Origin of the sequence: Aliiroseovarius sp. S253, from assembly GCF_049800855.1 — a bacterium.
In the GTDB taxonomy this organism is placed as follows: Bacteria; Pseudomonadota; Alphaproteobacteria; order Rhodobacterales; family Rhodobacteraceae; genus Aliiroseovarius.
In genome coordinates, this window is sequence record NZ_JBNAFW010000001.1 from 1,195,664 (window position 1) to 1,250,329 (window position 54,666).

Sequence of the window (54,666 nt, forward strand, 5' to 3'; positions counted from 1 at the left end):
GGTTATGCGAAGGTCAGCGGGCGCGTGCTTCGGCAGCTTTATGATGCGCTGGGTGTGCAGGCAGACGAGGTCTTTACGGCAAGTGCAGAACTGTATCTACGTGCGGACATCGTTGGCGAGATCGCCACCCTTATTAAGCCTAAAGGAGCAGATCGGTGAGCCGTGTGTATCTGGATTGGAACGCCACGACGCCTTTACGGGCCGAGGCCAAGGCCGCAATGATCGAGGCGATGGAGCTTGTGGGCAACCCGTCTGCGGTTCATGCAGAGGGGCGTGCTGCAAAAGGGCTGATTGAGCGGGCGCGAAAGGATCTGGCAGCTGCGTTGGGGGCTGAAGGAGCGGACATCATCTTTACGTCCTCCGCGACCGAGGCCGCAGCGCTTGCTTTGGCAGGGCGGGAACTGTCCTGCGCTGGAATCGAACATGATGCAGTGCGGTCTTGGTGTCAGGAAGACTTGGTGATTGACGGGCAGGGCACCGTCGACGTTCCAACTCCCGCGCAAAGCACATTGCAGCTTGCCAATTCTGAAACTGGGATCATTCAGACACTGCCTGAAGGGTTGTTGATGACGGATGCGACGCAAGCCTTCGGGAAGATCCCGTTTGCATTCAACTGGTGCGGGGCGGATATGGCGATCGTTTCTGCCCACAAGCTGGGCGGGCCTAAAGGTGTGGGTGCCCTGATCGTCAAACGCGGTACTGACATTGAAGCGCAGATCAAAGGGGGCGGGCAGGAGATGGGCCGCCGCTCGGGCACCGAGAACGTTATCGGGATTGCGGGGTTTGCCGCGGCAGCAGTGGCCGCTCAGAAAGATTTGGAAGCCGGAACCTGGTCGAAGGTCGAGAAACTTAGAAAGATTCTAGAAAACACCATTGCGGAATCGGCGAATAAGACTATTTTTGTCGGGAAAGACGCGAACAGGCTTCCCAACACATCGTGTATCGTCACTCCGGGCTGGAAAGGTGAGACACAGGTGATGGTGATGGACCTGGCCGGATTTGCGGTTTCCGCAGGTTCGGCCTGTTCATCCGGGAAGGTGAAAACCAGTGCTGCTTTGGCGGCAATGGGATTTGACCGGGATCACGCGGGATGCGCTTTGCGCGTCTCGCTTGGCCCTACGACGAGTGAGGATGAAGTCCAGGCCTTTGCACAGGCCTGGCTTCGCGAACATGAGAAATTTCGGGCGCGTGGCCGCTAGGTTGCGTGGACTCGACTGAAAGGAAAACATGGCCGGTGTTGATGAACTGATCGCCAAAGAAGGCGTTGAAGAGGAAACCGTCGAGGCGGTGAAATCCCTAGCCGGGACATACAAATACGGCTGGGAAACCGAGATCGAGATGGAATACGCCCCCAAAGGCGTGAACCCCGATATCGTCCGACTGATTTCCGAAAAAAATGACGAACCCGAGTGGATGACCGAATGGCGTCTCGAGGCGTTCGCGCGGTGGGAAAAGCTGGATGAGCCCAGCTGGGCGCTTCTGAATTATCCGGAAATCGATTTCCAGGACCAGTATTACTATGCCCGTCCGAAATCGATGGAAGAAAAACCCAAGTCGCTGGATGATGTAGATCCTAAGTTGCTGGAAACATACAAGAAGCTGGGTATTCCGCTGAAAGAGCAGATGATCCTTGCCGGCGTCGAAGGTGCCGAGGATATGCCCGCCGAAGGCCGCAAGGTTGCCGTTGACGCGGTGTTTGATTCAGTGTCCGTGGGCACGACCTTCCAAAAAGAGCTGAAAGAGGCGGGCGTCATCTTCTGCTCGATCTCGGAAGCGATCAAGGAACACCCGGAGCTGGTGAAGAAGTACCTGGGCTCCGTGGTTCCGGTCAGCGACAACTACTATGCGACGCTGAACTCGGCCGTCTTCTCGGACGGGTCGTTCGTTTACATTCCGCCCAACACGCGCTGCCCGATGGAGCTGTCGACCTATTTCCGCATCAACGCGGAAAACACCGGCCAGTTCGAACGCACGCTGATCATCGCCGATAAAGGCAGCTATGTCAGCTACTTGGAAGGCTGTACCGCACCTCAGCGTGACACCGCGCAGTTGCACGCTGCCGTGGTTGAGATCATCATCGAGGAAGACGCCGAGGTGAAATACTCGACCGTTCAGAACTGGTTCCCCGGTGATGAAGAGGGAAAGGGCGGCATCTATAACTTCGTAACCAAACGCGCGGATTGCCGTGGCGACCGCTCGAAAGTGATGTGGACGCAGGTCGAAACCGGTTCGGCTGTGACGTGGAAATACCCGTCCTGCATCCTACGCGGGGCCGAAAGCCAGGGCGAGTTTTACTCGATCGCGATCACGAACAACTATCAGCAGGCCGATACCGGCACGAAGATGGTGCATCTGGGGCGTGATACGAAATCGCGGATCGTTTCCAAAGGGATTTCGGCGGGTAAGGCACAGAACACCTATCGTGGTCTTGTATCGATGCACCCGAAAGCCAAGAACTCGCGCAACTATACGCAGTGCGACAGCTTGCTGATCGGTGACAAATGCGGAGCGCACACCGTTCCGTATATCGAAGTGAAGAACAACTCGAGCCGCGTTGAACACGAGGCGACCACATCGAAGGTGGACGAAGAACAGATGTTCTATTGCCGCCAGCGGGGCATGGACGAAGAAGAGGCCGTGGCCCTGATCGTCAACGGCTTTGCCAAGGAAGTGCTACAAGCCCTGCCGATGGAATTTGCCATGGAAGCTCAACAGCTTGTGGCGATTTCGCTTGAAGGGTCGGTGGGGTAATTAATGCGCTCAGGACTGGATAAAGACCATTCTGAACGTTTGCAGGTTGGTCCGGGCGTATGGGCTTATGCCCGCCCTAGCGATGCCTCGGTATTGAAATATGGAGCAATGTTCGCGATCTGCTTGGGACTGTTTGGTGGATTGTTGGCTATGGCGATGATCCCATCCAGAGATGGCTTCATTTCATTCATCGCAGGCTATGGCGGCTTCGGAGTTTTTGGGATGCTCATTGGGCTGATCTTTGCAGGTCATAAGCAGAACAAGACGCTAGCAGAGAAGTTTAGAAAATGATCATCACCACCACCCCTTCAGTCGAAGGACAACCGATCACCAAATATTACGGCATCGTCACGGGCGAGGCCATTTTGGGCGCGAACATCTTCCGCGATTTGTTTGCGCAGGTGCGCGACATCGTAGGCGGGCGTTCGGGCGCATATGAAGTTGAACTTGGCAAAGCGCGACGTACAGCACTGGCCGAGATGGAAGAACAAGCGACCGCTATGGGCGCAAATGCAGTCGTGGGCGTGGACCTCGACTATGAAGTGATAAACAACATGTTGATGGTGTCGGCTTCGGGCACGGCTGTCACTGTTTCGTAAGGACGATAAAATGCTGAAAATCAATAACCTGCACGTCAAACTTGAAGAAGAGGATAAGCAAATCCTCAAAGGCGTGGATCTGGAAGTGCCTGCGGGCAAAGTGCACGCGATCATGGGGCCGAATGGCTCGGGTAAGTCGACCTTGTCTTATGTGCTGTCGGGCCGTGACGGCTATGAAGTGACCGAGGGTGACGCGACGCTGGATGGTGAAGAGCTGTTGGACATGGAACCGGAAGAGCGCGCAGCCGCCGGCCTGTTTCTGGCCTTCCAATACCCGGTCGAGATCCCCGGCGTGGGCAACATGACCTTCCTGCGCACTGCAGTGAACGCTCAGCGCAAAGCGCGCGGGGAAGAGGAAATGTCCGCGGCTGATTTCCTGAAGTTCATCCGTGCAAAGGCGAAAGATTTGAAGATCGACGCCGATATGCTGAAGCGCCCCGTGAACGTGGGTTTCTCGGGCGGTGAGAAAAAGCGCAATGAAATCCTGCAGATGGCGATGCTGGAGCCTAAGATGTGCATCTTGGACGAAACAGATTCGGGTCTGGACGTCGATGCGATGAAGCTGGTGTCGGAAGGCGTGAACGCGCTGCGTGACGAAGGTCGGTCTTTCCTTGTGATCACCCACTATCAGCGTTTGCTGGACCACATCAAACCCGACGTGGTGCACATCATGGCTGCTGGCCGCATCGTAAAATCGGGCGGGCCCGAGCTGGCGCTGGAAGTTGAACATAACGGCTATGCCGACATTCTGGCGGAGATCGACGCATGAGCACCGCTGTGAAAACGCAGGCAGGTCAGATCGGCGCCGATGCGCGCCCGGCTTCAGGGGCTTGGGCTTCGGATGCACGGTCAGACGCTGCAAGCCGCTTGGCTGCGATGGGGTTGCCCACGCGCCGGGATGAGTATTGGAAGTGGACCCGTCCGGACAGCCTGATTTCGGCGGAACCTTCATCGGCTGAAGTCTTCGACAACGAAGGCGAACCGCTGGTTTTCCACGAGATCGATCGTCTGAAGCTGGTCTTCGTGGACGGTGTGTTCGATGCGGATGCCTCGGACGCACTGGAAGGTGAAGGGCTTGAAATCGAACGCCTTACGACCGCCGCCCAGAAGGATATTCATTGGGCCAAGGATCTGTACGGCGTGCTGGAAACTGCCGGTCAAACCCCAGTGCAGCGTCCGCTTGCCGTATATAACTCGGCGATGGCGACAGATGGTGTCGTGATCCGCGTAACGGGAACGCCCTCGCGCCCTGTGTCGCTGATCTATCGTCACGAAGACAGTGCTTCCGACGTGATTTTGCACCACGTGATCCAAGTGGAAGAGGGCGCGACTCTGACCCTGTTGGAAAACGGTGCGGCCGCGGCACGGTTCAATCAAGTGACCGAGGTTGACGTGGCTAAAGGGGCTCAGTTCCACCACGTGCGTGCGCAGGGGCGTGACCACGACCGTCAGGCAGTCACCCACATTTTTGCCCGAGTGGACGCCGAGTCGGTGTTCAAAAGTTTCACCATGACGGTGAATGGTAAACTGACGCGCAATGAATGTGTGATCGACATCATCGGGGACGACGCTGTAGCGCATATCGCTGGCGCGGCACTTGGCGATGGGGCCGAGAACGAATTCCATCACGATGATACCGTGTTCATCACCCATGATGCGGTCGCTTGCGAAAGCCGTCAGGTCTTTAAGAAAGTTCTGAAGAACGGCGCCAAGGGCGTGTTCCAAGGGAAGATCCTTGTAAAGCCGGACGCGCAAAAGACTGATGGCTATCAGAAGTCTCAGTCGCTTCTTCTGGATGACGACGCGAGCTTCCAAGCCAAACCCGAGCTAGAGATCTACGCCGATGACGTGATCTGTTCTCACGGCTCGACGACGGGTGCGATCGACGAAGAGGCTCTGTTCTATCTGCGCTCGCGTGGCGTTCCGACGCCAATTGCGACCGACCTTCTGGTGTTGGCCTTCCTTGCCGATGCCATTGAAGAGATCGAGGACGAAGACATTGCCGCCGAAGTCACCGGGCGTCTGGACGCTTGGCTGGCACGTCGTCGCGGCTGACCTGAAGGAGGGCGCCAGTGTCGGTCCTGCAAGATATGGTGCAAACCTATCGTAACCCTCGCGCGGTGTTTCGCCGCCGCGTTGGGGATGGACGCCCACGTGAAGATCGTGCGCTGGCGGTCCTGATGTTCGCTTGCGCGCTGGTCTTCGCCGCCCAGATGCCGCGCTTGGCGCGTCAGGCGCATGAAACCGGTGAAGAGCTGAATATGCTGTTAGGGGCCACCCTGTTGGGGTGGCTCTTCATCATGCCCTTGGTGCTGTATGCGCTTGGAACGATAACCCACGTGATCGCGCGGGTTTTTGGCGGCAAAGGCAGCCCCTATTCCGCACGTTTTGCATTGTTCTGGGCACTTCTCTGCGCCGCGCCGATCTGGCTTCTTTGGGGGCTTGTGGCGGGGTTTATCGGGCCGGGCGTCCAATTGTCGCTGGTGGGGCTTCTGGCCCTTGTGGTGTTTGTCCTGTTCTGGTCTATCAATCTGCGCGAGGCTGAACGCGCCCCGACAGAAACAAGCAAGGCAGAGTGATGCAGTTCACCCCCGGATACCTGTTTGGAATGGCGCTTCAGACTGTGCCAGAGCCGCGCAAAGTTGCGCGTGATTTGTTCAACCTAGGTCTAAGCCGTGAAACACTGTGGACAGCGCTTCTTTTGATGGTGGTGCTGGCCACTGTCATGGGTGTCGTGGCCGACCTAATCTTCCCGATTGATGCTCAGCTTATGGGGCCGATCTTGTCCAGCCCGATCCTGCTTGGCGTGGTCGAGGGCGCATTCATGTTTGGGCTGAGTGTGGCGATCTATGCGATTGGACGAATGATGGGTGGGCAGGGCAGTCTGGAAAATGCCATCATGACCGTTGTCTGGATGGAGTTCCTGTTTCTGGGTTTGCAGGTTCTGACCGTGGTCCTAACGTTGATCGCACCGGCGATGGCTGCTCTGCTACTCTTTGCATCGGTCTTTCTATTCTTCTGGGTGCTGACACATTTTACGGCGGAGAATCATGGGTTCCAGTCTACTGGGCTCGTCTTTACGTCGATCCTGATTTTCTTGGTGTTGGCGGTGTTTGCCCTGTCCTTTATCCTGGTGCTTCTTGGGGTCGAACCCATCGAAATACCCGCTCAATGATCGGAGCTGATCATGTATGACATCGATAAAATCCGCAGCGATTTTCCGATCCTGTCGCGAGAGGTGAACGGTAAGCCGTTAACTTATTTGGATAACGGGGCGTCGGCGCAGAAGCCTCAGGTGGTAATTGACGCCATTACGCGCGGCTATGCGGAAGAGTACTCGAACGTGCATCGCGGGCTTCATTACTTGTCGAACCTATCGACAGAACGCTACGAGGCTGTGCGCGGGATCGTGGCAAAGTTCCTAAACGCAGGCTCCGAGGAAGAGATCATTTTCAACTCGGGTACGACCGAGGGCATCAACCTTGTGTCCTATGCCTGGGCCGCGCCGCGGATGCAGGCAGGTGACGAAATCATACTGTCCACTATGGAGCATCACGCAAACATCGTCCCGTGGCACTTCCTGCGCGAGAGGCAAGGAGTGATCCTGAAATGGATCGATCCTGAGCTTGACGGGTCGCTGGATCCCCAAAAGGTTCTGGATGCGATCACGGATCGCACCAAGCTGATTTCTGTCACGCAGTGCTCGAATGTGTTGGGCACGGTCGTTGATGTGAAAGCTATCTGCGCAGGCGCGCGCGCAAAAGGCGTGCCGGTTCTGGTGGATGGCTCGCAAGGGGCTGTGCATATGCCGGTGGATGTGCAGGACATCGGCTGCGATTTCTATGCCATTACGGGTCACAAGCTCTATGGCCCGTCGGGATCTGGCGCGATCTATATCCGCTCGGATCGTCAGGCCGAGATGCAGCCCTTCATGGGCGGAGGTGACATGATTAATGAGGTCACGAAAGACGCGGTGACCTATGCCAAGCCACCTCTGAAATTCGAGGCTGGAACTCCGGGGATCGTTCAGACCATCGGTCTGGGCGCGGCGCTTGAATACATGATGGATCTGGGCATGGAAAATGTCGCAGCTCATGAGGCGTCACTCGCTGCTTATGCGGCCGAGCGGTTTGCCGGGTTGAATTGGGTGAACGTGCAGGGGCACGCGCCGGGCAAGGCGGCGATCTTCTCTCTGACCATGGACGGTGCGGCGCATGCGCATGACATCTCGACTATCTTGGACAAGAAGGGCATTGCCGTGCGGGCAGGGCACCATTGTGCCAAACCATTGATGGAGCATCTGGGCGTGGCAGCTACAGCGCGGGCGTCCTTCGGGCTTTACAACACGACCGAAGAAGTTGATCGGTTGGTTGACGGGCTGGAGCTGTGCCACAAGCTGCTGGCGTAAATGAACGGTGGCTCACTTCGTGAGCCTTTGGGGGCGTTGCCCCCGCCTGAGGCCTAGCGGGCCTCAGACTCCCCCAGGATACTTTTGGTAAGAAAATAAGTGGTTTGAGCTATTCGTCTGCTTTGATCAGGCCAAGTCCGCGAAGATAAATGCCGATACCGCTTTCCAGAAGCTCTTCGGGTGGGAACGGGCTTTTCTGGCCGGGACTGCCACGCCCGAACAGTTCGACTACGCCGTGGCTCATGGCCCAGATATGGGCGCTGACCATACGGGCAGGCGGGCGTTTTTCCTCCGGCATATTCTCGGTCAGTTTGGATGCTGCCTTTTCGAGCACGCCCATCGCGCGATTGGCGACCAAGGCCAAATCCGGCGAGCGATTGACCGAGATCCCGCTTTCGAACATCGAGATATAGTGGCCTGGATATTTCCGTGCAAAGGCCAGATAGGCGCGGCCCGTCGCCTCGAAGCTGGCCAGTGCTGAAGGTTGCCCTTTGTCATAGGCATATTCCATCAAATCCGCGAAGATTTCATAGCCTTGTCGGGCAGCTTCAGCGATCAAGTCCTCTCGGCCGGCGAAATGGCGATAGACCGCGGCTGGCGTCACGCCGGCCTGTTTGGCTGCCTCGGACAGGGTGAACCCAGTCGGGCCTTTCTCTTCGATCAGGGCAAGTGCCGCATCGACGAGAGCCTGACGAAGGTTGCCGTGGTGATAGCCGCGCTTAGGCATTGCTACCATCATTCCAAAGTTCAGGCCCACCGCAGATTTGATCATCGGGCGCGCTGGCGACGTTGCTGTCTTTCCCAGCGTAATCTACCTCTTGCAAGACGGCTTTCAACGCAGCCAAACGCGCGCGTTTCTTGTCGTCCGAGCGAATGACTGTCCACGGAGCCATTTCGCGATGACTGCGGTCAAAGGTTTCTTGAATGGCGTCGGAATAGGCGTCCCATTTTTTAAGACCCTCTACGTCGATCCAGCTGAGCTTCCATTGCTTCAGTGGATCTTTCTCACGAGCCAGAAAACGGCGCAGTTGTTCGGCTCGCCCCACGTTCAGCCAGATTTTTACGAAATGGATGCCTTCATCGACCAACATATCCTCGAACTCGGGAAGTTGGCGGAAGAAGGCCTCGCGTTGAGCGTCTTCGCAAAAGCCAAAAACCTTTTCGACCACGCCGCGATTATACCAGCTGCGATCGAAAAGCACGATCTCACCTTCTGTTGGTAAGTGCTTGATATAGCGTTGGAAGTACCACTCTCCGGCCTCACGATCCGACGGTTTGGACAGGGCCACTACATGCGCCACACGGGGGTTCAGGTTTTCACGAAAGCGCTTGATCGTGCCGCCTTTGCCAGCTGCATCGCGACCTTCGAACACCACGACAACACGCTTGCCTGTTGCCTTAACATCCGCCTGTAGCTTGACCAGTTCTAGCTGGAGCGCCTCGATTTCGGCCTCGTAGATGTCTTTGTCGATTAGCTTTTTGTACGGATAGCTTTCGGACAGAATATTTTTCTTGGATGCGCCTTTGATGGCGTCGCGCACCGCATCGGGGGCGGTTTTGCGAAAGAACTCCGAAATGGCTCCATCAAATGGCAATGACATAGGCAAACTCCTGATTTCACACCAATATGGGGGCCGAGGGCGCGTTTGGCAATCGGCTTAGACGCGGCGATCCTTCACGGCCATGCCGATCTGATTGATGTCATACGGCGTGGTCATATACATTTCCGAGATCCAGTTCTGATAGAGCAGATGCGCATGGCTGCGCCAGCGGTTCTCGGGCGGGCGTGTGGGATCATCGTCAGGATAGTAGTTCATCGGCACGTTGATCGGCGCACCCTTGGCCACATCGCGATCGTACTCGCCCTTCAGGGTCAGATCGTCATACTCGAAGTGATTGAAGATATAGAGCGCGCGATGGGCCTTATCCTCGATCAGGCAAGGGCCGGTATCGTCCGAACCCAGCAGAGTTTTCAGCCCAGTGGCGGCGTCCACCTCGTCTTGCTTCATTTCCGTCCACCGGCTGACCGGGACCACACAGCTGTCGGAAAAACCGCGTAGGTAGGGCGAGGCGGGGACCATGTTTTTCTGTGGGAAACAGCCAAACGCCTTGGCATCCAAAATGTGTTTCTTCACACCGTGGAAGTAATAGATCATTGCCATTCCGCCCCAACAAACGCCAAAGGTGGAGTGCACGTTGGTTTGGGTCCAATCAAGGATCTTGGTCAACTCGTCCCAATAAGTAACTTCCTCGAACGGAAGATGCTCGATCGGGGCGCCTGTGATGATCAGACCGTCGAACTTCTGATCCTTAACGTCTTCCCAAGACTGATAGAAGGCACCGATATGGGCCTCGCTCGTGTTCTTCGAGGTGTGCTCTGAAGGTCGGAGCAAGGTCAACTCCGTCTGTAGCGGGTGCGAGCCGATCAAACGTGCAAACTGAGTTTCCGTCTCAATCTTCTTGGGCATCAGGTTCAGAAGGGCAATCCGCATAGGACGAATGTCCTGCTTGGCCGCCTGATCTTCGGGCATGACCATCACGCCTTCGTCCTTCAGCACATCTACGGCTGGAAGAGTCGAGGGGATCTTGATGGGCATGGAACCGGTCCTTTTTAAGTTGAGGTAAGGGGTATAGATGGGGCGCGATCAGCGCGCGTCAATGGCTTCGGCGATCATGCGATCGAAGTCCTGCGGAGACTTGATCTGCGCGACTTCATGCGCACAGAGGGACACACCATAGCGTGCCATGTGTTCATAAAGTGGCTGGCGATGATCAAGCGCTTGCGCATAGGTCCAGCGAATGAAGGTATCAGGATCAACGTCACCTTCTTCGATGTTGAATTTGCTAAGATAATTGTCCCAAACACGTTTCAGAAACTCTGGCTGGTACGCCATCGGTTTGGGCGCTCGGTCAAAACGTTCGACCAGCTTTTGCGTATGAGCTTCATCGCCCCTTAGCCACACCAGAAGGCAATGTTTGCTAAGGTCGGCCAAAATGGGGTCGTGTTCACCAAGTGCGGGATCGATCCATTCGCAAATCGAGCCACCACTGTCACAGATGAAATGAGGATAGCCATAGATGCGCTCGGCCCGGTCGATGAAGGCGGATGTGTCCATCAGTGCCGAGATTTCGGCCGCTTTGAATTGATCCTGACGGCGGCGATATTCGTTGATCGGCAGACCACCTTTGTCGGTGTCTCCTGGTTTGCCCAGATAGGTCGCAACGGGTGTCAGGTTTTCAAAGCTGATCTTTGACGTGATACGGATCGAGTCCGACATCAGAAGTTCGCGCAGGAAGGGGACCTTCATTGCTTCGGCTTTGAAGTTGTCGGCAATATGTTCGCCCATGTAACGGGTGCCGATGCGATAATCGATTGAATAGTGGAACCAGTCGCCCTGATCGCGCAGTAGGTTGGACAGATACGTCTTCCCAAGCCCGGACATGCCGAAAAACAGCACGCGTTTATGCGGGGCGTTTTGCCAGTCCTGAGCGGTTTGATAGATCATCTGCAACCTCGTTTCGTTCAGCCTTTGGTAATGGGCTGCGCGGGGCGGGTCAAACCCTTAGCTTCAAAAGAAAACGCCCCGCGCAAGGGCAGGGCGTTTCCTTATCTGTATGACTTGGGTTTAGAAACCGATGCCAATGCTAACGCCAGCGGACAAAGCGTCGCCTTCAAACGGTACGCCGTTTACGACTTTTTCGCTGAATTTTGTATAGCGCACGCCACCCGAGATCTTGATGTTCTCGTGGGTATAGGTTGCACCAAGGCCGATGGATTTGGAGCTTCCGGCCGGGGCCAGGAATGTGGTTCCTGTCTCGGCACCTTCCTCATAGCCCAGCATCAGAGCAACGGACCAGTTGTCATTCAACTTGCGGCCGATACCCAGTTCATAACTGGTGACGTCGTCGACGAAGTTCACCCAGTTCACGTCGTTGGCTGCGCCCGGTGCAACATCGCCCAGGGTGCTGGTCGTATCAAGCGAGATGCCGTCATATTTTGCATGACGGATCGAACCAAATAGCAACGTGTTTTGTGCGATGCCAGTCTGGAAATCCAGGTTGAACGCTTCGGGCATCGACACGGTTCCGGCGGCTGCGGTGGAAACACCTGCCGGGAAGAACGGGTGTGCCCCGGGCGGAAGCGCGTGGGTGCCTGTGAGCTGGTGGTCAATGCCACTGAAATAGGTCAGTGCGACACGCAGAGCGATTTCCGGTTTCTCGTAAGCGACGCCAGCGACGCCACCCCATTCACGTTCACTGTCAGCCTCAAGCAAGCCCGACGCGGTGAGAACCCGGCCCGAGATTTTCTGAGAGAAAGCACCACCGTGAACCGAGAAGCCATTGCCCATTTCATAGCGCAGGATACCTGTGATCTGCGAGCTATCGATGAATGCAAACCCACCGGCAGCGGGACCGTCGACATATTGAATGTCAGCGCCATAGGGCTGATCCCAAATCAGCGCGAAGCTCAGCTTTTCATTGAACTGATGCTTGTAACCGAACGAAAAGGTCGAGAAATCAACCGCCGATTGGCTGGTCGAGGTGAATGGACCGACAGCAGGCGCCGTAATGTTCGGGCTGACATTGGCAAAGCTGAATTTGAAGTAGTTGCCTTCTTCAAAAAGCACGCCAATATCCTGCCCGGAACGATCGATCCCAGCCTGTGCGGATGTTGCTGCGGCGGTCAACGCTGCGGCAAGCGTTAAGGTTTGTTTCTTCATGTCTCCTCCCTGGGACTTTTTATTTCAGCCGTCTCCTCCGATGCGGCGATATTTTGAAAGGGTATTTGGTGGGGTCTTACCCGGTCAATCTTTACCTGAGGTCATGTGACGTCAGGTCGTAGATTGTCCAAGCAGCGATGTGGAATTGACACGGTTTCGGTGAATTTATGTGCGTTTCCATACGTTTGATAGCTTAGGTCAAGGGTCTTCGTTCAGACAGTCGGATGCTGAAAATGTTGGCTGCGACGATGATCAGGCCGCCGACAACCAGCGCCAGTCCGATGGGCTCGTCATAGAACACGGCCCCTGCGAGGGCGATCAGCGGCAGGCGTGTGAAGTCTATGGGGATGACAACAGATGCAGGGGCAAGCGACAAAGCCTGCGTCAGGCAAGTATGCGCCAGCAGTCCTGCGCAACCGATAACAAAGAGCCAAAGCAGGTTCAGCCCGTGCGGAATGGCTATAGATCCGTCAATGCCGGCGAAGATTATGCCAAACCCAAGCTGCATACTGGTCAACCAGAACAGGATCGACAGGGTTGAGTGTGTTTGGGTCAGCTTGCGCGTGAAGACTGCTGTAAGAGCAAAGCAGATGGCTGACAGGGCTGCGGTCAAGGTGCCTGTCGCCGTTGTTGGCTCCACCAGTGTCGGCGCGGTGATGATCAGGATGCCCAAAAATCCGCTGGCAACGCACAGAATTTGCGGACGTGTTAGGCGTTCACCCAAAAGGAACGGGGCGAGGAAGACCACCCAAAGCGGAGAGGTGAATTCTAACGCAAACACTTGTGCCAAGGGGATGAGCGTTAGCGCATAGAACCACAGATTCTGCCCCGCGAAATGAGCGAGGTTACGAGTAAAATGTAGCCCAAGATTTTGGCGCGAGACCATGTGCCAGCGACTGGTCAGGGTCAGGACCGCCAGAATGATGCAGAGCCCGACGAGTGAGCGATAGGTCATCAACTCGAACGTATCCAACTGCAGGCTCACAGTGCGCCCCGCGATCGCCATGACCGAAAACGACCCAATGGCACCTGTCATCCAGATGGCTGCGCGGGCAGTTGGGGTCACGAAGTGACCTCGGTAATCGTATAGTGGCGCGGGATGCCTGCGGTGATCTGCGCCCAGTCAGAGGCTTTCATGCGCTCCTGATGTGCATCAAAAGATGCGCGGTCCGTAAACCGCTCCGAGACATTGAAACGGCCCGGCTGGCAGCGTTCTTCGACCACCAAAAAAGACAAGCAGCCGGGTTCTGCACGAGTGAGAGTAATATGAGCGGGCAAAGCCGCACGTACGGCCTCAAGCCGGTCTTCTGGCACATCGATGTGGCCAGTCAGAACGATGTTGCGTGTCTGTGTCATGCCCTAAGGGCTAGCAAGCAAGATACAGGTTGGCGAGAGGAAAAAGAAAACGCCGCCCTGATGGACGGCGCATTTGTGATTTTTGCTTCTGACCTTCAGGCAAAGCCTTCAGGTGTTCGCACCTAAAATCAGTTCACTGGACTGATTTTTCCTTTCGGTTCGGTGCTCACTCCCATTCAATCGTGCCCGGAGGCTTCGAGGTCACGTCATAAGTGACCCGGTTGATGCCTTTGACTTCGTTGATGATGCGTGTCGCGGTTTCACCAAGGAATTCGTGGGTGAACGGATAATAGTCCGCCGTCATCCCATCAACGGACGTCACAGCACGCAGCGCGCAGGCATAGTCATAGGTCCGTCCGTCGCCCATGACACCGACGGTGCGCACGGGCAGGATGGCCACGAAGGCCTGCCAAATCTCGTCATAAAGGCCATGCTTGCGAATTTGGTCGATATAGACCGCATCAGCCTCGCGCAGAATGTCCAGCTTGGCGCGGGTAATCTCGCCGGGGCAACGGATCGCAAGACCCGGTCCGGGGAAGGGGTGGCGACCAATGAAGCTTGCGGGCAAGCCCAGCTCACGCCCCAAGGCGCGTACTTCGTCCTTGAACAGCTCGCGCAGCGGCTCGACCAGTTTCAGACCCATCTTTTCAGGCAGCCCGCCCACATTGTGGTGCGATTTGATCGTGACAGAAGGTCCGCCCGAGAAGCTAACGCTTTCGATCACGTCCGGATAAAGCGTGCCTTGGGCCAGGAACTCGGCGCCGTCGATTGTGTCGGCGTGTTTCTGGAACACGTCGATAAACAGCTTGCCGATGATCTTGCGCTTGGTTTCTGGGTCGGACTGACCGTCCAGCTCGCCCAAGAACAGGTCTTGCTCGTCCGCGTGAATCAGCCGCATGTTATAGTGGTCGCGGAACATGGTGACGACCTCTTCGGCCTCACCTTTGCGCAGAAGACCGTGGTCGACGAAAACACAGGTCAGCTGATCGCCAATCGCTTCGTGAATCAGAACCGCCGCGACCGAACTGTCAACGCCGCCGGATAGGCCACAGATGACTTGTTTGTCGCCGACCTGTTCCTTGATCTGGCGAATGGCTTCCTCGCGATAGGCACCCATGGTCCAGTCGCCTTTGAAGCCTGCCAGTTTCACGAACTGTTCATAGAGCTTCGCGCCGTTCGGCGTGTGGTGCACTTCCGGGTGGAACTGCACGGCATAGAAGTGGCGTTCCGTGTCCGCAGTGATCGCGAACGGTGCGTTGGGCGAGGTGCCATAGACCTCAAAACCCGGAGCGATTTCAGAAACATGGTCGCCGTGGCTCATCCAAACTTGTTCGTCGCCATCCGCAAACCAGCCGTCCAGCAGGTCCAGCTTGCCCTTTTGGGTGACATAGGCGCGGCCAAATTCGGCAGTGCCGTGGCCGCTTTCGACCTTGCCGCCCAGCTGGGTCATCATGGTCTGCTGGCCATAGCAGATGCCCAAAATCGGCACGCCATAGTCGAAAATTTCCTGCGGTGCGCGGGGCGATCCTTCGCGCGTCACACTGTCGGGCCCGCCCGAGAAGATCACCGCTTTCGGTGCCATCTCGCGCACGAACTCCATCGTGACGTTCTGATAGGGGTGGATTTCACAATAGACGTTCAGCTCGCGTAGGCGGCGCGCAATCAGCTGCGTCACCTGGCTTCCGAAGTCGATGATAAGAAGGCGGTCATGGCTCTGATCTGTCATGTTGATCGATTAGGGCAGGGGGCGGGTTTGCGCAAGCCCCAAGCCGGCCGCGAACGGTGAAATCCGACCATGTTCATCCGACAAACTGCACCATTGGCCCGTTCCGGCGCGAAAACGGTCGCATTTGCCGCATCGCAAAGCCCGCACAGGGCCGACACTCGAAAAAAAGAGGTAACGTGCATGACACCCGAAGCCATCACATTAGATATGGCCGCCATCAACATGACTGCAGCGGTGATTTTTGGCGCGCTGGTTGGGTCCGAACGACAAGTGCGTCAGCGTATGGCCGGGCTGCGGACCAACGCGCTTGTTTCCCTCGGGGCGGCAGGATTCGTTGTTTTTGCTGCGCTGTTCCCACATGAAGTCAGCCCAACACGCGTTGCAGCGCAAGTAGTGTCCGGCATCGGCTTTTTGGGCGCTGGTATCATATTCCGCCACGGATTTACTGTTCACGGGCTGAACACGGCTGCGACTTTGTGGTGTTCGGCCGCCATTGGTGTCATGGCCGGTGTAGGAGCCATTGGATTCGCCGCTTTAATGTGTGGGCTGATCATTTTCGTGAACCTTGGCCTGCGCCCCTTGGTGAAATTCCTGAAACGCAAAACCCGTGCGGGCCAGCCGTTGCTGTTGGAGTTCCGTTTGTGGGTTTCGTGCCGTTCAAAGCATGAAAATAAGGTTCGATCGACTATCGTGCACAAGTTGGCTTTGCCGGGACTTGCTGTAGTCTCGATTGATGCGACGGAAAACGGTGAAGAAAGCACGCTCGAAGTTTTGGTAAATGTAGAAGACAACAGTGACAGCTTAATCAAAACTGCTGTTGCCCCCTTGATGCTGGACCCAAATATCCGCTCGCTTTCGTGGGAAGCAGCCAACGACGACTGAAAACTGACGCGGCAACAGGTAAAAAACGTCAAAACTGTCGGAATGTCGTTTTTGCCTCTGCATGGCCGTTTGGGGACAGCTTTACGTGCCGCGCTGACCTATCAAAGATGCAACAGGACAAATTGGAGGTTTCCCATGGCTGAGGCTCGAACACGCCGCCGTGGTGGCGGAGGTGCCGCCCGTCGCGCTGAACGCACTGCTGTCAGTTTTGAGTGCGCAAAGTTCATCACGCGCAATATCCCGAATCTTGAGATCCTCAATGAAGAGGCGATGGAGATTATAGAATACAACGCGGAAACCGTGCTGGAAGAGATCGGCGTTAACTTCGTCGAGAACCCAGCAGCGCTTGAGCGTTGGAAAGAAGCCGGTGCCGACGTAGACGGCGAACGCGTGCGTATACCGCGTGGTCTGGCGCGTGAGCTGTGCAAGACGGCTCCGTCCAGCTTCACTCAACATGCGCGCAATCCGGAGCGGAGTGTCGAGATTGGTGGCAAGAACCTGGTTCTGGCCCCAGTCTATGGCCCGCCCTTTGTTCGTGACGCAGATGGCGGTCGCCGTTACGCCACGATCGAGGATTTCCGCAACTTTGTACGTTTGGGCTATATGTCCAAATGGTTGCACCATTCGGGCGGAACAGTTTGTGAGCCGACCGACGTCCCGGTGAACAAGCGTCACCTGGACATGCTGCATGCTCACATGACGCTGTCGGACAAGCCTTACATGGGCTCGGTCACTGCACCTGAACGTGCACAAGATAGTGTCGACATGTCCGGCATTCTGTTCGGAAAAGACTTCGTGCAGCAAAACACTGTGATGACGTCTCTCATCAACATCAACTCGCCGATGCAGTTCGACGATGTGATGATGGGTGCACTGGAAGTGTTCGCAGCCAACAACCAAGCCTCGATCATCTCGCCCTTCATCGTGGGCGGCGCGATGGCACCGGTTTCGGTTGCGGGGACGCTGACACAGGTCCTGGCCGAGGTTCTGGCCGGTGTGGCCTATAGCCAGCTGATCCGCAAAGGCGCGCCGGTGATTGCCGGCACGTTCGTAAGCTCTATCGACATGAACTCGGGCGCGCCGACCTTCGGCACCCCGGAAGCAGCCAACGTGACCTATGGTGCGGGTCAGTTGTTCCGCCGTCTGGGTCTGCCATATCGTTCGGCCGGGTCGTTCAACGGCTCGAAATTGCCAGACGCGCAGGCGGCATATGAGACTGCAAACAGCCTGAACACCGGCCTTCTGTCTGGTGTGAACTTCATGCTGCACTCGGCCGGTTGGCTAGAAGGCGGGCTTGTGTCGTCGTTCGAGAAGTTCGTGATGGATGCCGATCAACTGGGAGTGCTGCATGGCATCGCCAAGGGTGTCGAAGTGGATGTTAATGGACAAGCCATGGACGCGATCCGCGAAGTTGGGCCGGGCGGACACTATCTGGGCTGCGATCACACACAGCAGAACTTCAAATCGGCATTCTGGCGGTCTGAGCTATTGGATTACAAACCATACGAGACCTGGGAAGAGGAGGGCGCGCGCGATACGCAGGCGCTGGCCACCGAGAAGGTCAAGAAGATGCTGTCCGACTATCAGGAGCCCACGCTGGATCCCGGAATTGCAGAGGGTCTGAAGGACTATATCGCCGAGAAGAAAGCATCGATGCCGGATGCGTTTACCTGACGCAACGGGCATCCACAAAGGTTAATCAATCGGAAAGGGGGCTTAACGGCCCCCTTTCATTTTTGCGTTTCGTACAGGGGATTATACTTGATGCGGACTGCGCGGAAGCAGCTGCAGCTCGGCCAACAGGGCAATCAGAATTTCCACATGACGGGCGCAAGAATATGATGCATCCCCGGACTTTCGCGTCTCTTCCAGTTGCGCTTCAGCCATAAGCAAACCATCCACAGCTTGCGATGGTGAAGGGATCGCAGTTGTTTTCATAAGCTTTTTCAAATCCTTGTCGCGATTATATTCGCTCAGACCAAAACGTGCGGCGCGTACCAGAAGACGGGGGCGGCGCAGGGTTTTCAGCATGTCAGTGGTTGTTGTCATTGTGGCCTCGCTGTTTTGATTCAGCGACATCATTACTCAACCTAAAGGGGTGTTGCGTTGCCTGATAGGCGTACGCCAGCGTTAACAGTTGTTATCATTTCAGAAACTAGTGTTGAGAAGTGGTGGCAAGGTTAACGAACCAGTAACCATAACTGGATAGGTCTGTTCGGCTCGATAACAACCGGAGGTTGCGCGGTCGAGAGGTTCGGTACGTGCCACGGTGTTACAATCTGGAAGGGGCGTAGATGCACAACTCAATCGGGACAGAGATCAACTGCAAATCCATCATCAATTGGTTGCCCAATGAGGTTCACACCTATCTGAAACATACAGAGGAAGGTGAATCCATCCGTGCCATTGCACGCGGTATGGGTGTACACGCGTCAACAGTGCTCAGGCAGGTACGCAAAACCGAAGCCCGCCGAGATGATCCGTTGGTGGATTCTCTGTTAACGCGGTTGGGGGATGAATTGCGCGAAACCTCGGATCATGCAGAAGCGTTTTCCTTTCATAACGCGGCCGATGATCCGATGACCCCACATCTGACCCGCGTGTTGCGTGCCTTGTTGGCACCTCGCACCAGTTTGGTTGTTGGGGACGGTGTCGAAACAGCGGTGGTTTTGAAAACCAGCGCAGAAGGGGAGCCGACTGCTGTCGCCAAAGCTCCTGTAAGCGTGGTCGAGTTGATGGCGCTTCTGGAATGGATCAAGGGGGACGCGAAGGGGCGTGTCGTTCGTTATCAGATCACGCAGGCGGGACGGCAGGCGTTGAATAAACTGCTGGCGCAGCAGGAAACGCTTGCCACGGGTTTTGCAGAAAGCCAGGTCGGATTTTTGACGGGGTCGAGCAACTCGCGCAATCCTAAAGCCCGAACCATGCGCCAGAAACCGCGTTCGGCAGGGGCTGAGACCCCGGTTCGGGTGCTGGCGCGAAAGCGTGGCAAGGAGAAGCCTTATCTTGATGCCGATCTTGTGATGGCGGCAGAGCGCCTGAACCGGGATTTCGCGCTTGGCCAGTTCGAGCATTCTGAAGCGCAGAGTAATTGGTCTGCGTGGACGCGGGATGGGAATGTGTCATGTTCGAAGGCTCCGACAGGCCATCGATCGGACCGCAAACTTGATGCGCGCCGCCGTTTTACCATGGCGATCAAGGCCATTGGTCCGGAGCTTTCAGAACTGGCTGTTGCGGTTTGCTGTCACGAAAAGGGGATGGAATGTGTCGAGAGTGAACTTTCGATGCCAGCGCGTTCTGGCAAATACATGCTCAGAATTGCCCTGAAGTATCTGGCGCGTCACTACGACAGCCAGCCCGGAGAGGACCATGAACTGATCTATTAAGTCGTTGTTAGATCGACAAGGGATTGGTGACGACCTGAATATCGATGCCCGGACAGGACTGGGTGATTTCGTTGATGATGATTTGCGGATCCGGCAATTCGGGCACCAGCACATAGTACCTGCCCGAAAACCCCGCTTTTGCAAGTCTTTGACTGATCTCGAGACAGTCAAGAGATCCGCAAACAAACAGCGACACAACGATATCCGGGGCAAGATCCGCGATCTGCTTGTCATCAAGCCGCTCGAACTTACTGCAAGGCATAAGTATTTCCCGCTCGGATACATCATCCAAGCTCGCCAACTCTTTGGCGGGGCCCAACAATAGAATCTTTGATTGTGGCTGCACGGCCTGCTTACTCTCGATGCGATAAGTTGTTTTTCAGTTTTCTTAATCTGGGTAGAACCTGAGCGAAAGCAAAAATAACTAAATGGAGTAGTGCAAGGCCTAAAATGCTACCTAAGGTGCAATGGAAATCACAGATTGACCCAAGCCGGGTGACAGGTCATGTCTTGCGAGACCGCTGAACAGACGATCTGGCGAAAAGGCAGGACAGGAAATGGTTGCGCGCAATATGCTGGATGCATTGCCAATACCGGCGATTTTCATCGGCGAAGACAATCGCATTCGCCGCTCGAATAAGAAAGCTCAGGATTTGCTGAATATGCGGATCGATGGGCGCCACTATGTCACTGCCTTGCGTCAACCAACGCTTCTGGATCACATCGAAAAAACCATGGTTGAAGGTGTCGCGGGGCAGGTTAGTTTTATTCACACCGAAGCAGGACGCGATGTGGTGTACGAGGTTCATTTGGAACGTGTCGTCACAGATCGGGACACGGAAAACGGTGTGCTTTTGTCCTTTATGGATGTCAAATCGCAAGAAGAAGCCGGTCAGATGCGATCGGATTTCGTAGCGAATGTCAGCCACGAGTTGCGCACCCCTCTCACGGCGTTGACTGGATTTATTGAAACCCTGCGTGGACCTGCTCGCGATGATGCCGAGGCCCGAGATCGGTTTTTGGGCATCATGGAGACCGAGGGCAAGCGTATGAATCGGTTGGTCGCCGATCTTCTATCGCTTAGTCGCGTCGAGGATATGGCACGCATTCGCCCTACCGACAAAGTGGACATCTGTGCGGTGCTGAATTCCGTGCGCAATGCGTTGTCTCCAACGGCTGATGCACGGGGCGTTTCCGTGTCCATCGAGACAGAGCTTGAGCCGCCGGTTCTGGTTGCAGGCGATCTGGATCAACTGGCACAGGTCTTCACGAACTTGATCGAGAACGCGATCAAATATGGCCGAAGGGATGGGACGGTATCTGTCATGGTCTCTCGGATGCCGATGCTGCCGGCCTTTAAAGGCTCTGCGATATGCGTGTCAGTGAAAGATGATGGGCCGGGCATCCCGGGGCATCACTTGTCACGATTGACCGAACGGTTCTATCGCGTCGACAATCATCGTTCGCGGGAATTGGGCGGGACCGGGTTGGGGTTGGCAATTGTGAAACACATCATCAACCGACATCGCGGACGTTTGCGAATTGAAAGCGACGAAGGGCAGGGCAGCAAATTCACGGTCTTGCTGCGCGACGATCAATGAATTTGTGACCATCTGGTGATGGCGATGAATTCCGAAAAACGATCAGGTTTTTTGCCGAAAATAGCCAATTGTCACACGGCTGTTACAATACATTCACAAAAGCTTTGATCAGCGACGTTAGGACGGCGCCATGACGTCCAAGGGGCGTCACAATGTTCAAACAGGAGATATCCATGTCCTTCGTGAAACTGACCGCCTCTACTCTGGCGATCGCTGCCGTTTCCGCCACAGCCGCTTCCGCCCGTGATCAGGTGCAGGTTGCAGGTTCCTCAACCGTTCTGCCCTACGCTTCGATCGTTGCCGAAGCATTCGGTGAAAACTTCGACTTCCCGACCCCCGTTGTTGAATCGGGCGGCTCCTCGGCTGGTCTGAAGCGCTTCTGTGAGGGTGTCGGCGAAAACACCATCGACATTGCCAACGCATCGCGCGCCATCAAGGACAAAGAAATCAAAGCTTGTGCCGAAGCCGGCGTGGCCGACATTGTCGAAGTCCGCATCGGTTATGATGGCATCGTTTTTGCAAGCCAAATCGATGGCCCGGACTTCTCGGCTTTTGAGCCCGCCGACATCTACAACGCTCTGGGCGCTCAGGTGATGGTTGACGGCAAGCTGGTCGACAACGCGCACAACCAGTGGGCTGACTTCAACGCCAACCTGCCGGCTGTTGATATCGCGGCCTTCATTCCGGGCACCAAGCACGGCACCCGTGAAGTGTTCGAAGTGAAGGTGATGGAAGCTGGCTGTAAAGCCACCGGCGCTTACGACGCGTTCCTGGCTGTTGCTGAAGGCGACGACGACAAAGCCAAAGGCAAAGCCGCTGCCAAGATGTGCTACCACGTGCGCACCGACGGCAAATCGGTTGATATCGACGGCGACTATACCGAGACGCTGGCCTCGATCGACGCCAACAAAGACGGCATCGGCATCTTCGGTCTGGCGTTCTATGAAAACAACACCGACACGCTGAACGTTGCCACCATGTCGGGTGTCGTACCCTCGACCGAGAGCATCGCAACCGGTGAATACCCGGTGTCGCGTCCGCTGTATTTCTACATCAAGAAAGCCCATATCGGCGTGATCCCCGGCCTGAAAGAGTTTGCTGAATTCTTCGTGGCTGACGAGATTGCAGGTCCTGATGGACCGCTGGCCGAGTACGGTCTTGTTGCTGATCCGGAACTGGCTGCGACGCAAGCTGCTGTTGCTGATGAAGCTGTACTGACCAACTAAACCACTTCGGTGGCGCGGGGCAGATCGCCTTGCGCCACCATTCCCTTTCCGCGGGTCGGGGTAAAGATCTGCATCTCTGCTGCAAGAGCGTTCAATGTCTGCATTCTGGCTACTTATGATCATCCTGGCGCTGGCCGCCGTGGGGTTCATTATGGGACGAAGCCGCGCCTTATCCTCGGTTCAAGGGGATCGGCGTCTGCTTCACTCTCTTCCAAACTACTATGGTTTCAACGTTGCGATGCTGGCCTTTGTGCCGGCTGTTCTAGTGTTGGGCGCATGGGTAATCATTCAGCCGATGCTGATCAGCGGGCAGGTATCGACCCATATTCCCGCAGCGCTTTATGAAGACGCCGGTCAGTTGAACCTGATCATGAGCGACGTAAAGCGCGTGGCCGATGGCTTGGACGAGGCTATTGCACAAGGCGTTATGTCTGCAGAGGGTGCAAGCCAGCTGAACACCGAGACGACAGATGTCCGCGCCTTGCTGGGCGAAGTTGGCGTGGCGCTTGGCAGCGATGTTGATCCCTCGGTCCTGAACGCGGCGCAAGAGATGCGTGGTAAAACCACCAGCGGCAACCTGTTCATGACCATCGTCGTGCTGATCGTGGCTGCAGCCGGTTTCGCTGCGGCAATGCTGAAGACACGCGGAGACTTCCGCGCCCGTAACGCAGTTGAAGGCGGCGTAAAAGCCTTGTTGATCGCTGCTGCATCCATCGCGATCTTGACCACGATCGGCATCGTTCTGTCGCTGATCTTCAACACAATCACCTTCTTCGGGATGTTCCCCGCAAGTGACTTCCTGTTTGGCCTGACCTGGTCGCCGGAAGGTCGTGGCGGGTCAGAACATCTGGGCATTCTGCCGCTTTTGTGGGGCACGATCTACATCTCGATTGTGGCTCTTCTGGTGGCCGTTCCTATCGGCCTCTTCGCCGCCGTGTACTTGTCTGAATACGCCAGCCGCACCACACGGGCCTTCGCCAAACCTCTGCTCGAGGTACTGGCCGGGATCCCGACCATTGTCTACGGTCTGTTTGCCCTGACTGTAGTCGGCCCGCTTCTGGTGAACTTCTTCGGTGCCGATGGTCTGGGTTGGATGCAAGGTGCGCGCTCGGTCATGACTGCTGGTTTGGTGATGGGCATCATGCTGATCCCCTTCGTGTCGTCCTTGTCCGATGACATCATTAACGCCGTGCCGCAGGCGATGCGCGACGGGTCCTATGGGCTGGGCGCGACGCAATCGGAAACTGTACGGCAGGTTGTGCTGCCGGCGGCACTGCCGGGCATCGTTGGGGCCATCCTGCTGGCCGCCTCGCGCGCCATTGGTGAAACCATGATCGTGGTGATGGGGGCAGGGGCCGCGGCCCGTCTGGACCTGAACCCGTTCGAAGCCATGACAACCGTGACCGCAAAGATCGTAAGCCAGCTGACCGGCGACAGCGATTTTGCCAGCCCCGAGGCCTTGGTGGCCTTCGCACTTGGCATGACCCTTTTCCTTCTGACCCTGGGGCTGAACGTCCTCGCGCTCTACATCGTGCGCAAATATCGGGAGCAATACGAATGAGCGACGCAAGCCTTCAAAACGGCCCCGAGATGGGCACGCCACGCGCCAAAAGTTCGCTTCTTAAGCTGGATCAGCGCACCAAGAAACGCAATGCTGCCGAGGCCCGCTTCCGCGCCTATGGCATCGCCGCGATTGCCGTTGGGCTGGTGTTCCTAGTGGTCCTGATCACATCGATCTTCTTTAAGGGCGTGGGCGCGTTTCAACAGACCTTCATCACGCTGGATGTGGAGCTTTTGGAAAGCAAGCTGGACAAGTCCGGCGACCGCGATATCGAGAAGATCAAGAAGGTCACGACCTTTGGTTATAACCCGCTGATCGAAAACGCGCTGAACGCTGCGATGAATGAGGCGGGCGTCGAAAACCCCTTCGCCAAGGGCAAGGATCTGCGCAAGATGTTGTCTTCCGGTGCCGCTGCCGACCTGCGCCGCTTCGTGATCGCGAACCCGGATCGGATCGGAGACACTGTTCAATTCCGTCTGCTGGCCTCATCCCGTGTCGATGGCTATCTGAAAGACCGTGTGACCCGAGAAAGCCTTGCCCGCGACAAGAACCTGACCCCGGTGCATCTGGATGTGGTGGATCAGTTGAAAGACGCGGGTGTTGTTGCGAAAAGCTTCAACCTTGGCTTCATTACTGGTGCGGACGCGTCGGAAAGCCGTCCAGAACAAGCCGGGATCGGCGTGTCCATGCTGGGCAGCTTCTACATGATGTTGGTGGTGCTGGCTTGTGCGTTGCCCATTGGGGTCGCTGCCTCGATCTATCTAGAGGAATTCGCCCCGCAGAACTGGATCACAGACTTGATCGAGGTAAATATCTCAAACTTGGCCGCAGTACCGTCGATTGTGTTCGGTATTCTGGGTCTGGCCGTGTTCATCCAGTTCGCGCATCTGCCGCAATCGGCCCCGCTGGTGGGTGGTTTGGTGCTGACTCTGATGACGCTTCCGACGATCATCATCTCGACCCGCGCATCGCTGAAATCAGTGCCGCCGTCGATCCGCGAGGCCGCATTGGGTGTTGGCGCGTCGAAGATGCAGACCGTGTTCCACCACGTGTTGCCGCTGGCCATGCCGGGCATTCTGACGGGGACCATCATCGGTCTGGCGCAGGCGCTTGGTGAGACCGCGCCGCTGCTTCTGATCGGGATGGTGGGCTATATCGCTTCGAACTATCCGGGTGGGTTGATCGAAGGCTTCATGTCGCCGAACTCGGCCATGCCGGCCCAGATCTATGAATGGGCAAAACGCGCCGACCCCGCGTATTATGAACGCGCCTGGGGCGGCATCATCATCCTTCTGGTGTTCCTGATGACCATGAACATCATTGCAATCATTCTGCGCCGCCGTTTCGAGCGCCGCTGGTAATAGGGCTGCAGACATGAATGATATGACGAAAATCGAAAGGGCTATTGAGATGAACGATATGAAAATCTCGGCCAAGAATGTGCAAGTCTACTACGCCGATACGCACGCGATCAAAGACGTCTCGGTTGAAATTGAAGACAAGACCGTCACCGCCTTCATCGGCCCGTCGGGCTGCGGCAAGTCGACCTTCCTGCGGTGCTTGAACCGGATGAACGACACGATCGACATCTGTCGCGTCGAAGGGGACATCCTGCTGGATGGCGAAGACATCTATGACAAGCGCGTCGATCCGGTGCAGCTGCGCGCAAAGGTGGGGATGGTGTTCCAGAAACCCAACCCGTTCCCTAAGTCGATCTATGACAACATTGCCTATGGCCCGCGCATTCACGGTCTGGCCCGCAACAAGGCAGAGCTGGACGAGATCGTCGAGAAGTCCCTGCGACGCGGCGCCATCTGGGACGAGGTGAAGGATCGCCTGCACGCCCCGGGCACTGGCCTGTCTGGTGGTCAGCAACAGCGTCTGTGCATCGCGCGCGCTGTCGCGACCGAACCGGAAGTTTTGCTGATGGACGAACCGTGCTCGGCGCTGGACCCAATTGCAACGGCTCAGGTTGAGGAACTGATCGATGAACTGCGACAAAGCTATTCTGTGGTGATCGTCACCCACTCGATGCAGCAGGCTGCGCGTGTCAGCCAGAAAACCGCCTTCTTCCACCTTGGAAACCTCGTGGAATACGACGACACGACCAAGATCTTCACCAACCCCGAAGATCCGCGCACTGAAAGCTATATTACCGGCCGTATCGGCTAAGGTTGGCCCTTCGGGGCAGGAGAAAAGACATGATTGATCAACATATTGCATCCGCTTTCGACCGCGATCTGGAAGAAATTCAGGCCCACCTGATGAAGATGGGCGGCATGGTCGAGGATTCGATCCGTGAAGGCGCGAAATCACTGAAACGCCGTGACGAAGAGTTGGCCGAAGAAGTCCGCCGTGCCGACAAAAAAATCGACGCGCTGGACCTGCAAATTCAGGAAGAATGCGCCCGCGTGCTTGCGCTTCGTCAACCGATTGCCTCGGACCTGCGTACGGTGCTGACCGTGATGAAAGTGGCCGCGAACCTCGAACGCATCGGCGACTATGCCAAGAACATGGCCAAACGGACCACAGTTCTGGTCCATATGCAGCCCATCGACGGAGCCTCGGGCGCGATCAAGCGGATGGCCAGCGAAGTGCGCCAGATGCTGACCGACGCGCTGGATGCTTATATCCGCCGTGACGAGGAACTGGCGCAGGATGTGCGTCACCGCGATCTGGAAGTGGACCAGATGTATAATGCGTTGTTCCGCGAATTCCTGACCTTCATGATGGAAGACCCGCGCAACATCACATCCTGCATGCATCTGCATTTCATCGCCAAAAACATCGAACGTATGGGTGACCATGTGACCTCGATCGCGGATCAGGTGATCTATCTGGTCAGCGGCGAACTGCCCGACGAGGCGCGACCGAAGGGCAACTCGGCCAATTATGAAATGCCGGAGGACAGCGCAGACGGGGCCGAGGCATGAGCACGGACAAGCCATGCGTTTTGCTGGTGGAAGACGAACCAGCACAACGCGAAATCCTGCGATATAACCTGACCTCTGAGGGCTATGACGTTACCCTTGCCGAAAACGGCGATGACGCGTTGATCCTGGTCGAGGAGGTCATGCCCGACCTCATCTTACTGGACTGGATGCTGCCCGGTGTGTCGGGGATCGAGATTTGCCGGCAGGTCAAAACTCGCAAGGAAACCCGAACTATTCCGGTGATCATGCTGTCTGCCCGCTCGGAAGAAGTTGATCGGGTGCGTGGGTTGGAAACTGGCGCGGATGACTATGTGGTGAAGCCATACTCCGTCAGCGAGTTGATGGCGCGTATCCGTACGCAGTTGCGCCGCACGCGTCCGGTATCTGTAGGGCAAAAGCTGGAATATTCAGACATTGTTCTGGACGGCGAAAGTCACCGCGTCACGCGGGCAGGCGAGCCGGTGAAACTTGGCCCGACAGAGTTTCGTTTGCTGACCACGTTGATGGAAAAACCCGGCCGGGTCTGGAGCCGTGAACAACTTCTGGATCGGGTTTGGGGGCGTGATGTGTATGTCGATACGCGGACCGTAGATGTCCATGTGGGACGGCTGCGTAAGGCGCTGTGCCGCAACGGAGGTGACGATCCTCTGCGCACAGTACGCGGTACGGGATATGCTTTGGGCTGAAAGTAAGATTCGCCGATTAAGTATTCGTATTTAAACAAAAATGACACTCTTGGCGCTGCTGCGCCAAGTGGTTTCTCTGCATCCTAATGACAACAAGAGCTTGTGATCACAGCGCAGTTAAGCGCTGTTTAAGCCATTCATAAGATTGGGATTGCTCATCTTCCCGATTGGGAAAGTGGCGGAGAGACAGGGATTCGAACCCTGGGTGGGCTTGCACCCACAACGGTTTTCGAGACCGCCCCGTTCGACCACTCCGGCACCTCTCCGCGGGGGTCTGTGGAGCGGGAGATAATTCGACCACGCAGCATGTGCAACCACTTTTTTTACCTAAATTCGAAATGCAGTCAAAAACGTGAACGGCAATAGCTTGGCAATGTCGGTGCCCGGCGCTAGTCTTAGGGCGAAATTGCAGTCGGAAAAAGCATATAAGTTGATGATAATAAATCGAATAATGGGTTTCGCGGCGGCTGTTCTTGTGACCGCTTCTAGCGCTTTCGCCAGTGACGAAGATCAAATTCGCACCTTTCTGAAGATCACTGGGTTTGATGTGGCGATTGAATCAATCCAATTGGGCGCGATGGCGGGACCGGGTATGACCGGTGAAGACCCAGACGTCTTTGGGCGCCAGTGGCAAGAGCTGGCACGCGAAGTGTTCGAGCCTGACGAAATGGTAGCGGATGCCGTCGAAATGTTGGCCGCTGTGCTACCGCAGGACGTGCTGGATCATGGTATGGCGTTTTACGAAAGCCCGCTAGGACAGCGACTGGTCGAAGTTGAGAACGAAAGCCACCTGACGGATGACGACGTGAAATACACCGAAGGTGCGGAAATTGTTGCCGATCTTTTGGAAAGCGGTGACTTGCGTGTGCAGCTTTATAAAGCAATGGGAGACGCGATTGGCTCGACCGATGTTGCGATCCGCTCGTTAATTGAGATCCAAGTGCGCTATCTGATGGCTGCCATGGCGGCTGGAGCCAGTGATCTGGAATTGGATGAAGACGATTTGCGCGGCATTCTGCTAAGCCAATCTGACCTCATGCGTGAAGGGATTGAAGAGAACTCTTTGGTAGCAAACGCCTATGCTTATCGTGCCGTGGACGAGGCCGACTTGATCGATTATTTGGCCGCGCTGCAGGATCCCCGTATGGGCCAGGTCTATGAAATCCTGAATGCTGTTCAGTTCGAAATCATGGCAAATCGCTACGAAGCGATGGCCAGCCGTCTGGACGAACTGTCGCCCGAGCAGGAACTGTGACGCGTCGGGCCAGATATCTGAGCCATCTGGGTGCGGCCGTGGCGGTTTCGCTGACCTGCCACGCGGGTGCGGCACTTGCTGAACCGGCAGGGCAGGGAGCAGCACTACGCCTTGTTGCGGACCAATCTCAGCCCACTGACAAGCAAAGTATTGAAGAGCTTTGGGCCCTCCTGGGTATGCCGGAAATGGTGTCAATCCTGCATGACGAAGGTCTGGCGATGGCTTTGACGTCGGATATGGATCTTTTAGGGCATGAGGGTGGACCGCGTTGGGAGGCTGCGGTTCAACAGATCTATGACGAAAAAGCGTTGCAGGGCGAGTTGCATGCCCAATTGGAACAACAACTGGCACAAACGCATTTGGTCGCCCTGTGTGATTTTTATAAGCGCGAGGATATGCAGGACGTCATTCTGCATGAGATCGCCGCTCGGCGTGCATTTCTAGACATAAGCTTTGAACAGACTGCACGGAATCGTTGGATACAAGGCGACACATCAGACATGCTGGATGACACGATCCGAGTGTATGTGGATCAGAATGATTTGATCGAGCTGAACGTGATGGGATCGCTCAATTCAAACCTCGTTTTCCTGAACGCGCTCAATCAAAGCATGCCTGACGCTGTTGGTCAGATGAGCGAGCAAGACATCCTGTCCCATGTGTGGTCGCAGGAAATCGACATCCGCACTGACACGACAGAATGGATCTATGCCTATCTTCATACAGCGTACGAGCCGGTCGACCCAGCGGTGCTGGAACGCTATGTGGCGTTCTCGGCCACAGAAGCTGGGCAGGCGTTAAATCAGGCGTTGTTTGCGGCCTTTGATGCTTTGTATTTGCGTCTTTCTGGCGATTTGGGCCGTGTAGTAGGAACAATGTCGTTGGAAGAAGAGCTTTAACACTCGGTTTTTCCGGTTTCGAGCTTTTCCAACCCTGTCAGCAACTCTGACAAATGCTCGGCATAGGGTTCCCATTTACCGACCGAGCTTTTGTAGAGCGGTTGGCGCACCTGTGCGACCGACAGCGTTTTCACGTCCCGCTTGGTCTTGTGGAAGTTTAGACAGGCATCTTCCCACTCGAGATCGCAGAACTCCAGAAGCTTGCGGATTTCTGCTTCCGGGTTGTCGACCAATTCTTCATACGAAATCTCGTAAATCCGATCCGGGGCAAGTTCGCGCCAGAGGTCAAGATACTCAGTGTACAGGCGATAGGTCTGAACCAGAGCAGCCTGCGAATAGCTGTAACGGTGTAGCCCCGGCACAAAGCGGTTCTTGAAGATCGACCACAGATTGTCGCGTGGATCACGTCGAAGCGCCACGATTTTAGCATTAGGCATAGCCAGCCAGACCAACGGCGCAATCTGATAAGTCGAGATCGTCTTGTCCGTGATCCGGTCAGCATCGGGCAGGCGCGTATCGATGGCCGCTTGATAGGCACGGCCAAGATCTTCAAACTGTGTATCGGGCATATCGTCTATATGCCCGCCGGCTTGGGCCACCTTTGCGACCTGTTCAAAGCCTAGAGGGTGGAAGATGCCCAGCTCGTCCCCGCCAGTGACCGTAGAGTGGCTGGCAAGGATCTGTTCGACCAGCGTGGTGCCCGAGCGCGGCAAGCCGGTAATGAAAATTGTGCTGTTCTGGTCGTAACCACAGCTGCCGATGCGGGCGGTATCAAACTCATTCAGGAATGCTTTGAAGCGATCGTAATCGCCTTGTTCTTTGTTCATATCATGGGGGTGAAGGCGTGCCATGACCTCGTTCGCGCGCGACAGATAAGTCCAAGCGGCCTCGGCGTCTTTGTGATCTTCCATCACTTTGACCAAGCCATACCCCAAATCGATCCGGGCCTCGTCGGGCAGGTCGGGGCGATCCCACAAATCTTTCATCTCGTCGATCAGCGGATCATCCTGTGCGAGCTTACGGCCCTGCGCGACCATGCGATATACCGAACCTGACCGGACACCGCGTGCGATGGCGTCACGCAGCACCTTTTCAGCGGCCTCGAAATCGCCGGCCTGTTGCAACAGGTTTGCGGCCATGGTCACCACGCGAAGGTGGTTCGGGTCAGCTTCTAAGGCGTCGTTGATCGCCTTGCGTGAGGCTTCCAGGTTCCCAAGTAGCTTTTCGGCCATCGCCCGTAATGCCAGCATTTCGCCAGTGGGGGCGGATTTAGCTGCGAGTGCATCCAAGTCTTCCAGCGTTCCCGCGGCATCTTCCAACGTCAATCGTGCCTTGGCGCGGGTGAATAACCCGGCAGCGTTGCCGGGCGCCTTTTTCAATAGCGCGTCCAAGCATTCGATCGCCTCGCGCGGGGCATTGATGTCGGTGTAGAGCATGCCAAGATTGCCAAGGACAATCGGGTTCTCGGGGATAATGCGGCGGGCGTGCTCCAGAACTTTACGGGCTTCGGTGCGCCGCGTTTGTTGGACGAGGAACTGCCCATACTGTGCCAATGCCTCGCCATAGTCCGGATCAGCAGCAAGTGCGGTTTTGAAGGCGGCCTCGGCAGCCTCGGTTTGACCCAGTGCGGCCAGCGCTACGCCGTGGATCATCGATACGGCCTCGTTTGCACCGCGTTGCAGAAGTGTACGGGCCTGAGCCGCGGCCTCTTTTACGCGTCCCGCATTCAGAAGGGTGGTCAGCGCGTCAATTTCTGACTTCGAAGCAGTCTTGCTGATCCGTGTTGTGCTCGTGCCGGAGCCTTTCAACAAAGCGGCTAGTCTTTTCAGTTCGGACGACGGCAATTTTGCTGACTTCAGCTGCTTAGCGACCGACGCGCGGCCAGTGGCATCAAGGCTGAGCGCAAGATTAATATAGGCTCGCCAGACCGTGACCTCGGCAGGAGCAAGGCGCGCCGCATGGCTATAGGCTTTTAATGCTGCGTCTGTTCGGCCGAGCTGTTGATGGATTTGCGCGATCTGAAACGGCACCTCGGCCCGATTTGGCGCCATTGTCTGCAACTGCGCCAGTACTTTCAATGCCTCGTCCGGCTGGCCCGACCGTGCAAGATTGCCCGCTTTCTGGAACAGGGCAGGGATCTGATTTGAGTTCAATGGCAGCATGTCGGACCTATTCAGGCTGGAAAGGTATTTACCCTTTGGCTATTATGACCAGAGCAGAGCTTCAAGGCCCAGCCGTTGCCCTTGAAGATAAGCGCGTTGCGCCTGTGTAAAAGTCTTGACTTTAGCCCCAATCCACCCGATAAGCCGCCATTCCTGCCGGGACTTTTCCGTGCGGGAACTGAAAACTATGTCCAAAACGCAAGTTGCGGGCGCGCAGTTCGAGGCAATGGAAGGGATGGGCCCTTCGACAAACACCAGATGTATCTGGGGCCATAGGACGCGGATTATGAAGGAAGATCAAATGTTTGCGGTTCTGAAAACCGGCGGCAAGCAGTATAAGGTCCAGGCTGGCGACGTACTGCGCGTTGAAAAGCTGGCGGCCGATGCTGGCGAAACAGTCCAGTTCAACGAGATTCTGATGGTCGGCGCGACTGTTGGTGCCCCCACCGTAGAAGGTGCTGGCGTCCAGGCAGAAGTCATCGACCAGATCAAAGGCGAAAAAGTCATTCACTTCGTGAAGCGTCGCCGTAAGCACAGCTCGAAGCGCACCAAGGGTCACCGTCAGCAACTGACGCTGCTCCGCGTGACCGATATCCTGGAAAAGGGTGCCGACAAGTCGGGCGTGAAAGCTGCCATCGGTGCAGGTTCGGTATCGGGTGCTGCTGTTGCAGCTGCCGCTCCGGCCAAGAAAGCCGAAAAGAAAGCAGCTCCGAAGAAAGCCGCCAAGGCAGAAGCACCCGCAGGTGCTGACGATCTGAAAAAGCTGTCGGGCGTTGGCCCTGCGCTTGAGAAGAAACTGCTGGAAAATGGCGTAACCACCTTCGCTCAGATCGCCGCTTGGGGCGAAGCTGATATCGCTGAGTTCGACGAGAAACTGTCGTTCAAGGGCCGTATCGAGCGTGAAGGCTGGGTAGAGCAGGCCAAAGAATTGGCCAAAGGCTAACGAGAGCTAAGGAGAGATAGCATGGCACATAAAAAAGCAGGCGGTTCATCCCGTAACGGCCGCGACTCAGCCGGTCGTCGCCTTGGTGTAAAGAAATACGGTGGTCAGGTTGTGATCCCGGGCAACATCATCGTGCGTCAGCGCGGTACCAAGATGTGGCCGGGTGATAACGTAGGCATGGGCAAAGATCACACCATCTTTGCAACCAGCGAAGGCACCGTTAAATTCCACAAAGGCCTGAAAGGCCGCACCTTTATTTCGGTTCTCCCAGTGGCGGAGGCCGCTGAGTAAGCCGAACCTAACAAGGTTGTGAAAAACCAGGGGCCGGCTGTGATAGCCGGCCCCTTTTCTTTTTAATTGTAATACTTACTTGCCTGTTCATCCAACGTTCACAAGAACGCCCTAAAAGCGCCGAAAACACAGTTTACGTGTTGGCTTTTACGGGCTGAACCGTAGGTGCATTCAGCGCTTTTCAGAGGAGGGAAAGCCATGAAGCATGTAGATATCAGAACCCAACCGACCATTCAGGCGGAGCGGTTTGTGCTGCGCCCTGTGCGGCCTTCCGACCTTGGGGCATTGGTCCTGTCAGTTTCGGACAAACGGGTGGCCCAAGCCACGCGCTCGATTCCGCATCCGTTGCCGCCCGGCGTAACCGAGGCGTTTATTGAACGCGCAATGGCCGAGGATCGGGACGAGGATGTTTGGGTCATGGACAGCCTGCGCGAGAATCAAGACGAGGTTCTGGGCGTGATCACTCTGAATTCTCTGGATCGCGGTCAAAGCCAGTTGGGATACTGGGTTGCCCCCGGTTTCTGGAACGCAGGGCTCGCCTCTGAAGCGGTCTGCGCACTGATCGAGGCAAACCCTCAGAGCAATAGCACTATTTTTGCTGAGGTCTTTCAGGATAACCCGGCTTCGGCCCGTGTACTGACCCATGCAGGGTTCGAGTATATTGGGGATGCCGAAAGCCATTCGGTGGCGCGTGAGGCCAATGTGCCCACTTGGACGTACATCAAGAAGATGGCGTAACGCTTTGCCATGGAACAACATATCCAGATCAAGACGAAGCGGTTTACGCTTCGTCCTTTGACGCCTGAGGACCGTGATCAGGTGGTCGCGCTGCTTGATGATATCGAAGTAGCGCGCTGGTTGACTGTTGTTCCGCATCCCTACACGCACAGAGATTTCGATGGGTTTCTGGACTATCTGGCCACGACCAATCCGTTTGGTGGGTTGGCGATTGATGACGGGAATGACGTGCTGGGTGTTGTAGGTGTCGATCCGACATTGGGATACTGGCTCGGGCGCAAGCATCATGGTCGTGGCGTCATGCGGGAAGCTGCAAGCGCATTGATTTCGCATGTCTTTGCAACCACTGATCTGGATCAGATTGGGTCTGGGCACTTCCCTGACAACCATGCTTCGCGTGCGGTTCTGACGGGTTTGGGCTTTCGTGACACTGGGAAAACCGAGAACGCCCATTGTGTATCGCGTGATTGCGATGAAGTGCTCATCAAGCTCAGCCTGTCGCGTTCCGATTGGGAGGCGCAAGCGCAATGACCCGTCTTATCACCGAGCGTCTGGAAATGCGGCTCTGTCAGCCGTCTGACTTCGATGCATTGTATGACCTTGTTTCAGATTTTGACGTTGTTCGTATGACGTCATCCTGGCCCCATCCCGCCGATCCCGATCTGACGCGAGAACGCTGCCAGCCCTTTGACGCAGCGCAGGGTATGGTGGGCGTCGTTTTGCTGGACGATACGCTGATCGGATCGATGGGGCTTGCCCAGAAACCCGACGAAGATCCGCATTTGGGTTACATGTTCGCCCGCCCTTATTGGGGCAACGGCTATGCGACCGAAATGTGCCATGCCCTGATCGACCATTGTTGGGCGACCTATGATTGGCCGATGATCTGTGCGGATGCGTTTGCAGACAATCCGGCCTCGGTCCATGTGCTTGAAAAATTGGGCTTTGAAGAGTTGGACAGCAGTACGGGCCACAGCGTTGCGCGTGGTGAAAGCTCGCTATTGCAAAGATTTCAGCTTTTGCGACCACAAAGCTGATCCATTTGTGCTTGCCGCAGGCTCTGGACTTGAGCCTCGGCGCATTTCCCTCTATCGCCTGTGACATAACAGAAAGGCGCGCGTTATGAAGTTTCTCGATCTTGCAAAGGTCTATATCCGGTCCGGTTCAGGCGGGTCAGGCTGCGTGTCTTTCCGGCGCGAGAAGTACATCGAATATGGTGGACCTGATGGCGGCGACGGCGGGCGCGGTGGCGATGTTGTGGTCGAGGTGGTCGAAGGGCTGAACACACTGATCGACTTCCGTTATCAGCAACACTTCTTCGCAGGCAATGGTATCCCTGGCATGGGCAAACAGCGCACCGGTGCGGATGGCGATGACATCGTGCTTCGCGTGCCTGTGGGCACGGAAATTCTGGACGAGGACGAAGAGACCGTCATCGCTGACATGACCGAAGTCGGTCAGCGCGTAGTGATCGCCAAGGGCGGCAATGGCGGCTTTGGTAACCTTCATTTCACAAGCTCGACCAACCGCGCGCCGCGTCGCGCCAATCCGGGTCTTGCTGGCGTCGAGCGGACGATCTGGCTGCGCCTGAAACTGATCGCGGATGTGGGCCTTTTGGGTCTGCCAAATGCGGGCAAGTCGACCTTCCTTGCCGCGACCTCGAACGCGCGACCAAAGATTGCGGACTATCCGTTTACCACACTGCACCCCAACTTAGGCGTTGTAGGTGTAGATGGCGTTGAATTTGTCGTGGCTGATATTCCCGGCTTGATTGAGGGCGCATCCGAGGGCCGGGGTCTGGGCGATCTGTTCCTCGGTCACGTCGAGCGCTGTGCTGTGCTGCTTCACCTAGTGGATGGCACAGCCGAGGATGTGGTCGCCGACTGGCAGACCATCATCACCGAGATCGAGGCCTACGGCGATATTCTGGGCGACAAGTCCCGAGTCACCGTTCTGAATAAGATCGACGCACTGGATGACGAGGAACGGGCCGAGAAACTAACCGCTCTTGAAGAGGCTGTTGGTGGGCCCGTTATGCTGATGTCCGGCGTGGCTCAGCAGGGCACCACGGATGTTCTGCGCGCGCTGCGCAAGGAAATCTCTGAAGATCGCATTCGGCAGAAGCCGCAAGAGGAAGAAGAGACGTGGCAGCCCTAAGCACGGCAAAACGTGTCGTTGTCAAAATCGGCTCGGCACTATTGGTGGACGCGAAAACCGGAGCGCTGAAAGCGGACTGGCTGGGGTCCCTTTGCGCGGATGTGGCTGCCTTGAAGGCGCGCGGCGCAGATGTTGTGCTGGTCTCGTCCGGGTCGATCGCGTTGGGCCGGGGCGTTCTGGGACTGCCCGTTGGGGCGCTATCGCTGGAACAATCTCAGGCGGCTGCTGCAGTCGGCCAGATCCGGCTTGCTCGAGCTTATGAACAGGCTTTGGCCCCGCTGGGCGCGACCACAGCTCAAGTGTTGGTAACGCTGGAAGATAGCGCTGATCGTCGCCGTTACCTTAATTCGCGGGCCACGCTGGAAACACTTCTGTCGTTGGGCGTCGTGCCGATTGTGAACGAAAACGACACGGTCGCGACCGACGAAATCCGCTTTGGAGACAATGATCGGCTGGCGGCGCAGGTCGCGGTAACTATCGGAGCGGATCATCTGGTGCTCTTGTCGGATGTGGACGGGTTCTATTCCGGCAATCCCAAGGACGATCCGACCGCCACACGCTATGATGTCATCGACCAAATCACACCCGAGATCGAGGCGATGGCGGGTGACGCTGGAACCGGCCTGTCCAAAGGCGGAATGAAAACCAAGGTCATGGCCGCGAAAACCGCGACTGGGGCAGGGTGCGACATGACGATCACCGAAGGGTCGCGAATGAACCCGCTCACCTCTCTGATCGAAGGAGCCGCGGCGACGCTCTTCACCGCGCAGACTACGCCGAAGGCAGCGCGTAAACATTGGATTGCCTCGATGAAGCCTCAGGGCGCACTGGTATTGGACGACGGCGCTGTGAAGGCGCTCCAGTCAGGCAAGTCGCTGTTAGCTGCAGGCGTTACAGATGTGATCGGCGCATTCCTACGTGGTGATCCCGTGGACATTCAGGGGTCGGATGGAACGCATCTTGGTGCGGGGCTTGCTGGCTATACGGCGGATGAAGCACGTGCGATCATGGGGCAAAGGTCGGATCAGATTGGACGTATTCTGGGGCATCCGGGGCGAGCAGCCTTGATCCATCGGGACGATATGTCCCTTTAAAAACTCGAAGATACAAGATTACCTTAACGGAGAAAGCAAGATGAGCGACGACATCAAAACCATGATGACCGACATTGGCACCCGCGCCCGCGCGGCCGCACGTGACCTTGCTTTCGCACCAGCCGACGCCAAGGAAAAGGCCTTGATGGCCGCTGCCGATGCCTGTTGGGAACGGCGTGACCAGATCATTGCCGCCAACGAAAAAGACATGGAGTTCGGTCGCAACAAAGGTCTGTCGGATGCGATGATGGACCGTCTGATGCTGGATGAAGACCGCATCAAGGGCATGTGTGACGGGTTGCGTGCGGTTGCCGCACAGGATGATCCCGTGGGCGAAGTGATGGAAGAATGGGACCGTCCCTCGGGCCTGAACATTCGCCGAGTGCGCACGCCGCTTGGTGTGATCGGCGTGATCTATGAAAGCCGCCCGAACGTGACCGCAGATGCGGGGGCGCTCTGCCTAAAGGCGGGGAATGCAGTGATCTTGCGTGGAGGCTCAGAAAGCTTTCACTCGGCCGGGTTGATCCATGAGTGCCTTCAGGATGGACTTCGTGCGGCAGGTCTGCCGGAGGATGCGATCCAGCTTATTCCGACCCGCGATCGTGCTGCTGTAAGTGAAATGCTGACCATGACCGACCATGTGGACGTGATCGTTCCGCGTGGCGGCAAGGGTCTTGTTGGTCTGGTACAACGCGAGGCCCGCGTGCCAGTCTTCGCGCATCTAGAAGGCATTGTGCACATCTATATCGACAAAGACGCGGATGCCGAGAAAACCCGCAATGTAGTGATGAATGCAAAGACGCGTCGCACGGGCATTTGTGGCTCGGCAGAATGCCTGCTGATCCATCGCGATGCACAGGCTCTGGGTCAAGCTGTCATTGATGATTTGATGGCTGCTGGGGTCGAGGTTCGGGTGGGCGAAGGTCTGACCGGCAGCGTTCCAGCGTCCGAAGAGGATTGGGGTACCGAGTATCTGGACAGCATCATTGCCGCCAAACTGGTGGATGATGTGGACGGCGCGATTGAGCACATCAACCGCTATTCCTCGTCCCATACGGATGCGATCATGACGGAAAACGATGCAACGGCGGATCACTTCTTTACCCGCTTGGACAGTGCGATCCTAATGCGCAATGCCTCGACCCAGTTTGCCGATGGCGGCGAGTTTGGCATGGGGGCCGAGATCGGGATTGCCACCGGGAAGATGCATGCGCGCGGACCGGTGGGCTCCAAGCAATTGACTTCGTTTAAATATCTTGTTGTCGGTGACGGCACCACGCGTGCCTAAGAACTGAAAAGCCGCCCCATTTCGGGCGGCTTTTCTTAGAAAGACAGGGTGATCGTCTGAACCGTGGTCTGCACGGCGGCAACGCGACCTTGCCGCCCAAGCTCGGGCCGGATCAGGGCGAAATGGACCTGAGCGGGCGGGACATCAAGATCTGCGTTCGCTGCGGACAGCAACCCCCAGAGGTCCGGGTCGATGTTCATTCGCTCTCCGCGCGCGGTCATTTGCCAACGTTCGTCAGTGCGAGACACGGAGAGTTGCCCCCCCCAAGGCATCGCGCTTTCAAAACATTGTAGCGCCAAGAAGGCGAGTTTGACCTCGGTCCGGGGGAGGTCACCCACGGGCTGCCAGTCAATCTCGATCTTGCGGCCATCCAGGCTGGGTGCGAGCACTGCACGGATTTCGCTTTCCGAAAGGGTTTGGCCATCCGCCGCAGCGCCAAAGGCCACACGAAAGAACCGGATCCTCAAATTTGCATTGGTTACGCATTCCGCAATCAGCGCCATTTCCGGGCTGTCGCCCATGCCGGACAGCTGCAACAGCTCTACCCCATTGCCGATTGCGCCCAAAGGGCTGATAAGGTCATGGCAGATACGAGATCCGATCAATGCTGTCAGGTCGCGGTCTTGTTTGGTCATGTTTGAAGCCTGAGTGGGGTAAAGGTCATGGGATTGGGATCACTTCTTGAGCCGGGAATGCTGGTGCGCCACCCTCAGAAACCCGATTGGGGGTTAGGGCAGGTGCAATCCAACGTGGCTGGCCGCGTTACGGTGAATTTCGAGCACGCTGGGAAGCAGGTGATCATGATTGAACATGTTGACTTGATGCCTGTATTTACGCCTTCTGAACGCTGACGTGCCACGCAGATGCTGTGTTGCACGCCTGTTGTCTAAGCCATATGAGCTGAACAAGGTTATCAAATGGTTAATCGAAAATGACTGCGCCTGATTTTGAACTAAGACTGGCCCAGAGTGACGCAGATCTGATTGCAGCACAACGGCTGCGATACGACGTCTTTGTGCGAGAGCTGGGCGGGGACGGTCCCTTGGTTGACCACGAAAACGGGTTGGAGCGTGACGCATTTGATCCGTTCTATGACCACTTGATCTTGTTTGATCACGCGCGGGAAGGATCTCCTGCCGTCGGGGTCTATCGGCTGTTGCGTGGAGAGAAACTGAACACACCCGACGGGCCGGATCACTTCTATTCTGAAGCCGAGTATGACGTGAGCGTTCTTAAGGCGTCGGGTCGTAAGTTGTTGGAATTAGGACGGTCTTGTTTGCACCCAGACTATCGCGGTGGAGCTGCGATGATGCATTTGTGGAGCGGTTTAGCAAAATATGTGGAAGACCACGGAATCGAAATCCTGTTTGGTGTGGCGTCGTTCCATGGGACGGATATCGACACGCTGAAGGCACCGCTGTCTTTGCTTCATCATCGCCACCTTGCGCCCGAAGCCATCCGCGTTCGTGCACAACGTGACGTGCTTCAACCGATGGATCTTTTGCAGGAAGACCAGATCGACCGGCCCGCTGCCATGCGGGCGGTGCCTGCGTTGATCAAAGGTTATCTTCGTCTGGGAGGTTTCGTGGGCGAGGGGGCGTTTGTCGATCATGTTTTCAACACCACCGATGTGTGTCTGATCATCGACATGTCGCTGGTCAATGAAAGATCACGTGCCATTTATGCAGGGGGCAAGTCATGAACGCGACCTGGCAGGGTGGGCATGAACCGCACGGATTCCATCCTTCGGGCCTGGATTATCTGCGTATCGTCCGACGCGGAGTGCCGCTTGGAGTGCTTGTATTTGGCGGATTGATCCTGCTTTTACTTGTTCGGCTGATCGAGCGTCCGATCTTTGGAACGCAACGCCCCTTTACGCCGCACATTACGCAGTTTGTGTGTCGCAACGCCTTTCGGATCCTCGGTGTTCGGTTCGCGAGCAATGGCGAGCCGATGCATCAGAAAGGGGCCGTGGTGTCCAACCATGCGGGGTGGTTGGACATCTTTTCACTGAACGCGCGTAAACGTGTGTATTTCGTATCGAAATCCGAGGTGGCAGGATGGCCCGGCATTGGCTGGCTGGCGCGCGCAACGGGAACGGTGTTTATCAACCGCGACCGAAAAGAGGCGCAAACCCAGATCGAGGTCTTTCGCACGCGTCTGATGGCAGGACATAAGCTGCTTTTCTTCCCTGAGGGAACATCATCCGATAGCCAGCGGGTTTTACCATTTAAATCAACGCTGTTCGCTGCGTTCTTCACGCCTGATCTGCGTGATTTTATGTGGGTTCAACCAGTCACGATACGCTACTTCGCACCCGAAGGTCGCGACCCCCGATTCTATGGTTGGTGGGGCGACATGGAGTTCGGGCCGCATCTGTTGCAGACTTTGGCCACGAAGCGGCAAGGACAGGTCGAACTGGTCTATCACGAGCCGGTCAGGGTCTCGGATTTCTCGGGCCGAAAAGAACTGGCCGCCCATTGCGAGGCGGCCGTTCGTGAAGGTTTGGGTGATTTGAACGTCGAGCGCTAAGCGTTCATCGCCGCGAGCAGGCGGTGCAGCGTGGCCGATGGATCGTCTGTACGCCAGATTTCTTCCCCAATGGCGAAGAAATCCGTGACGGGGGCGAGGGTTCGGATCGTGTCTTCGTCCAGCGCGCCTTCTGCGACCACGGGAACCTCGATCATCTGGCTCCACCAAGAAAACAATTCTTGTTCTGCGCGGGTCCCGTCACCAAGTGGGGTCGTGCCGGCGGGGCCAAAACTGACATAGTCTGCGCCAACTTCACCGGCATTCATTCCGTCATGGCGTGAGGCTGCACAATAGGCGCCGACAATGGCGTCTGCGCCCAAATCGTCGCGGGTCTTACGTACGCGACGTGCGCCATCGCCCAGATGCACACCATCAAGTCCCAGACGTTCGACCAGAAGCGCGTGTTCGGCAATCACGATTGGCACGTCGCGGGCATGGGCGACCTCGCGACAAGCGTCGGCGGCACGCATGATGCGGTCTTCGTCGGTGGTCGCCAGCGACAGGCGAAGGCAAGCAGTTTCAAACGTATCTAGAACCTTGGCTAGATCGGTGGGAAAGCGCGACAGCTCGATCTCGGGTGGTGTCACAAGATACAGCTGTGGGCGGTCCATTTCAGTGTCGGCCATCTGCGCGATCCTTTTAATTCTTTCTGAAGGGCTTCATAGCCGGGTTTGCCGCTATTGCAAGCGTGGCCGTCACTTTGCGGGCAGACCTGACACAAATTCTAAGGCCAAACGCAACAATTCTGCGCGGGTTTCATCATCCGCCATGGCGTCTTCGCCCGCGTCGATGAACCCGCCCATGGGTCGGCCGGTGAAATCCATTTTGCGTGCGCCGGGCAGGGCAAGCGCCTTGGCCTCGTGTTCTTTCCCCACGCGATACATAGCGCCGTCCTTATGAACTCCGCACAGCATGTTGCCGTTCAGCATGAAGGCGATACCGCCGAACATCTTCTTCTCCACCAGATCCGGGCGCTCGCCCAGATCGTCTTTCAGAATTTCATAGAGACCGCTGTCATAGGCCATGGAAAAGCTCCTGCTTGCCGAATGATCCCGCTCAGCGTATCACGCGCCCGACCAATTGAAAGAGAATGCCGCAATGGATACCCCCGAGACCCAGCTGGGACCACAGCCTGAAATCGTTCTGGTACGCCCTCAGATGGGGGAAAACATCGGGGCCGCGGCGCGCGCGATGTTGAATTTCGGGTTGGAGCGGATGCGGATCATCGCCCCGCGTGACGGCTGGCCCAATCCGGCTGCCGTGGCCATGGCGTCAGGCGCAGGGCGAGTTCTGGATGCGGCGGGCGTCTATGACACATTGGCCGAGGGGATTGGCGATTGCGATTACGTCTATGCGACGACTGCGCGGTCACGCGATCTGGCCAAACCGGTGCTTAGCCCCGAACGTGCCATGGAAGAGGCCCGCGCCATGCGACTGCAAGGCAAGAAGGTCGCTGTACTGTTTGGGCCCGAGCGCACTGGGCTTGAAAATGACGAGATTGCACGCGCAAACGCCTTGATCTCGGTCCCGGTAAACCCGGAATTTGCGTCGCTGAACCTGGCCCAATGCGTGCTTCTGACGGCTTACGAGTATCGTCGTCAGAGCCATGATGTTGCTCATAACGTGATGGAGTGGGCCAGCAGCGAACCCGCCAGCGCGATCGAGGTCGAGAAGCTGGCCGAACACTATGAAAAACGTCTGAATGAGGCCGGGTATTTCTTCCCCGAAACCAAGGCCGAAGTGATGAAGATCACCCAGCGCAATATGTGGAGTCGCCTGAATCTAAGCCGTCTGGACGTTCAGATGTTCCACGGCATTCTGCGTCAGCTTTTGCGCAATAAGGACTAAAATCAGTCCGCGCGGCGCGCGGCAACGATCCACATCACCATCAGTACCACCGAGCCAACGGCGTTGAAGTTGGCCATGGTGATGTCCAAGGCTTCAATCGGGATCATGTCGGACAGGCGCCACGGGATTTCGTCACAACGCACCAATGGGGCGGCTTGGATCTGCGCGAGAAGGTCCTCGACTGACAGGTTTCCCACACTTCCGCCCGAACACGAGGCAGGACCATCCCACAACTTCCGCTCGACTCCGGAATGGTAAAATCCAAGGCCGGCGGATATGGCCATGTTCAAAGCCCCAAGCCAGCGCAGAAGGCGCATTTTGGTAGCAAGCGCCGCGCCACCCAGCACTACAGCGATTGCGTGGGGCCAGCGCTGCCACAGGCACATCTTGCACGGCGCATAGCCCAAAGATTGAAAGATAAACGCACCCGCCAGAATGCCAGCCGAGGCCACAGCGGCAGTGATGATCAACGATTTGGTGGACAGACGATCAAGTATGCTCATAGGAATTTCACCACGTAGAACCCGCCAATCAGCAGGATGCAGAACAGGGCGAACATCAGGCCCAGCCTGCGTTCGATGAAGTCACGAATGGGCGCGCCAAACTTCCACAGCAAGGCGGCCACGACGAAGAACCGCAGACCACGAGCGATCACGCTGGCGACCATGAAGACGCCAAAGTTCAGCCCGGTCGTCCCTGACAGGATGGTAATGACCTTGTAAGGGAAGGGGGTTACGCCGGCGATTAGGACTGCCCAAGCGCCCCATTCGTTATAGCGCTCGGCAAACTCGCCAAAATAAGCGTCTTTGCCATAGAACTCCAACACTGGGCGACCGACGGTCTCGAACAGCCCCCAGCCGATATAATAGCCGAACATGCCGCCCAGAACGGATGCAACCAGTGCCACGCCCGCGATCACGAAGGCGCGCGACGGCCGCGCGATGATCATCGGGATCATCAGTACATCTGGTGGGATCGGGAATACCGAACTTTCCAAAAAGGCCACCACTGCCAGCGCCCAAAGTGCGTGTGGCGTGTTGGCCAGACCCATCGTCCAATCGTATAGTCGTTTAACCATGTTCGTGCTCGAATAGCTTTTCTTGGTCCTGACGAAACACGTGTAAGGCGCAACGTCAAGTCAGCGATGCTTGAAGCCGATGGGAAGGTCGGTAAACTGCTCATGAACGTGACGGGTAATCGGAACAGGAGATTGAACATGAAATGGCAAGGTCGGCGCGGAAGTCGTAACATCGAAGACCGCAGACGTGCGGGCGGGGGCAAGGCGCAGGTAGGCGGCCTTGGTTTGCTGGCCATTCTGGCAATCGGCTACTTCATGGGTGTGGATGTCACGCCTCTGTTGCAGGGTGGCGGCGGTGCCGGCAGCAGCGGTGGCGGCGAGATTACCGAGGCCGATCAACAGGCCGGCAAATTCGTCTCGGTCACGCTGGCAGATACGGAAGAAGTCTGGGCTGATCTGTTCAGAGCGCAGGTTGGTGATACCTATAATCCCGTCACGCTTGTATTGTATAAAGGTGTCACGCAAAGCCCGTGTGGGGGTGCATCTGGTGCGACCGGCCCGTTCTATTGCCCCGGAGATCGCAAGGTCTATCTGGACACGTCTTTCTTCACCACCATGTCGCGTAAGCTTGGAGCCAGTGGCGATTTTGCCGCTGCGTATGTAGTTGCCCATGAAGTCGCGCATCACGTCCAGAACGAACTTGGCATTCTGATGCAGGCTAACCGTATTCGCCAACAGGTCAGTCAGGAAGAAAGCAACGCAATCTCGGTTAGGATCGAACTTCAGGCAGACTGCTTTTCGGGTATCTGGGCGCGCGAAGCTCAGGCACGGTTTGGGTCCTTGGAGCGGGGCGATATTGCCGAGGCCATGAATGCCGCCCGCCAGATCGGGGACGACACACTGCAACGAAATGCGGGCCGCGTTCCAATGCCTCACACATTCACGCACGGTACCTCGGAACAGCGCGAGCGGTGGTTTGCGCGCGGGTTAGAAAGCGGCGACATGCGCGTCTGCGATACATTCTCGGCGCGTAGCCTGTGATTCCTTGTAGGTTCATTTTGTGATTCAGGGGATCTGCTTGTCGATGTTTCGTCAGCAGATCTCGTAGAAATACTCTGGTTTCACTTGCAATGTTGCGAACGCAACGAAAATTGACTACAAAATTTCAGCGACAGGATCAAACAAAGCCGACCGCATGGTCAAAAAAGCTTGCACGAGTCAGCAGAGCCTGTTTGTATTAATGCCAATTGCCGGGGCAGGTGCCCGGGCAGCTGAAGTATATCGCGTTTGGGAGGAAGCGAAATGAAACATACCATGAAAGCAACACTGGCCGGTGCATTTGCACTTGGGCTGAGCGCCACCGCCAGCTTTGCACAGGACGTGACGCTGCGCTGCCAGCACTTCCTGCCGCCGAAAGGCTCGACCCCGCTGTACTTCATGGCGCCTTGGGCCGAGAAGATCGAGAAAGACTCGGGTGGCCGTATTAAGGTTGAACTGTATCCGGCAATGCAGCTGGGCGGTAAACCGCAGGCACTGTATGACCAGATCCGCGATGGCGTGATCGATTGTGGCTGGGCTCTGCCTGCCTACACACCGGGCCGCTTCCCGGAAGCCGAAGCCTTCGAACTGCCCTTCATGACCTCGCGCAATGCTGCAGCGTCGTCGAAAGCGGCTTGGGAATTCTCGGAAAAGTATCTGATGGAGCGTATGGGCGACGTCAAACTGCTTGCCGTACACGTACACGGCCCGGGCGTTATTCACAAAAAAGGCGAGCCGGTCATGGCTCTGTCGGACTTTGAAGGTCTGAAACTGCGCGGACCGTCGCGTCAGGCAAACACCTTGTTTGAATCGCTGGGCGCAACGCCCGTTGGCATGCCTTTGCCGACCTTCCCGGAAAGCCTGTCGAAAGGCGTTGTTGAAGGTGGCGTAATTCCGTGGGAAATCGTTCCGCCGCTGAAAGTGCATGAACTGGCTGACAGCCACACCGAGATCCCCGGTGACCGTTCGCTGTACAACACCTTCTTCATCTGGGCGATGAACAAAGACACCTATGCGTCGCTTCCTGACGATCTGAAAGCCGTCATCGACGCAAACTCGGGTCTGGAAGCATCGGCTTGGGCTGGTGGCTCGTTCGACAAAGGTGACGTCATCGGTCGCGAGATTGTTGCCGGTTCCGACAACAAGATCCACGAACTGGACCCGGCCTTGGTTGCTGAGATCCGCGCCATGGGTGACAAACAGGTTGAAGCCTGGGCTGCCGACATGACCTCGAAAGGTCTGGACGGCGAAGGTATGGTTGCACTGGCGAAAGAGCTGGTTGCGAAGTATTCGGACCAGTGATCTGGTAAAAAACACAGCTCCGGGTGGCCTGACCGGCTGCCCGGAGCTTTTTCTTGAGCAGTGCGGAAATAATTGCCCGCGCTGAGCCGTTAAAAAGGGGAATGTCGTGGCGATCGCGAAATCTGCCGAGCTCCGGGTGGGGCGCATCATGGAATTCCTAAGCCGATGGATGGCGTACTCGGGTGGTGCCGTTTTGGTGGGCATTGCCATGACCACAGTGGTCTCAATCGTTGGACGGGCATTGTCGGGCTATGGCCTGACGCCAGTCAAAGGCGATTTCGAGATCGTCGAGATGGGCTGTGCCATCGCGGTCTTCGCCTTCATGCCGTGGTGCCAGTTCAAACGTGGCCATGTCACCGTCGACATCTTCATCACGCGTCTTCCCGAACGTATTCAAGCTTTTCTGGGTTTTATCGGAGACCTCTTCCTAACGGGCGCGGCTTTCATCATTCTGTGGCGCCTGTGGCTGGGCTTTGGCGAGAAGTTTCCATTTGGATCCGACGCCTTCCGCAGCGCATTGGGCATGGGGTCGAAACCCTTCTTCGCCGAAAGCACCTATGAATTGGAAGTCCCGCTGTGGATTCCCTTTGGCTTGTGCCTGATCGGTGCTGCCTTTTTCCTCGTAGTCGCCATTTATACGACATGGCGGTCCTTCAACTGGGTGCTTGACGGCAAGGAGCAGCACGTATGACCGGTATCGAACTCGCAATTATCGCCTTTGCGCTGATGCTTCTGGCGATCTTCCTGCGCCTTCCGATTGGTCTGGCCATGGGTCTGACCGGCTTTTTCGGCATCTGGTACATGATGGGCAGACCGTCGGTCACGCTAAGCCAGCTTAAGACGCTCTCGTATGACACATTCTCCAGCTATTCGCTGTCGATCGTGCCGCTGTTCCTACTGATGGGGCAGTTTGCGACCAAGTCCGGCATGTCCGGCGCGCTGTTTAATGCAGCCTCTGACTGGCTGGGGCACCGCAAGGGCGGTGTGGCGATGGCAGCTGTTGGTGCATGTGCAGGCTTTGGTGCTGTCTGTGGTTCGTCGCTGGCAACCGCCTCGACCATGGGGCAGGTGGCTTTGCCCGAGATGCGTAAGCGCGGATATTCCGACGCACTGTCGACCGGTGTTCTGGCTGCAGGTGGTACGCTAGGTATCCTGATCCCGCCGTCGGTTATTCTGGTGATCTACGCGATCCTGACCGAGCAGAACATCGTGAAGATGTTCATCGCGGCACTGGTGCCTGGCATTCTGGCGGCTCTGGGATACATGCTGACCGTGGCCGTGATGGTGCGGATCAATCCCGACAGCGCCACAACCGCCGAGCGCGTGCCCTATACTGAGCGTTTCAAAACACTCCTGTCGATCTGGCCAGTGGTGGTGATCTTTGGCCTTGTGATGGGCGGGATCGCCGGTGACTGGAACTGGTCTAAAGTGGGCGTACAGGCGCTGTTCACCCCAACCGAGGGGGCCGCAGTTGGGGCCGTTGCGACTGGCCTGTACGGTGTCATGACCGGTGGTCTCACGTGGAAGGGGTTCTTGGACAGTATCTTGGCGACGGCGCAATCCACAGCGATGATCTTCTTCATTGTGCTGGGCGCGCAGATTTTCAACTCGTTCCTGGCCTTTACCCAAGCCCCGCAAATGCTGGCTGAATGGGTATCGACACAGGGTTATGCACCGCTTTTGGTGCTGACGATGATGTTGATCGCCTATCTGATCTTCGGCTGCGTCATGGACAGCTTGTCGATGATCCTCCTGACCATTCCGATCTTCTATCCGATCATCGAGGTTCTGGACTTTGGCCTGACCCCGGAAGAGGCCGGCATCTGGTTCGGTATCCTCGCCCTGATCGTGGTCGAGGTCGGATTGATCACGCCGCCAGTTGGGATGAACCTGTTCATCATCAACTCGATGGCGCGCGACATTCCCATGAGCGCGACCTATCGCGGCGTTGCCCCCTTCGTGCTGTCCGACCTGATCCGCGTGGTCGTTTTGGTAGCATTCCCGGGGATTACGCTCTGGCTGGTCGGGGTCTTGTTCTGACCGTAAAAAATAGCACGGGGCAGGGGCGGAAATGCCGTTGACCTTGCCCCGTGGCTTGGATATCCAAACCAAACAGTGCCCAAGTGGCGGAATGGTAGACGCAGGGGATTCAAAATCCCCCGCCTTCACGGGCGTGTGGGTTCGAGTCCCACCTTGGGCACCACTTTACCGCCGAATTCGTGATATATGTTTCCCGGTGGCATACCGGAGCATGACATGAGCGAAACACCCAAAGATCTCAATTCGTCGACCCGCGCCGCAGAGCTGCTGCACCACAGGGGACGGGCGCTGTCCAAAGGCGAACCGATCGCGCTTCCCATAACCACCAGTTCGATGTTCCATCTGCCCGGTGATCCCGCCGAGACACCCGGATATGGACGCGTGGACAACCCTACATGGGAAGCTTTAGAGGACGCGTTGGCGATCTTGGAAGATGCGCCCTGCGTTGCACTTCCTTCGGGAATGGCGGCCATTTCGGCGGCTCTGTTTGCCTGTCTGGGGGTAGGTAAGCGCCTGTTGGTGCCGTCTGATGGCTATTACGTGACCCGCGTGCTGTCCTCCGAGTTTCTGGCCGCGTTTGGCGTAGATGTAAGCGAACGGCCAACTGCCGCCTTTGCCGAAGGTGGGTTCGACGGGTTTGACGTGGTGTTTATCGAAACACCATCCAATCCGGGCCTCGACCTCTGTGACCTTAAAACGATCTGTGCCGACGTGCGCGCGGCAGGTGGGATCAGCATCGTGGACAACACCACGTTGACGCCTATTGGTCAGCGCCCTTTAGATCTTGGGGCGGATGTCGTGGTGGCTTCGGACACCAAAGCGCCAGGCGGGCATTCTGACCTATTGATGGGCCATGTCGCCACCCGAGCCCCAGCGCTTTTCGCGCGCGTCAAAGAGTGGCGCAAAATGTCCGGTTGCATTCCGTCCCCACATGCTGCTTGGGCGCTGTATCGTGGTCTTGAAACGCTTGAGCTACGCTTTACACGTATGTGTGATAGCGCGGATGCAATTGCACCGGTATTGGCCGCGCATCCTGCGGTTCTGTCGACGCGCTTTCCCGGCCTTCCGACGGACCCCTCGCACAATCTGGCGGCAACCCAGATGGAACGGTTCGGGTTTCTAATCGGACTTGATTTGGGCTCGGAAGAGCGGGCCGAGCGGTTCATCAGCTCAAGCCGTTACCTACGCCCGGCGACCTCGTTTGGTGGAGTGCATAGTTCTGCGGAACGGCGCGCGCGCTGGGGGGACGACGTTCCAGCAGGCTATGTGCGTCTGTCCGTAGGCTGCGAACCCACAGAAGCGCTTTTGAAGGATCTTACTGATTCCTTGGATGGGGTGATTGCGTAATATCTGCGCCACATTCTTGCCACATTTCCTGCATCCGAGGTCGATACCTCTACTTTAGGTCAAGAGAAACTTACACCAAGCTATGATTGCGGGTGGACGGTTTGTGGCTGGTTAACTTTTGACCAGTGAATTGATCCTGAGTGGGAAACAATCATCGGTTGTGGGTTGGGATTTGACGTCAGAGTTGCGCGATCTCGATGGAGAATAATATCATATATACAAACACTTAAGGATTTATGGCCAAAGTATCGTTAGGTTGTACGAATTGGTGAATGGATTCGATGATCACGACCCATTCCTTTGTTTGATCATTTTCATAGTTTGGGCACGTTTCTCGTATATATTCCCCTTAATAAGCGCTGAAAAAGCAGTTACTCAGCCATATATGTCGAGTAGTGGGTTTGCACTTTGGTACTTCGTGACTTCAGAATTGAGGACGACTTGAGCGTATCGTGGCCGGGCGTGCCAAACGTCCGCAGTGTCGCGTCTGTTTCGGCGCAAAATGAATCACGCCGCGCAAAGCTTGGGGGTGCGTTGTCAGGCATTTCGGCCAACACGATGGTTGAGACCGCACGCGGATACGTTCCTGCGCGCGCCTTGCAAGTCGGCGATCAAGTGCGAACTTTGAAAGGGTCGTTTGCTCCTATTCGATGGTTGGGACATTCGTCGATGTCCAAAACGAAAAACGAGTCTCCGATACGTTTTCCGGGCCTTACCGATGGGCAATCAGGGGCTTTGCTGACACCTGGTAGCCTCGTGCTTGTCGACCACCCTTACTGCGAAATGCTGACCGGGGAAGCTCAGGCCGTTTGTTCTGCTGATATGCTAGCGGAAGCCGGACAGGCAGAAACGGATGACACGGTGTCACCCATGATGGTGCACATCCTTCTAAACAAGACCGAGATGATCCGCTGCGGTGATTATTGGGTAGAAAGCCTTATCCCTGAGATTGAGCAGATTCAGCGTGATGCCCCCGAAGCCGCCGATGAAATTCTGCAAGCCTGCCCAAGACTACGTAGTCAGCAGGGAATCGCATCCTATTTACGCGATCTTCTTGTCATCGATCAGCGCGAAGCCAGCGTCATCTTCTCCGGGTCATAGATCCAGTCTCCACCCAGCTATCCCAGTCTTCAGGTGTATCCAGATCCCGCACGGCGTTCTGTCCGGGCAGGGGGAACAGATCAACGAAATCCGTATCCAACAGGACCTTCGCACCCTTATCGCCCGACAAAGCCTCTAACTGCGGTCTGTATCGCGTTGGAAAGATGACGGGGTGTCCCGGTGTCCCTTTAGCGCTCGATGCGCGCAGGATTGTTTTGCTGTCAAACCGCTCGATCATCCTGCCCAGATCAACGGATGTCACATCGGGTAGGTCTGACAGCATAACCATGATCCCGTCGATCCCTTCAGGCAGGGCATTAACCGCAGTTGAAAGGCTGTGACCCATGCCTTGGGTCTCGATAGGTATTGCGTTTGCCGAAAGGCGATCAACGATCTCAAGCTTTGTGGATTTGTCTGGCACCGCAACAAAGGGGACTACCCCCGCGGAATTGATCATACGGATCCGATCCTCAAGCAGGCTTTGGCCAGATGGCAGCGTGCGCAAAAGCTTGTCCTGTCCCATGCGGCGGGACAGTCCGGCGGCCAATAGCACCACTGCGATATTGGCCGCCGTCATGGTTTATTTTTCCGGGATCAGACCGCGCGGGCTGAACCTGAGGACCAAGAGAAGCACAATCCCCATCGAGAAGAGGCGCATATGTGCGGCCGAGTCGATCAGGTGCGTTTTCAAGGCCGATCCATCTTCTAGCCCCGAGGTCACAACCGACATCAGCCAGTGCCCGATGGGCTCCACCTGGATCCACAGGAACCAGATCAGGAAGGCGCCCAGAACCGAGCCCAGATTGTTCCCCGACCCGCCGACAATCACCATTACCCAGATCAGGAAGGTGAAGCGCAGGGGCTGATAGGTGCCGGGCACAAGCTGGCCGTCCAGTGTGGTCATCATCGCGCCTGCCAGACCGCACAGCGCCGACCCGAGCACGAAGATCTGCAAGTGACGCTTTGTGACGTCTTTGCCCATCGCCTGCGCCGCGACTTCGTTATCCCGGATCGCGCGCATCATGCGGCCCCAAGGCGAATTCAGCGAAAGCTGTGCCAAGATGATCAGGACGACAAGCACGACAGTAAACAGAGCCGAGTAAGACAGTTTCACTGCAAGCGTCGACGCGGTGGTGACATCCAATCCCAGACTGTCGGCGCGGGCTACAAAGTCAGCGCTTTGTTGCAGGTCGACCTCGTACGGGACCGGGCGGGGCAGGCCGATTACGTTCTTCACGCCACGCGCCATCCAGTCTTCGTTCTTGATGACAGCGATGACGATCTCGGAAATCCCAAGAGTGGCAATCGCAAGGTAATCTGAACGCAGCCCGAGCGCGGTTTTACCCACGAGCCAAGCCGCCCCAGCAGCCAGAAGACCACCGATCGGCCACGCCAAAAGCGTCATGTATCCATGCGCCTTATAGTTTTCTGGGCCACCGGGGTTTAGACCGCCTAGATAGCCAGTTTGTGCAGGGTTGATCGCCTCGACTCCAGCGACACCCGCATCAAAGATAAAGCGATACAGGAAGAAACCGGCAATCAGCGTGCCGACGACGGCTAAGGTGCGATTGCGCCCTGCTGCCATGCGGGTTTGAATTAGAACAGCTGCGACGACTGTGGCAGCACCCACCAGCAGGCCAAAGACGATGCCAACGCCGCCCGAGCTCCATGCACCGGGAGTGGTCGGCATGGACACGAGCACAGTGGCCAAGCCGCCAAGAGCGACGAAGCCCATGATACCGACGTTAAATAGACCCGCGTATCCCCATTGCAGGTTTACGCCCAAAGCCATGATCGCCGAAATCAGTGCCATATTTAGAATGGTCAGAGACGCGTTCCAGCTGCCTGCAAAGATCCACCAATCGGTCGATCCCTGAAGGATGAACAACAGCGCAACGGCGCCAAACAGAAGCGGAGTACGAATGGACTGGCTCATACCGATTGCCCCTTGAAAAGACCCGTGGGTTTGAACAGCAGCACGACGATCAGGATCACGAAACTGACTGCGAATTTATAGTCGGTGGACATCAGCTGCACGAGGCCCGTTGGCTCAAGACTTTCAGGCAGCAAATAGACTGCAACTTTCTTCCAGGCGTAGGTAATTGTGACTTCAGAGAATGCAATGACGAAGCCGCCTGCGATGGCCCCCAGCGGGTTGCCCAGACCGCCGACGATAGCGGCAGCGAAGATGGGCAGCAAAAGCTGGAAATAGGTGAAAGGTTTGAAGGTCTTGTCCAGTCCGTACAGCGTGCCTGCGATGGTGATCAGCGCAGCGACGATGATCCATGTGATCATCACAACGCGTTCAGGGTTGATACCAGACAGAAGCGCCAGATCCTCGTTGTCTGAAAACGCGCGCATGGATTTACCTGTGCGGGTCCGGTTGAGGAACCAGAACAACACAGCAACCACGATGATCGCGGTTACGATGGTGATGCCCTGTGACGTTTTGAAAGCCAGTCCTTCGCTCAGGCCGGTGGCATTCTTAAAGTCGCGGGCCTTGATGATGAAGCGTTCTCCATCGGCAAAGCGCTGATCCCCCGGTCCAATGATGAAACGGACGACACCGTTCATGATGAACATCACCCCCATCGAGGCCATGACGAACACAATTGGTTTCGCTTTTACACGGCGATAAAAACGATAGACGGTACGGTCTGTCAGAATCAACAACATCGCCGTGACGACAATGCCAAAGGGCAGGGCCAAAAGCGCGGTCGGCAGCGGGTGAATAGACAGACCCATTGACTGGAACCACCACGTAAACAGGATCGTCACCATCGCCCCGAAGGCCATTGTGTCGCCGTGCGCGAAGTTCGAGAACCGAAGGATCCCATAGATCAGCGTGACCCCCAACGCGCCAAGCGCCAACTGGCTGCCATAGGCCATCGCTGGGATCAGAACAAAATTAGAAAGCGCGACAAGCGCGTTCAGAAAGTCCATCAGAACTCTCCCTTACAGGTGCCCAAATAAGTGATTGCCGCCGGGCCTTCATTAGCATGAGCCGTGAAGCGGGCAGTGTCACCATTTCGGGACAAAAGATATTCAGCGCCGTCGCCTGTGGCGAAGAGCGTGGTCAGGTTGCCTGCCTGTTTGGCGGCAACGATGGTTAGATCGCCGAAATCGGTGATCAGGCGTTCGCCTGTCAAATCGGCTATCACAGAAAACGACGTGTCCTGACAGGCCTCGGCCTCGTAACACTCGGTTGTGAAGCTGCAATCCTGCGCATAGGCGGGAAGGGGGCTAAGGACCAATGCGAGGACAAAGGCGAATTTGGGAGAAGCGTTCAGAAAGATCATTGCTCTTTCACCTCACATTTTCCTATCTCGACGACGACATGAAACCCATCTTGAAACTCAGATTGGTTCACCCTGATCCCAGTCCCATCTTTGTAGATGGTCGTGAAACTCCCGCTAGAAGGCCCTCCGATGGATGGATTGATGAAATGTCTCGTGCCGTCACTACTGTGAATCTCAAAAGTGGAAGTAGAGTTTCTCTCAATCAATTCAGGCGTCGAGGTTGAGGCAAACACCCGAACATTATTCCTTTCTTTAGGTATTGCAGTGTCGTCGGTAATAAACTTGTCGAAATCACAAATGATTTCAAATACCATTTCGGGTTCTGTTGGAACAGTTTCTGCCTTGATCGGTGAGGCAAGTGCAACGAATGCCGCCAGCCCAAGAAGAGTACATTGTGGTCGAATGTAAGCCGCGCTGCGCATCCCTCACCCCCCCAAGAACGACTGGCGGACTTCGGGGTCGGCGAGAAGCTCTTTAC

The 54,666-nt window shown here is 56.4% G+C and carries 62 protein-coding genes and 2 tRNA genes (2 of these 64 only partly in view); 41 read left to right on the top strand and 23 right to left on the bottom strand.

The window, feature by feature from the left end; genetic code table 11:
* The 10 genes in view from ACP15F_RS05885 to ACP15F_RS05930 are tightly spaced (at most 28 nt apart) and all read left to right on the top strand, a layout consistent with a single transcriptional unit that may run on beyond the window.
* Positions 1-159, top strand: partial view of a hypothetical protein gene (locus ACP15F_RS05885; RefSeq protein WP_424939891.1) — the final stretch only. 267 nt of this gene lie to the left of the window's left edge; the window shows 159 of its 426 coding nt (coding positions 268-426); the start codon falls outside the window, past its left edge; its stop codon occupies positions 157-159.
* A complete protein-coding gene (locus ACP15F_RS05890) occupies positions 156-1,199 on the top strand; it encodes a cysteine desulfurase family protein (protein WP_424939892.1) in 1,044 nt (347 codons plus the stop codon). The genes ACP15F_RS05885 and ACP15F_RS05890 overlap by 4 nt, the downstream gene beginning before the upstream one ends.
* Before the next feature lie 28 nt (positions 1,200-1,227).
* The gene (gene sufB / locus ACP15F_RS05895; RefSeq protein ID WP_424939893.1) at positions 1,228-2,751 is read left to right on the top strand and encodes a Fe-S cluster assembly protein SufB; all 1,524 of its coding nucleotides are present in this window, start codon (positions 1,228-1,230) and stop codon (positions 2,749-2,751) included.
* A gap of 3 nt (positions 2,752-2,754) precedes the next feature.
* The gene (locus ACP15F_RS05900) at positions 2,755-3,042 is read left to right on the top strand and encodes a hypothetical protein (RefSeq protein ID WP_424939894.1); all 288 of its coding nucleotides are present in this window, start codon (positions 2,755-2,757) and stop codon (positions 3,040-3,042) included.
* Positions 3,039-3,350 carry a heavy metal-binding domain-containing protein gene (locus tag ACP15F_RS05905; RefSeq protein WP_424939895.1) on the top strand — a complete coding sequence of 104 codons (312 nt, stop codon included), beginning with the start codon at positions 3,039-3,041 and terminating at the stop codon, positions 3,348-3,350. Before ACP15F_RS05900 ends, ACP15F_RS05905 begins: the two co-directional genes overlap by 4 nt.
* 10 nt (positions 3,351-3,360) lie before the next feature.
* Entirely contained in the window at positions 3,361-4,119 is a 759-nt protein-coding gene (gene sufC / locus ACP15F_RS05910; protein ID WP_298906281.1) for a Fe-S cluster assembly ATPase SufC, read from the top strand.
* Positions 4,116-5,405 carry a Fe-S cluster assembly protein SufD gene (gene sufD / locus ACP15F_RS05915; RefSeq protein WP_424939896.1) on the top strand — a complete coding sequence of 430 codons (1,290 nt, stop codon included), beginning with the start codon at positions 4,116-4,118 and terminating at the stop codon, positions 5,403-5,405. The genes sufC and sufD overlap by 4 nt, the downstream gene beginning before the upstream one ends.
* 17 nt (positions 5,406-5,422) lie before the next feature.
* Positions 5,423-5,929, top strand: coding sequence for a YIP1 family protein (locus ACP15F_RS05920; protein WP_424939897.1), 507 nt, complete (start codon positions 5,423-5,425; stop codon positions 5,927-5,929).
* The gene (locus ACP15F_RS05925; RefSeq protein ID WP_424939898.1) at positions 5,929-6,525 is read left to right on the top strand and encodes a YIP1 family protein; all 597 of its coding nucleotides are present in this window, start codon (positions 5,929-5,931) and stop codon (positions 6,523-6,525) included. Before ACP15F_RS05920 ends, ACP15F_RS05925 begins: the two co-directional genes overlap by 1 nt.
* Before the next feature lie 12 nt (positions 6,526-6,537).
* Positions 6,538-7,758 (top strand): cysteine desulfurase, encoded by a 1,221-nt coding sequence (locus tag ACP15F_RS05930; RefSeq protein ID WP_424939899.1) that lies wholly within the window; start codon positions 6,538-6,540, stop codon positions 7,756-7,758.
* A 109-nt stretch (positions 7,759-7,867) separates the two neighbouring features.
* On the opposite strand, the gene ACP15F_RS05935 is transcribed toward ACP15F_RS05930, so the two are convergent.
* From ACP15F_RS05935 to guaA, 8 genes are all read right to left on the bottom strand, one after another.
* Positions 7,868-8,485 (bottom strand): TetR/AcrR family transcriptional regulator, encoded by a 618-nt coding sequence (locus ACP15F_RS05935; RefSeq protein ID WP_424939900.1) that lies wholly within the window; start codon positions 8,483-8,485, stop codon positions 7,868-7,870.
* A complete protein-coding gene (ppk2, locus tag ACP15F_RS05940) occupies positions 8,478-9,359 on the bottom strand; it encodes a polyphosphate kinase 2 (RefSeq protein WP_424939901.1) in 882 nt (293 codons plus the stop codon). Before ppk2 ends, ACP15F_RS05935 begins: the two co-directional genes overlap by 8 nt.
* Positions 9,360-9,416: 57 nt before the next feature.
* On the bottom strand, positions 9,417-10,355 hold the full coding sequence (gene metA / locus ACP15F_RS05945) for a homoserine O-acetyltransferase MetA (RefSeq protein WP_424939902.1): 939 nt from the start codon (positions 10,353-10,355) through the stop codon (positions 9,417-9,419).
* Between the two features lie 48 nt (positions 10,356-10,403).
* Positions 10,404-11,264 (bottom strand): ATPase, encoded by an 861-nt coding sequence (locus ACP15F_RS05950; protein ID WP_424939903.1) that lies wholly within the window; start codon positions 11,262-11,264, stop codon positions 10,404-10,406.
* Between the two features lie 120 nt (positions 11,265-11,384).
* Entirely contained in the window at positions 11,385-12,479 is a 1,095-nt protein-coding gene (locus ACP15F_RS05955) for a hypothetical protein (RefSeq protein ID WP_424939904.1), read from the bottom strand.
* Positions 12,480-12,672: 193 nt separating this feature from the next.
* Positions 12,673-13,545, bottom strand: coding sequence for a DMT family transporter (locus ACP15F_RS05960; protein WP_424939905.1), 873 nt, complete (start codon positions 13,543-13,545; stop codon positions 12,673-12,675).
* Positions 13,542-13,835, bottom strand: a complete 294-nt coding sequence (locus ACP15F_RS05965; protein WP_424939906.1) for a putative quinol monooxygenase — start codon at positions 13,833-13,835, stop codon at positions 13,542-13,544. Before ACP15F_RS05965 ends, ACP15F_RS05960 begins: the two co-directional genes overlap by 4 nt.
* A gap of 166 nt (positions 13,836-14,001) precedes the next feature.
* Positions 14,002-15,561: a glutamine-hydrolyzing GMP synthase gene (guaA, locus tag ACP15F_RS05970; RefSeq protein WP_424939907.1), complete on the bottom strand. Its 1,560-nt coding sequence runs from the start codon at positions 15,559-15,561 to the stop codon at positions 14,002-14,004.
* A gap of 180 nt (positions 15,562-15,741) precedes the next feature.
* On the opposite strand from guaA, the gene ACP15F_RS05975 reads away from it, so the two are divergent.
* Together ACP15F_RS05975 and ACP15F_RS05980 are read left to right on the top strand one after the other, a co-directional pair.
* Entirely contained in the window at positions 15,742-16,443 is a 702-nt protein-coding gene (locus tag ACP15F_RS05975) for an MgtC/SapB family protein (protein ID WP_424939908.1), read from the top strand.
* A 135-nt stretch (positions 16,444-16,578) separates the two neighbouring features.
* Complete coding sequence (locus tag ACP15F_RS05980) at positions 16,579-18,117, top strand: trimethylamine methyltransferase family protein (protein ID WP_424939909.1); 1,539 nt, start codon at positions 16,579-16,581, stop codon at positions 18,115-18,117.
* Between the two features lie 81 nt (positions 18,118-18,198).
* On the opposite strand, the gene ACP15F_RS05985 is transcribed toward ACP15F_RS05980, so the two are convergent.
* Positions 18,199-18,492 carry a DUF6477 family protein gene (locus ACP15F_RS05985; protein WP_424939910.1) on the bottom strand — a complete coding sequence of 98 codons (294 nt, stop codon included), beginning with the start codon at positions 18,490-18,492 and terminating at the stop codon, positions 18,199-18,201.
* A 245-nt stretch (positions 18,493-18,737) separates the two neighbouring features.
* Here ACP15F_RS05985 and ACP15F_RS05990 point away from each other — a divergent pair, with 245 nt between their 5' ends.
* Entirely contained in the window at positions 18,738-19,829 is a 1,092-nt protein-coding gene (locus ACP15F_RS05990) for a DUF6456 domain-containing protein (protein WP_424939911.1), read from the top strand.
* Between the two features lie 7 nt (positions 19,830-19,836).
* Here the strand turns inward: ACP15F_RS05990 and ACP15F_RS05995 are convergent, their stop codons facing one another.
* Positions 19,837-20,091 carry a hypothetical protein gene (locus tag ACP15F_RS05995; RefSeq protein ID WP_424939912.1) on the bottom strand — a complete coding sequence of 85 codons (255 nt, stop codon included), beginning with the start codon at positions 20,089-20,091 and terminating at the stop codon, positions 19,837-19,839.
* Positions 20,092-20,386: 295 nt separating this feature from the next.
* Here ACP15F_RS05995 and ACP15F_RS06000 point away from each other — a divergent pair, with 295 nt between their 5' ends.
* The 7 genes from ACP15F_RS06000 to phoB all read left to right on the top strand — a co-directional run bounded on the left by ACP15F_RS06000 (position 20,387) and on the right by phoB (position 27,836).
* On the top strand, positions 20,387-21,430 hold the full coding sequence (locus ACP15F_RS06000) for an ATP-binding protein (protein ID WP_424939913.1): 1,044 nt from the start codon (positions 20,387-20,389) through the stop codon (positions 21,428-21,430).
* A gap of 173 nt (positions 21,431-21,603) precedes the next feature.
* Positions 21,604-22,656 carry a substrate-binding domain-containing protein gene (locus tag ACP15F_RS06005; RefSeq protein ID WP_424939914.1) on the top strand — a complete coding sequence of 351 codons (1,053 nt, stop codon included), beginning with the start codon at positions 21,604-21,606 and terminating at the stop codon, positions 22,654-22,656.
* A 94-nt stretch (positions 22,657-22,750) separates the two neighbouring features.
* Positions 22,751-24,217: a phosphate ABC transporter permease subunit PstC gene (pstC, locus tag ACP15F_RS06010; RefSeq protein WP_424939915.1), complete on the top strand. Its 1,467-nt coding sequence runs from the start codon at positions 22,751-22,753 to the stop codon at positions 24,215-24,217.
* On the top strand, positions 24,214-25,578 hold the full coding sequence (gene pstA / locus ACP15F_RS06015; RefSeq protein ID WP_424939916.1) for a phosphate ABC transporter permease PstA: 1,365 nt from the start codon (positions 24,214-24,216) through the stop codon (positions 25,576-25,578). The genes pstC and pstA overlap by 4 nt, the downstream gene beginning before the upstream one ends.
* 13 nt (positions 25,579-25,591) lie before the next feature.
* Positions 25,592-26,389 carry a phosphate ABC transporter ATP-binding protein PstB gene (gene pstB, locus ACP15F_RS06020; protein ID WP_424939917.1) on the top strand — a complete coding sequence of 266 codons (798 nt, stop codon included), beginning with the start codon at positions 25,592-25,594 and terminating at the stop codon, positions 26,387-26,389.
* Positions 26,390-26,418: 29 nt separating this feature from the next.
* The gene (gene phoU, locus ACP15F_RS06025) at positions 26,419-27,150 is read left to right on the top strand and encodes a phosphate signaling complex protein PhoU (protein ID WP_424939918.1); all 732 of its coding nucleotides are present in this window, start codon (positions 26,419-26,421) and stop codon (positions 27,148-27,150) included.
* Positions 27,147-27,836: a phosphate regulon transcriptional regulator PhoB gene (phoB, locus tag ACP15F_RS06030; RefSeq protein WP_424939919.1), complete on the top strand. Its 690-nt coding sequence runs from the start codon at positions 27,147-27,149 to the stop codon at positions 27,834-27,836. The genes phoU and phoB overlap by 4 nt, the downstream gene beginning before the upstream one ends.
* A 176-nt stretch (positions 27,837-28,012) precedes the next feature.
* Here the strand turns inward: phoB and ACP15F_RS06035 are convergent.
* Positions 28,013-28,102: transfer RNA gene (locus tag ACP15F_RS06035), tRNA-Ser, on the bottom strand.
* 209 nt (positions 28,103-28,311) lie between these two features.
* Here ACP15F_RS06035 and ACP15F_RS06040 point away from each other — a divergent pair.
* Together ACP15F_RS06040 and ACP15F_RS06045 are read left to right on the top strand one after the other, a co-directional pair.
* Positions 28,312-29,091, top strand: a complete 780-nt coding sequence (locus ACP15F_RS06040; protein ID WP_424939920.1) for a DUF2059 domain-containing protein — start codon at positions 28,312-28,314, stop codon at positions 29,089-29,091.
* Entirely contained in the window at positions 29,088-29,990 is a 903-nt protein-coding gene (locus ACP15F_RS06045) for a hypothetical protein (RefSeq protein WP_424939921.1), read from the top strand. Before ACP15F_RS06040 ends, ACP15F_RS06045 begins: the two co-directional genes overlap by 4 nt.
* Here ACP15F_RS06045 and ACP15F_RS06050 read toward each other — a convergent pair.
* A complete protein-coding gene (locus tag ACP15F_RS06050) occupies positions 29,987-32,152 on the bottom strand; it encodes a tetratricopeptide repeat-containing sulfotransferase family protein (protein ID WP_424939922.1) in 2,166 nt (721 codons plus the stop codon). The two genes, ACP15F_RS06045 and ACP15F_RS06050, sit on opposite strands and share 4 nt — an antisense overlap.
* 301 nt (positions 32,153-32,453) lie before the next feature.
* On the opposite strand from ACP15F_RS06050, the gene ACP15F_RS06055 reads away from it, so the two are divergent.
* The 8 genes from ACP15F_RS06055 (at position 32,454) to ACP15F_RS06090 (ending at position 38,663) form a co-directional block, all read left to right on the top strand.
* The gene (locus tag ACP15F_RS06055) at positions 32,454-33,095 is read left to right on the top strand and encodes a 50S ribosomal protein L21 (protein ID WP_424940951.1); all 642 of its coding nucleotides are present in this window, start codon (positions 32,454-32,456) and stop codon (positions 33,093-33,095) included.
* A gap of 21 nt (positions 33,096-33,116) precedes the next feature.
* A complete protein-coding gene (gene rpmA, locus ACP15F_RS06060) occupies positions 33,117-33,386 on the top strand; it encodes a 50S ribosomal protein L27 (RefSeq protein WP_108856322.1) in 270 nt (89 codons plus the stop codon).
* Positions 33,387-33,584: 198 nt separating this feature from the next.
* On the top strand, positions 33,585-34,124 hold the full coding sequence (locus tag ACP15F_RS06065; protein WP_424939923.1) for a GNAT family N-acetyltransferase: 540 nt from the start codon (positions 33,585-33,587) through the stop codon (positions 34,122-34,124).
* A gap of 9 nt (positions 34,125-34,133) precedes the next feature.
* Complete coding sequence (locus ACP15F_RS06070) at positions 34,134-34,655, top strand: GNAT family N-acetyltransferase (protein WP_424939924.1); 522 nt, start codon at positions 34,134-34,136, stop codon at positions 34,653-34,655.
* Entirely contained in the window at positions 34,652-35,161 is a 510-nt protein-coding gene (locus tag ACP15F_RS06075) for a GNAT family N-acetyltransferase (protein ID WP_424939925.1), read from the top strand. Before ACP15F_RS06070 ends, ACP15F_RS06075 begins: the two co-directional genes overlap by 4 nt.
* Before the next feature lie 85 nt (positions 35,162-35,246).
* Positions 35,247-36,281, top strand: coding sequence for a GTPase ObgE (gene obgE, locus ACP15F_RS06080; protein ID WP_424939926.1), 1,035 nt, complete (start codon positions 35,247-35,249; stop codon positions 36,279-36,281).
* Positions 36,269-37,375 carry a glutamate 5-kinase gene (proB, locus tag ACP15F_RS06085; protein ID WP_424939927.1) on the top strand — a complete coding sequence of 369 codons (1,107 nt, stop codon included), beginning with the start codon at positions 36,269-36,271 and terminating at the stop codon, positions 37,373-37,375. Before obgE ends, proB begins: the two co-directional genes overlap by 13 nt.
* Before the next feature lie 40 nt (positions 37,376-37,415).
* Positions 37,416-38,663, top strand: a complete 1,248-nt coding sequence (locus ACP15F_RS06090; protein WP_424939928.1) for a glutamate-5-semialdehyde dehydrogenase — start codon at positions 37,416-37,418, stop codon at positions 38,661-38,663.
* Positions 38,664-38,698: 35 nt separating this feature from the next.
* On the opposite strand, the gene ACP15F_RS06095 is transcribed toward ACP15F_RS06090, so the two are convergent.
* Positions 38,699-39,298 carry a histidine phosphotransferase family protein gene (locus tag ACP15F_RS06095; RefSeq protein WP_424939929.1) on the bottom strand — a complete coding sequence of 200 codons (600 nt, stop codon included), beginning with the start codon at positions 39,296-39,298 and terminating at the stop codon, positions 38,699-38,701.
* Positions 39,299-39,325: 27 nt separating this feature from the next.
* Between ACP15F_RS06095 and ACP15F_RS06100 the strand changes: the two genes are divergently transcribed.
* The 3 genes from ACP15F_RS06100 (at position 39,326) to ACP15F_RS06110 (ending at position 41,195) form a co-directional block, all read left to right on the top strand.
* A complete protein-coding gene (locus ACP15F_RS06100; RefSeq protein ID WP_424939930.1) occupies positions 39,326-39,514 on the top strand; it encodes a DUF3553 domain-containing protein in 189 nt (62 codons plus the stop codon).
* Between the two features lie 80 nt (positions 39,515-39,594).
* On the top strand, positions 39,595-40,365 hold the full coding sequence (locus ACP15F_RS06105; RefSeq protein WP_424939931.1) for a GNAT family N-acetyltransferase: 771 nt from the start codon (positions 39,595-39,597) through the stop codon (positions 40,363-40,365).
* Positions 40,362-41,195, top strand: a complete 834-nt coding sequence (locus tag ACP15F_RS06110) for a lysophospholipid acyltransferase family protein (RefSeq protein WP_424939932.1) — start codon at positions 40,362-40,364, stop codon at positions 41,193-41,195. The genes ACP15F_RS06105 and ACP15F_RS06110 overlap by 4 nt, the downstream gene beginning before the upstream one ends.
* Here ACP15F_RS06110 and ACP15F_RS06115 read toward each other — a convergent pair.
* Together ACP15F_RS06115 and ACP15F_RS06120 are read right to left on the bottom strand one after the other, a co-directional pair.
* Positions 41,192-41,821: a thiamine phosphate synthase gene (locus ACP15F_RS06115; RefSeq protein ID WP_424939933.1), complete on the bottom strand. Its 630-nt coding sequence runs from the start codon at positions 41,819-41,821 to the stop codon at positions 41,192-41,194. The two genes, ACP15F_RS06110 and ACP15F_RS06115, sit on opposite strands and share 4 nt — an antisense overlap.
* A 69-nt stretch (positions 41,822-41,890) precedes the next feature.
* Entirely contained in the window at positions 41,891-42,220 is a 330-nt protein-coding gene (locus ACP15F_RS06120; protein WP_424939934.1) for a TfoX/Sxy family protein, read from the bottom strand.
* 73 nt (positions 42,221-42,293) lie between these two features.
* Between ACP15F_RS06120 and ACP15F_RS06125 the strand changes: the two genes are divergently transcribed.
* Positions 42,294-43,043 carry an RNA methyltransferase gene (locus tag ACP15F_RS06125; RefSeq protein WP_424939935.1) on the top strand — a complete coding sequence of 250 codons (750 nt, stop codon included), beginning with the start codon at positions 42,294-42,296 and terminating at the stop codon, positions 43,041-43,043.
* Positions 43,044-43,045: 2 nt separating this feature from the next.
* Here the strand turns inward: ACP15F_RS06125 and ACP15F_RS06130 are convergent, their stop codons facing one another.
* Complete coding sequence (locus ACP15F_RS06130; protein ID WP_424939936.1) at positions 43,046-43,546, bottom strand: disulfide bond formation protein B; 501 nt, start codon at positions 43,544-43,546, stop codon at positions 43,046-43,048.
* The gene (locus tag ACP15F_RS06135) at positions 43,543-44,121 is read right to left on the bottom strand and encodes a YqaA family protein (RefSeq protein WP_424939937.1); all 579 of its coding nucleotides are present in this window, start codon (positions 44,119-44,121) and stop codon (positions 43,543-43,545) included. The genes ACP15F_RS06130 and ACP15F_RS06135 overlap by 4 nt, the downstream gene beginning before the upstream one ends.
* Positions 44,122-44,259: 138 nt before the next feature.
* On the opposite strand from ACP15F_RS06135, the gene ypfJ reads away from it, so the two are divergent.
* The 7 genes from ypfJ to ACP15F_RS06170 all read left to right on the top strand — a co-directional run bounded on the left by ypfJ (position 44,260) and on the right by ACP15F_RS06170 (position 50,889).
* A complete protein-coding gene (gene ypfJ / locus ACP15F_RS06140) occupies positions 44,260-45,102 on the top strand; it encodes a KPN_02809 family neutral zinc metallopeptidase (RefSeq protein WP_424939938.1) in 843 nt (280 codons plus the stop codon).
* Between the two features lie 261 nt (positions 45,103-45,363).
* Entirely contained in the window at positions 45,364-46,401 is a 1,038-nt protein-coding gene (locus tag ACP15F_RS06145) for a TRAP transporter substrate-binding protein (protein ID WP_424939939.1), read from the top strand.
* 106 nt (positions 46,402-46,507) lie between these two features.
* The gene (locus ACP15F_RS06150) at positions 46,508-47,092 is read left to right on the top strand and encodes a TRAP transporter small permease (protein WP_424939940.1); all 585 of its coding nucleotides are present in this window, start codon (positions 46,508-46,510) and stop codon (positions 47,090-47,092) included.
* Positions 47,089-48,441 carry a TRAP transporter large permease gene (locus ACP15F_RS06155; protein WP_424939941.1) on the top strand — a complete coding sequence of 451 codons (1,353 nt, stop codon included), beginning with the start codon at positions 47,089-47,091 and terminating at the stop codon, positions 48,439-48,441. The genes ACP15F_RS06150 and ACP15F_RS06155 overlap by 4 nt, the downstream gene beginning before the upstream one ends.
* Positions 48,442-48,518: 77 nt before the next feature.
* A tRNA-Leu gene (locus ACP15F_RS06160) sits at positions 48,519-48,604 on the top strand.
* Positions 48,605-48,657: 53 nt separating this feature from the next.
* Entirely contained in the window at positions 48,658-49,788 is a 1,131-nt protein-coding gene (locus tag ACP15F_RS06165) for a cystathionine gamma-lyase (protein ID WP_424939942.1), read from the top strand.
* Between the two features lie 441 nt (positions 49,789-50,229).
* Positions 50,230-50,889, top strand: coding sequence for a Hint domain-containing protein (locus ACP15F_RS06170; RefSeq protein ID WP_424939943.1), 660 nt, complete (start codon positions 50,230-50,232; stop codon positions 50,887-50,889).
* On the opposite strand, the gene ACP15F_RS06175 is transcribed toward ACP15F_RS06170, so the two are convergent.
* The 6 genes in view from ACP15F_RS06175 to ACP15F_RS06200 are tightly spaced (at most 3 nt apart) and all read right to left on the bottom strand, a layout consistent with a single transcriptional unit that may run on beyond the window.
* Complete coding sequence (locus ACP15F_RS06175) at positions 50,870-51,466, bottom strand: nucleotidyltransferase family protein (RefSeq protein WP_424939944.1); 597 nt, start codon at positions 51,464-51,466, stop codon at positions 50,870-50,872. The genes ACP15F_RS06170 and ACP15F_RS06175 overlap by 20 nt on opposite strands.
* A 3-nt stretch (positions 51,467-51,469) precedes the next feature.
* Positions 51,470-52,825, bottom strand: a complete 1,356-nt coding sequence (locus ACP15F_RS06180) for a branched-chain amino acid ABC transporter permease (protein WP_424939945.1) — start codon at positions 52,823-52,825, stop codon at positions 51,470-51,472.
* Positions 52,822-53,832 (bottom strand): branched-chain amino acid ABC transporter permease, encoded by a 1,011-nt coding sequence (locus ACP15F_RS06185; protein ID WP_424939946.1) that lies wholly within the window; start codon positions 53,830-53,832, stop codon positions 52,822-52,824. Before ACP15F_RS06185 ends, ACP15F_RS06180 begins: the two co-directional genes overlap by 4 nt.
* Positions 53,832-54,188: a hypothetical protein gene (locus ACP15F_RS06190; RefSeq protein WP_424939947.1), complete on the bottom strand. Its 357-nt coding sequence runs from the start codon at positions 54,186-54,188 to the stop codon at positions 53,832-53,834. Before ACP15F_RS06190 ends, ACP15F_RS06185 begins: the two co-directional genes overlap by 1 nt.
* Positions 54,185-54,610: a hypothetical protein gene (locus ACP15F_RS06195; protein ID WP_424939948.1), complete on the bottom strand. Its 426-nt coding sequence runs from the start codon at positions 54,608-54,610 to the stop codon at positions 54,185-54,187. The genes ACP15F_RS06190 and ACP15F_RS06195 overlap by 4 nt, the downstream gene beginning before the upstream one ends.
* Before the next feature lie 3 nt (positions 54,611-54,613).
* Positions 54,614-54,666: the 3' portion of an ABC transporter ATP-binding protein gene (locus ACP15F_RS06200; RefSeq protein WP_424939949.1), read on the bottom strand. It continues 661 nt past the right edge of the window; the window shows 53 of its 714 coding nt (coding positions 662-714); its start codon lies off the right edge, out of view; it ends in the stop codon at positions 54,614-54,616.

Excerpts from the sequence above, each read along its gene's own strand:
- ACP15F_RS06050 (WP_424939922.1), bottom strand. The coding sequence starts at position 32,152 with ATGCTGCCATTGAACTCAAATCAGATCCCTGCCCTGTTCCAGAAAGCG.
- ACP15F_RS05990 (WP_424939911.1), top strand. The coding sequence starts at position 18,738 with ATGCACAACTCAATCGGGACAGAGATCAACTGCAAATCCATCATCAAT.
- ACP15F_RS06145 (WP_424939939.1), top strand. The coding sequence starts at position 45,364 with ATGAAACATACCATGAAAGCAACACTGGCCGGTGCATTTGCACTTGGG.
- ACP15F_RS06175 (WP_424939944.1), bottom strand. The coding sequence starts at position 51,466 with ATGACGGCGGCCAATATCGCAGTGGTGCTATTGGCCGCCGGACTGTCC.
- guaA (WP_424939907.1), bottom strand. The coding sequence starts at position 15,561 with ATGACAGATCAGAGCCATGACCGCCTTCTTATCATCGACTTCGGAAGC.
- ypfJ (WP_424939938.1), top strand. The coding sequence starts at position 44,260 with ATGAAATGGCAAGGTCGGCGCGGAAGTCGTAACATCGAAGACCGCAGA.
- ACP15F_RS06120 (WP_424939934.1), bottom strand. The coding sequence starts at position 42,220 with ATGGCCTATGACAGCGGTCTCTATGAAATTCTGAAAGACGATCTGGGC.
- pstC (WP_424939915.1), top strand. The coding sequence starts at position 22,751 with ATGTCTGCATTCTGGCTACTTATGATCATCCTGGCGCTGGCCGCCGTG.
- ACP15F_RS06135 (WP_424939937.1), bottom strand. The coding sequence starts at position 44,121 with ATGGTTAAACGACTATACGATTGGACGATGGGTCTGGCCAACACGCCA.
- ACP15F_RS06090 (WP_424939928.1), top strand. The coding sequence starts at position 37,416 with ATGAGCGACGACATCAAAACCATGATGACCGACATTGGCACCCGCGCC.
- ACP15F_RS06190 (WP_424939947.1), bottom strand. The coding sequence starts at position 54,188 with ATGATCTTTCTGAACGCTTCTCCCAAATTCGCCTTTGTCCTCGCATTG.
- phoU (WP_424939918.1), top strand. The coding sequence starts at position 26,419 with ATGATTGATCAACATATTGCATCCGCTTTCGACCGCGATCTGGAAGAA.
- ACP15F_RS06180 (WP_424939945.1), bottom strand. The coding sequence starts at position 52,825 with ATGAGCCAGTCCATTCGTACTCCGCTTCTGTTTGGCGCCGTTGCGCTG.
- ACP15F_RS06100 (WP_424939930.1), top strand. The coding sequence starts at position 39,326 with ATGGGATTGGGATCACTTCTTGAGCCGGGAATGCTGGTGCGCCACCCT.
- ACP15F_RS06110 (WP_424939932.1), top strand. The coding sequence starts at position 40,362 with ATGAACGCGACCTGGCAGGGTGGGCATGAACCGCACGGATTCCATCCT.
- ACP15F_RS05950 (WP_424939903.1), bottom strand. The coding sequence starts at position 11,264 with ATGATCTATCAAACCGCTCAGGACTGGCAAAACGCCCCGCATAAACGC.
- ACP15F_RS05995 (WP_424939912.1), bottom strand. The coding sequence starts at position 20,091 with ATGCCTTGCAGTAAGTTCGAGCGGCTTGATGACAAGCAGATCGCGGAT.
- ACP15F_RS06130 (WP_424939936.1), bottom strand. The coding sequence starts at position 43,546 with ATGAGCATACTTGATCGTCTGTCCACCAAATCGTTGATCATCACTGCC.
- ACP15F_RS06065 (WP_424939923.1), top strand. The coding sequence starts at position 33,585 with ATGAAGCATGTAGATATCAGAACCCAACCGACCATTCAGGCGGAGCGG.
- sufB (WP_424939893.1), top strand. The coding sequence starts at position 1,228 with ATGGCCGGTGTTGATGAACTGATCGCCAAAGAAGGCGTTGAAGAGGAA.
- ppk2 (WP_424939901.1), bottom strand. The coding sequence starts at position 9,359 with ATGTCATTGCCATTTGATGGAGCCATTTCGGAGTTCTTTCGCAAAACC.
- pstA (WP_424939916.1), top strand. The coding sequence starts at position 24,214 with ATGAGCGACGCAAGCCTTCAAAACGGCCCCGAGATGGGCACGCCACGC.
- pstB (WP_424939917.1), top strand. The coding sequence starts at position 25,592 with ATGAATGATATGACGAAAATCGAAAGGGCTATTGAGATGAACGATATG.
- ACP15F_RS06000 (WP_424939913.1), top strand. The coding sequence starts at position 20,387 with ATGGTTGCGCGCAATATGCTGGATGCATTGCCAATACCGGCGATTTTC.
- sufD (WP_424939896.1), top strand. The coding sequence starts at position 4,116 with ATGAGCACCGCTGTGAAAACGCAGGCAGGTCAGATCGGCGCCGATGCG.
- ACP15F_RS06185 (WP_424939946.1), bottom strand. The coding sequence starts at position 53,832 with ATGGACTTTCTGAACGCGCTTGTCGCGCTTTCTAATTTTGTTCTGATC.
- ACP15F_RS06105 (WP_424939931.1), top strand. The coding sequence starts at position 39,595 with ATGACTGCGCCTGATTTTGAACTAAGACTGGCCCAGAGTGACGCAGAT.
- ACP15F_RS06095 (WP_424939929.1), bottom strand. The coding sequence starts at position 39,298 with ATGACCAAACAAGACCGCGACCTGACAGCATTGATCGGATCTCGTATC.
- ACP15F_RS05985 (WP_424939910.1), bottom strand. The coding sequence starts at position 18,492 with ATGACAACAACCACTGACATGCTGAAAACCCTGCGCCGCCCCCGTCTT.
- ACP15F_RS05975 (WP_424939908.1), top strand. The coding sequence starts at position 15,742 with ATGACACCCGAAGCCATCACATTAGATATGGCCGCCATCAACATGACT.
- ACP15F_RS06155 (WP_424939941.1), top strand. The coding sequence starts at position 47,089 with ATGACCGGTATCGAACTCGCAATTATCGCCTTTGCGCTGATGCTTCTG.
- ACP15F_RS06165 (WP_424939942.1), top strand. The coding sequence starts at position 48,658 with ATGAGCGAAACACCCAAAGATCTCAATTCGTCGACCCGCGCCGCAGAG.
- phoB (WP_424939919.1), top strand. The coding sequence starts at position 27,147 with ATGAGCACGGACAAGCCATGCGTTTTGCTGGTGGAAGACGAACCAGCA.
- ACP15F_RS05930 (WP_424939899.1), top strand. The coding sequence starts at position 6,538 with ATGTATGACATCGATAAAATCCGCAGCGATTTTCCGATCCTGTCGCGA.
- ACP15F_RS05955 (WP_424939904.1), bottom strand. The coding sequence starts at position 12,479 with ATGAAGAAACAAACCTTAACGCTTGCCGCAGCGTTGACCGCCGCAGCA.
- rpmA (WP_108856322.1), top strand. The coding sequence starts at position 33,117 with ATGGCACATAAAAAAGCAGGCGGTTCATCCCGTAACGGCCGCGACTCA.
- ACP15F_RS05965 (WP_424939906.1), bottom strand. The coding sequence starts at position 13,835 with ATGACACAGACACGCAACATCGTTCTGACTGGCCACATCGATGTGCCA.
- ACP15F_RS05900 (WP_424939894.1), top strand. The coding sequence starts at position 2,755 with ATGCGCTCAGGACTGGATAAAGACCATTCTGAACGTTTGCAGGTTGGT.
- ACP15F_RS05935 (WP_424939900.1), bottom strand. The coding sequence starts at position 8,485 with ATGCCTAAGCGCGGCTATCACCACGGCAACCTTCGTCAGGCTCTCGTC.
- ACP15F_RS06195 (WP_424939948.1), bottom strand. The coding sequence starts at position 54,610 with ATGCGCAGCGCGGCTTACATTCGACCACAATGTACTCTTCTTGGGCTG.
- obgE (WP_424939926.1), top strand. The coding sequence starts at position 35,247 with ATGAAGTTTCTCGATCTTGCAAAGGTCTATATCCGGTCCGGTTCAGGC.
- ACP15F_RS05980 (WP_424939909.1), top strand. The coding sequence starts at position 16,579 with ATGGCTGAGGCTCGAACACGCCGCCGTGGTGGCGGAGGTGCCGCCCGT.
- ACP15F_RS06075 (WP_424939925.1), top strand. The coding sequence starts at position 34,652 with ATGACCCGTCTTATCACCGAGCGTCTGGAAATGCGGCTCTGTCAGCCG.
- ACP15F_RS06115 (WP_424939933.1), bottom strand. The coding sequence starts at position 41,821 with ATGGCCGACACTGAAATGGACCGCCCACAGCTGTATCTTGTGACACCA.
- metA (WP_424939902.1), bottom strand. The coding sequence starts at position 10,355 with ATGCCCATCAAGATCCCCTCGACTCTTCCAGCCGTAGATGTGCTGAAG.
- ACP15F_RS06070 (WP_424939924.1), top strand. The coding sequence starts at position 34,134 with ATGGAACAACATATCCAGATCAAGACGAAGCGGTTTACGCTTCGTCCT.
- ACP15F_RS05925 (WP_424939898.1), top strand. The coding sequence starts at position 5,929 with ATGCAGTTCACCCCCGGATACCTGTTTGGAATGGCGCTTCAGACTGTG.
- ACP15F_RS06055 (WP_424940951.1), top strand. The coding sequence starts at position 32,454 with ATGTTTGCGGTTCTGAAAACCGGCGGCAAGCAGTATAAGGTCCAGGCT.
- ACP15F_RS06005 (WP_424939914.1), top strand. The coding sequence starts at position 21,604 with ATGTCCTTCGTGAAACTGACCGCCTCTACTCTGGCGATCGCTGCCGTT.
- sufC (WP_298906281.1), top strand. The coding sequence starts at position 3,361 with ATGCTGAAAATCAATAACCTGCACGTCAAACTTGAAGAAGAGGATAAG.
- ACP15F_RS06125 (WP_424939935.1), top strand. The coding sequence starts at position 42,294 with ATGGATACCCCCGAGACCCAGCTGGGACCACAGCCTGAAATCGTTCTG.
- ACP15F_RS05905 (WP_424939895.1), top strand. The coding sequence starts at position 3,039 with ATGATCATCACCACCACCCCTTCAGTCGAAGGACAACCGATCACCAAA.